Genomic DNA, 57,671 nt, shown 5'->3' with positions numbered 1-57,671 from the left:
CGTACTTTATCTGTTTATCCAAATTAGAAACCAAAATGTGAAAAAAAGCTAGGCTGACCGCCTAGCTTTTTCTATACACTCTGGAACTTTTTCCGCAGTTCTATCTCGACAATCGGTGGCACGAGCTCTGTTATTCTTCCGTTGTATTTAGCAGCTTCCTTTACAATACTGGAACTCAGAAAAGAATATTGATTATTCGTCATCATAAAAAACGTCTCGATATCATTGTTGAGAAATCGGTTCATGGAGGTAATCTGCATCTCATATTCGAAGTCTGATACAGCTCTTAAGCCTCGAAGTATCGCGGTTGCATTGACACTTTTGGCATAATCAACGAGCAAGCCGGAAAAGGTATCCACCGAAACGTTTGGAATATCCTTGGTTGCTTCTTGAATCAGATGAATTCGCTCTTCCACCGTAAATAATGGATTTTTTGCTGAATTGTTTAATAATACCACATAAACCTTTTCGAAAACTTTGGACCCTCTTCGGATAATATCGAGATGGCCATATGTAATCGGGTCAAAACTGCCTGGGCAAACGGCTATACTAGCCAAATTGATTCCCCCCTACTCCGTGTTTAAATGAGAAAATATAGTTACTGCCGTAATTCCATATTGTTCCTGTTTAATTTGTGTAAATGATTCTACTATTTCGGGTAATTTTACATCGGTACCATGTTCACAAACAATAATCCCATTAGGATTCACTAAGTTTTGTTCCGCCATTTTCTCCATCAGCTGAACCAGCTGTTGTCTTTTATAAGGCGGGTCTAAAAAGACAAAATCAAACCGGATATCACGCTTGATAATGGCTTTGATGGCACGATCCGCATCATTTCGAAAAACTTCAGCTTTTTCTTCAAATCGGCAGTTTTTTATATTCTCGTGGATGATAGAAATAGCTTTTGCATCACGGTCGATGAATATGACACGCTCTAAGCCTCTGCTCAGGGCTTCTATTCCCAATCCTCCACTGCCGGCAAAAAGGTCTAATCCCATCCCGCCTTCAAAATAGGGACCAATCATATTAAAGATCGCTTCTTTTACTTTATCAGTCGTTGGCCTTGTTGTATTGCCGGGTACTGCTTTCAGGGGTCTTCCTTTACAAATGCCTGCTACCACACGCACGAAACTATCACCACATTTTTATGTATTCATTTCATAATCCATCCTATCATAAGTTTTCAAAAAGTGACAAATTTCATGCTGTCATTTGAGGCATGGGTCATTTGGAGTATGGGTATTTATTTTTAAAGGCAATTTTTTTCAAACTACGTATAAGCTTCTGGCTTATGGAAATAATGTAAGTAACAACATCAATTCGAGGATGTTGTTGCCAACCGCGGAGAAGACTTACGTTTCCCCATAAGTTCTTCCTCCGGTTTCTCCTCTCCCTTTGCCTTCTATCCTTAATGAGGATTTGGAAGGAACCCTGCAGAAGTTTTTCTGCAGGGTTTTTTTCTTAAAAAGTATGGAATTTTCAACTTTGAGAATAGTCTAGCTCCAGCGCTTAGTGCTTCACTCTACGCCCTGCGTTAAATAAGTCAAGCAAGAATGCGCCTCCGGCTCTTCGTGTTTCCTTTATCTCAGTTGGAGAGGCTTCACATGGAAGGCTTCGAAAGCATAAGCATCGCACAAAAGAAAAGCGATAGCTATTCTGAGGAAACCATACGGCGCTGATCAGGCCGCTTGCGCTTTGCATAATAAAAGGTGAGGAAGTTTCCTCACCTTTTTATATACCCATCTTATAGTCATATTCTTTCGCTTTGTCGGGTGCAGAGTTCTCAAATTCCATTTTAAGGAATGGTTTATAGGAGGGTTCAACCTTTTTCACAAATGAAAAGTTATTTAATTTATCTATAATCCCTTCTATATCTTCTTGATTGCAATACAAAACAACATATTTAAGTTTTTTGGAAACATAATGGACATTTCCAAAACGCCTAAGCATTTTGGCTTGTTTCAATGAGTAAAGCCAAACGACCAATCCTTGTCTTTGTGTGAACATATCTTTTTTCCCCTTCGGCTATCACCATCATTTAAAGTTAAGGATAGCAAACAAAGAGGTCATTTTCAATTTAAACATAAAAAAATCAGCTAGATAAGCTGATTTTTTTATGCGCTGCACCCGCAGCTTCCGCCATTTCCACAGCCGCTTCCATGACCTGTGTCAAAAAACGGACTGCCTGTTGGCACTTTTATTTGTTCAGAAACGGCTCCGCCCACCAGAATGCTGATTTCGTCCAAAAGACGCTGGAGGTCATTTTCAGCCAATTTAAACTCTGCTACAAGCGGATCCAAATCCATTTCCCGTTTGTATTCACGGATTTTCATCATGACCCGTTTATAGTCCGGATGGTATTTGCCAAATCGCTGAACCTCCTCATAAAGATCTTTCATCTTTACGAATTGGTTAATTTTCCTTTGCGATTCAGGATTGTTTTGCATTCTATATATACAGGTGCGATATTGTTCCGCAAGATCTGATTCTAGAATCATCTTTGCGAGTTCTTCCGCATTTTCCAGTAATCGAATTCGTTCTAATGTAGCAAGCACAAACGCCCACCTCCAATGCCATTTTACCATGAAACCTTGGAGAAAGCGAAAGATTGCTTTTCGTTAGGGATATTTACCATCCTCCTTGAGTCCTGTTCATATATTTTCAATATATCATTATGGCTTTGCCTATCTATGCCCATAAAAAAAAGGCCGCTACTTATGTTTGAGGGCCGTTATTCATTGCTTGAAACATCGAATACATCATGGAAGCCATTACTACTCCGTTGGAGAACTTCTCCACTTGGTGAGGAATTGTCCTTTTAAAATAATGTAACGAAGCTATTTCAAAAGACTGTATATCATATGGATTCCTGGATAATTTCCGGTACCAGGAGGGTTGCTCCCGCAAGAATTTCTTTAAGTCTTTTTGTCTTTCAATGTATTCTAGTACATCTCTTCTCATTTTGCCTGACCACCTGCCTTAATCTTGTCTAAATGAAAACGGATGTTTTGGCCCCGCAGGAGGATTTCCTTGCCCTGACGAAGGGGGAGTACTTCCTTGAAATTGTGAAATCAGCCCTTGAATCGCCCCCAACGCTTGGCTTACATTGGCAAGGTGGGCCTGCAATTGATTCGGATCCATATTTTTTACCTTTCCAATAACATTTGACAAAAATTCGCCTTTAACCCCGTTTTCTTCCGTTTTCTCGTTTTCCAAGGGAGCTTGTGAACCTACTGATTCCCAGCGCTTATCCTCTTCCCCTAAAAGATACCAATCTTCATATAATTCCTGCCAAGTGGCTCTTCCTTTTCTAACCTCTTGTATAAGTTTTGGGTTGTTTTTCACAAATTCTTTAAATTTCAAGACGGAAGGGTGCAATTTTTTTTGTGTCATCTTTTTTTCACCTCTGCCCATAATGATCCCATTTTTAAAATATGTAAAAAATAAAAAAGTGTGAAACGCATGAAAACGGATGCCAATATTTTATTAAAAATGAGGAAAGTGGTAAGATGACTTGTAGATATGTTTATGAAAGAGGTAAGAAGAATGAAGGACGAATTACGACAGCTGCTAGAAACATGTATGGAAGATGGATCACCATCCGACTTGGAGGCGATTCAATATTTGTTGGAAGGAATACAAAAAAAAATTAATAAACAGAGAGAGGTTTATATTGCCGATCTCTTGCATATGGAAAGCCACTTCAGCAAAGAAAGCTGTGAAATCACAATACCAGTCAATCCCGTCCTTAACAATAACTTGAAAATTGTCCACGGGGGGATTACAGCCACGTTACTGGATACGGTAATGGGGTCGTTAGCCAATTATCAGCTTCCGGAGGGCTATGGTGCTGTAACAAACCAGCTGAATATTCATTATATTGCTCCAGGCGGGGGAGATTTCCTGAACGGTAAAGCGAAAATCATCCATAAAGGCACGAAAACCATGGTGGTTGAAGGGGATGTATTTCGAAGTGATGGAAAAAAAATTGCCCATGCGACAGGGACATTTTTTGTCGTGAATAAATGACATATAAAAGGCTGTTTCATTAGCACCCCTATGAAACAGCCACATTGTTTATTCCTCTTCTTTTTGAATAAAGTCTTGCGTGTAATATTTTTTAAACACCCCGACACCCAAGTGAGTAAAATCCTTACTTAGCAGCGTATCCCTATGGCTTTTGCTGTTTATCCATCCCTCAACTGAAGCGGGTCCATCGGCATAATTAGCTGCAATATTTTCTCCTGCTGATTGAAAGGGCACCTTTTCTTTATTTAAACGATCGGTAAGGCTCCCAAACTTTTTTGAAGTTTGTGAGAAATCATTGTTTTCTGCCATATCTTTGCTATGTCCATACGCAACGGATGCTGTCGCTGCATCCCATTTAACCGGCTTCAAATTATTACGGCTCCGCAGCACATTGGTGATATCAAAAATTTCCTGTTCTGCCCCACCCTCAATTGCCTGCCATAACTCTTCACTTGGTTCTTGGGGTTCAATTAATTCACCACTATAAACAAGTTCATATGGCCGCTGCTTGATTAAGGTTTCGGCATCCAGAAAACGAACACTTGAGAGGCTGCCAGTAAATTTATCGATGTAAAGCTGCACATATATATTGCCCAATTGGACAACCGGACGCAGATTAAGGTCGGTATCGTTCAGTTCAAAGCGATAATTATTACCATTTAACTCTATATTCAAGTTCGTATCAATATACTGCGTGTTAAAAATTTCCTCTACCGACTGCCCTATTTCAAACGGTGACACATCCAAGTTCTTCCCGATGGCATATACCGTGACTACTTTGTTATTCGCTACCCCCACCTGCAAATATCGTTTATAGTCCAGATTATAAATATACCACTGATAGCCATACAATGTTTCATCAATCCGCTGCGGCTCTCCTAGTTCCATCTCTACCTCGGGAAAATCTTTTCCTATTAACAAGGACAAGCCCTGATTAGGCCGTTCCGAAGCTGGTTTACTAGTAGTACTATTTTCAGGATGATTAAGTGATGACTGATCCATTTCCTCAAGGTGATCTTCTTTTATTAGTACTTTATCCTGGTTATTTTCCATGATTCCGGTATAAAACCAGATCGATAAAATAACAGCTGCAAGTATTAATATTCTAAATAATGCTTTCAGAGGCTGCCACCCTCTCTATTTCTCATACTATGATTATATTACATATTAAAATAATTATATCATTTTAAAGTTAAGAAGACATAACGATTGTGATAAATGTCTGTAAACTAATAGGAGTAAAATATACCAGCTAAGAATGGCAATCGTTTAAAAAAACTTATTTTCCTAATAATAATTCCTGCAGTATTTTAATATCATTACTTTTTCCACTCACTATTGAACAACGGGTGATTTATTCGATGTATCCTCATTGCAAGTTGAATCATTTTCATCTATTATTAAAATGAATGGAAACATGCTGTTAAACTAATAAAACACAGGGGTATGGCTTGTTTTAGGAGGGAACAATAATGAGATTTGAAAACACAGGAATTGAGAACCTAAAAGCGGAGCTTAACCGGTTAGACGATGTAATGGTCAAACATGGTTTAGTCCGTGCGGGACAATGGGATTATGAGCGGGTTACATACGATCGCAAGTTTGAATTAAGAGAAGGGGTATTTTATCTCCGCATTCAGGGGTATGCTGTTGAAGGGGATGTGGATACCTTCAAGGCGGTCATTAAATTGATGACCCCATTAGTAGGAAAGCATTATTATCCACATGGTGTGGAGTACGGTGAAGGGGAAAACTTCCCAAATTCACTTGTTAATCAATGTAAAAAACTCATTGAAGACGTAAAAAACGACATTAGCCAATTTGCATTATAATAGGAAGAAGACGCATGAATTTGTTTCATGCGTCTTCTTTTGACTTTCTGGTTAAAAACCTAAAATCGCCTTTATAAGGGATGTCGTTTGTCCCCCATGATAAAACACATATAACAAAAGATAAACAGCTACACCCGTAATGGCTGTGCAAAACCAAACAATACTAGTAATCGGCCCAAGCTTGCGATGGAATGAAAGGTTATTCTTGTAACCTGAGAATAAGGACATAATCCCTAACACCGCTCCAACAGTTGCCAGCGTAATATGAAAAACCAAAAAGACCGTGTAGTATATTTTTACCGTATCCGGACCGCCAAACGATGTATTACCAATAAAAACAGTTCTTGTAGCATAAATAATGAAAAAGATAAGAGCAAAAACAGCGGCCACAAGCATAGTTTTTTGATGGGCCTGTATTTTCTTCTGCTTAATTTGCCCCCAGCCAATCGCTACCGTTAAGGCACTTAGTACAATAAATGAGGTGCTAATCGTTGGTAAAACTGGTATGGAATCCATTTCATTTCCTCTCTTTACATATATTCTAAAATAATTTTAATGTAGTTTTCATTCTTTTTCAAATAAGAGCTGTCAAGAAAAAATAACAGTATCCATCCTTGCTTAGAAGAAACCAGTCTGGCAATAAAAGAGACTCCCAAAAAACATGGGAGTCTATTCAATAGGTCTAGGATCGACTGGCTGTTTTAAGCTGAGTTCAGACTCTTCCTGGTCTTTGCGGTACCATTCAAAAAATACTTTTGCCAAGATGACGGAATAAATGACTTCTTGGATGATTTTCATGACAGTCCCGCCCAGCCGTTGATCATAAATAAGCGGCATTGAACTGAATATCTCGGGTCCGCTTAAATTTAAATTGGAAAATGCTTCAGTCCCTACACATAAGCTCATCACTTTTCCCCAAACATGCGGGTCATAGTACGTTGCATATAGTGGATTATCCGCAAAGATAATCAAAGCGCACGAAGGCGTTAATAAGATACCATTAATAAAGATATAGGCAACCTTTTTAATTCCGCTTAGGTTTTGTTCCTCAGGAAGCGGTGCAATTAACAACCACCATAACCATATGGCAGCTATAAATAAGAGAATCTGATAGCCTCCATGATAAAACCGATTTTGCATTACATGATCAAAAATAATGGGAACATGATAAAAAGAAAATAGTCCATTAAACGTTAATACAGCAACAACCGGTTTTGTAAACAAATGAAAACATGAATGAACTGGCTTCAATTTCAGGAAGTTTCTCCAAAGCCAAGGGGGTATCGACAAAATAAAAATAGGCGGAACTAAAAATACTAATAAAACCATCGTAATCGCGTGGATATAAAACATTAGATGCCCCATTAAATCAAGTGGTGAACCTTTAATGGCATATAAAAAAACCATCGCCGTCAAAAACAAGCTTGCTTGTTGTGATGTTAAGGGCTCGCTATCCTTGAACATTGTCCTGAATTTTACTGTAACCAAAAAATAGGCAATCGTAATGGCGACAAGAGTCAGCAAAAAGTATGGGCTCCAAAGTGCTTTAAAACTAAAAATATCAAATATAAGCACCGAATTTCACCTCAATTATAGAAAGAATCCATTGGATTTATTATACCCTTGGCAAAATTGATAATCAAAGAAATGAACCTTTCCAAACTAAAGGCTGTCTTAAGGGGTTTGGAACCCCTTCAAGACAGCCTTTGTTTCTACCACCATATAATCGTCATAAAAGTCAGTACGGTTATTAATCCAACTAATAACCCTGAATACAAGAATAACGAAGGAGCCTCATGACCCTTGTGGCTCATATGCATAAAGTAATAAAGTTGAAAAACTACTTGAACGAAAGCCAATAGAGCAATAAACGGTACACTAAACCAAGCAGATCCCTTCATGGCTACAGCCGCAAACGCCACTAATGTCAGGAAGATCATTAAGGAGAACGATACTACCTGATACCGCATTTCTTCAGCACTTTTCCGGCGGCGATATTCCAGATCAACTCTTGGATTCCCTGAATTTGTTTGTTGATTTGCCATCAGATCATCCCACCATTCCCATTAAATAGACTACGGAAAAGATAAACACCCAAACAACGTCAATAAAGTGCCAATACAAACTGAAAACATAAAATTTTGGAGCGTTATAGAGGTTTAATCCTCGCTTTGCGTTGCGAATCATCAACGATAAGCACCACATTAAACCGAAAGCAACGTGTCCTCCATGAAATCCCACAAGCGTATAAAAGGCAGAACCGAATGCGCTGCTGGTAAATTTATGGCCTTCATGAACATAGTTTGAAAACTCAAATACCTCTAATCCGAGGAATCCTGCTCCCAATAAAGCCGTAATTCCAAACCATAGCATCATTTTCTTAGAGTTAAAGTTCTTCATTTGATAAATGGCATAAACGCTGGTTAATGAACTGGTTAACAATAGCATTGTCGCCACAAAGGTTAATGGCAATTCAAATAATTCTTTTGCCAAAGGCATGCTTGAATCAGGGACTTTATCCTTTAAGGCAAGGTATGTGGCGAAGAGAGAGGAGAAAAGAACCGTCTCTCCCCCTAAGAATAACCAAAACCCCAGGAATTTATTTTTTGCTTCAAGGGTGGATCTCTCCGGCTCTGCAGGCCATGTTTCATACGTTAATTTATCTTCAGCGTGCATTATGCCTTAACCCCCTTATCGTTGTCATCGACTAATTCCTCTTTATGGATATGGAATCCATGGTCATCTTTCACTGAACGTAGCAGCATGGATCCGAATGTTACCAATAAACCAATAATGATAACCGGTATTGCCCATGAAGTTTCGCCATTGTGTAAAGCACCAAATGCGGCAATAAATAGACCTAATGCCATAGTGAAAGGCAGGAATGAAGCGTTTGGCATATGGATATCCCCAAGTGGTTCAGCAGGTGTCATGCCTTTCTTGCCTTCCATTTTTTCAATCCATAAAGCATCCAATCCACGCACAAGCGGAAGCTGTTTAAAGTTATAGAATGGGGGCGGTGAAGGGATTGCCCATTCAAGTGTCCGTCCGTCACCCCATGGATCATCGCCGACTTTAACATTTTTAACAGACGTCACAATGACATTAATCAGTAATACGATAACTCCCAGTGACATAAACAGGGCGCCAATCGAGCTAATCATATTGGCTGTATCAAAACCTTGGCCTGGAAGATACGTAAACACCCGGCGAGGCATGCCCCATAGGCCAAGAAAGTGTTGAATAAAGAATGTCATGTGGAAGCCAATAAAGAATAGCCAGAAAGTAATTTTACCAAGTGTTTCATTTAACATCGTACCGAAGATTTTTGGCCACCAATACTGAACTCCTGCAAAAATGGAGAATACAACACCACCAACAATAACATAGTGGAAGTGAGCTACTACAAAGTACGTGTCATGGTACTGGTAGTCAGCTGCGGCAGATGCCAACATGACCCCGGTTACCCCACCCATGATGAAAGATGGAATAAAGGCAAATGCCCAGTGCATTGGAGCCGTAAATTTAACACTTCCACCCCACATAGTAAACAACCAGTTAAAGATTTTAATACCAGTAGGTACACCGATGGCCATCGTCGCAACAGCAAAAATCGCATTAGCAACCGGACCCAATCCGGTTGTAAACATATGGTGAGCCCAAACCATGAAGCCCAAGAAACCGATCAATACAGTTGCAAATACCATGGACGAATATCCGAATAAACGTTTTCTCGAGAATGTTGAGAAAATTTCCGAGAAAATACCGAATGCCGGAAGCACCAAAATATATACCTCAGGGTGACCGAAAATCCAGAATAAATGCTCCCAAATAACGGTGTTACCGCCATTTGCCACCACAAAGAAATTAGAGCCGAACATACGGTCAAACATCATTAAGACAAGACCTACAGTTAACGGCGGGAATGCGAACAGAATCAAGGCAGAAGCTACAAAAGTAGTCCAAGTGAATAGCGGCATCCTCATGTACGTCATTCCAGGAGCACGCATATTAATAATGGTTACCAGGAAGTTAATACCACCGATTAATGTCCCAAGACCTGAAATCTGTAACCCCAATACATAAAAATCAATACCATGTCCCTTTGAATGGATGGCTAGAGAGGCATATGAAGTCCATCCAGCGTCAGGCGCTCCACCCATAAACCAAGAAAGGTTTAGGAATACGCCTCCGAAAAAGAATAACCAAAATCCTAAAGCGTTCACAAACGGAAAGGCAACGTCACGCGCACCAATCTGCAGTGGCATAACCGCATTCATGAAGCCAAACAGGATTGGCATCGCTGCCAAGAAAATCATTGTTGTTCCATGCATTGTGATGATTTCATTAAAAGCTCCGGCACTGACAAAATCATTGTTTGGCACCGCAAGCTGGATACGGATAAAGACTGCTTCTAGTCCACCGACTACGAAGAAGAATCCGCCTGCCAATAGATAGAGGATGGCGATTTTTTTATGGTCGACAGTTGTCAAATAGTCCCATACAGTCGCACCAAACCCCTTTTTTTGAGCGTAGGTACTCACGATTTTACCTCCCTTTTAACCAATTCCCTTTATTGCTGAACTTTTAAGCCCATCAAATATTCGGCCAGTGCATCAAGCTGCTCTTCTGACATTTCTGGATATTTGTTGGTCATCATATTACCCGGCTTATATTTCTCTGGATCGCGGATCCAATTTTTCAACTCTTCTTTATTGTGATCTAAAATACCGGCGACACGTGACCGATCTCCAAAGTTCGTTAAATTTGGAGCCTGTCGTGCTGTAGCAGGCATTTGATTTGAAGGTGTGACCGCGTGGCAGCCAATACAGCTTTTATTGAAAATCTCTTGGCCCTGTGCGGCTAGATCAGTATCAGCTTTTTGCGGTTCTTTTACGTTCTGCATGGATTTTACCCATGAATTAAAATCATCCCGGCTAAGTGCCTTTACTTTAAAGTCCATTAGTGCATGGGACGGACCGCAAAGCTCTGCACATTTACCGTAGAAAAGATTGCCGGCCTCATTTGATCTTTTTGAGTCAAACTCCAGCCAAAACTTGTTTTCATTGTCTGTATTCGTATCCATTTTACCGCCCACTGCCGGAATCCAGAACGAGTGTTTTACGTCCAAGGATTTTAAATTAAAATAAACTTTCTCGTCAGTCGGGACCACCAATTCTTGTGCAGTTACAACCTTTTGGTTAGGATATTCAAAATCCCACCAGTATAAATGGGAACGCACATTAATGACCAATGCTTTGGAATTTTTCTTATCCATTTGGTCAACATCAGCCAATTTAAACGTAGCTGCCACTGTTGGAACAGCAAGGACTAACAGTAACAAAATCGGAATGACTGTCCAAATAATTTCCAGCTTGTGGCTTCCTTCTACTTGTTTTGGAATCGAATCATCTTTTCTTCTAAACCGTAAAAAGACAAGGACGAAAATAATGACAACCACAAGAATTACTCCAACCATAATGAAGGTACTTAACTTCATTAAATCGTATTGCGTGTCTGCAACTTCACCGGCAGGCTTCAACGCGGAAAGGAACGGTTCGCCACATCCGGAGAGTACTAGCGTTAAAATCGCAAGAATAGAGATCAAACGCCACTTTGCAAGCCTTTTCATGCTCAATCAAACCCCTCTTTCGCTTTTAAATTCAAACTATAGATAAATCAAAGATGTATGTAGTATAGTGCTTATCCATGACAACCGGAAATTGACAGCACCCCATTTACAGGCACCCCAACTGCCTCCCTCCCGGTTGTTATGAATTGGTGTGAATCATAGGTTAAGCAAACAAAACTAAATTAATGTAACAATGACCATCGCTGTAAAGATAATGGTTAAATATTGCAACGAATAAACAAACATTAGCTTTGCCCACTTAATATCATCTTTGATTTTATATCCATAAATCCCCAATACTAGCCAGCCGATATTTAAAACGCTCGCCAGAATCAGAAATGGGATTCCTAACTTTGTAAGAAAAAACGGTATTGGCAACAAGGCTGCCACCCATATCAATATGTGAATTTTTGTGGTTTTAAATCCCTTGACAACTGGAAGCATCGGGATTCCTGCCGCTTTATATTCTTTTACGCGACGCATAGCTAACGCATAAAAATGAGGTGGCTGCCAAACAAACATCAGCACAAACAATGACCATGCCATAACATCTAAATTGGCATCCACTGCCGCCCACCCAATAAGCGGAGGAACTGCTCCTGAAATACTGCCAATTATCGTATTAGAGACTAATTGACGTTTAGACCACATCGTATATAAAACAACATAACTAAAAACTCCAAGCAGTCCTATCACCGTTGCAGTTACAGTTGTAAACGATAAAAATAATGTACCTATTCCTATAAAGAGGATACCAAGCACCAAAACTTTACCAGGCATTATTTTACCTGTCACTGTAGGTCTGGTCTTCGTGCGCTCCATTAAATGGTCGATATCACGGTCAACATAATTATTAATTGCGCATGAACCAGCAATAATCAGAGACGATCCCGCTACAGCAAAAAACACAATGTCTAAATTATCAAGAAAGCTTTGACCTGAAAAATGAAGAGCAAGCCAAAGTCCTGTAAACGTGGTGATAAGGTTAGAATTCACGATACCAATCTTAATTAGTGCCATAAAATCTTTCCACACCGAAGTCTTAGTCCCTGATTCCAGGCTTGCTGCACCACTTTCAATTGCGGCATCTCCATAGGCCTTTGAGTTGGACATATTCTTTCCTCCTAATTCCTAATAGCGCTTTATGCTAAACCATAGGATATCATAGTTAGTTTCCTCATTCTCTTCTATTTCATGATTATACTCAGAAGAAATTTGACTTCTTCAAATAAACAAGGCAAAGCACTTTATTTGCGCAATAACTTTCTCTGTATATTAAATCACACTTTATGAAGTTTTTGTGAACTTTTTTTGAATAATTTTTGACTATTTTGTGACCTATACAACTTAAATGTTATTATACAGCATTTTTGCGAATTTGGTTAGTATAAGCATGGACAAATCATTTAAAATGTTATATTTTTTCAAGTAAAAAGAAATTTGCTCTTAGCTTCAAAAGAAACTATTTTATCTAAGTTATGCCCCTTGTCCGTTTCTGTAGTATACAATTTATTACGTTTTTCACTATAATAATAGTAATAAATAAAAATTATCCAGAATTCTCTGCTCTCCAAAAGATAACCGCCATGGGGCGAGCCCAAAGCGGCCGTAAACCATGAAGTTGTCTTGATGAAAAATGTAAAAATATTCAGTCAATCGATAAAAAATTATTGGTTAATATAAATCGAAATTCTGTTCTTTTTCTACAAAATTCGATATGATGAATAGGGTACTTTTAACTTTCCAGGGTTCCTATTCATTATACTGTCATAAAAAAACTTTGACAAATTATTGAACTTTAATGAGGTGAATATTTTTTGCGACGCTCTTTGAAGTGGCTTGCCGTTGCCACTACCATTGCCATGGTTTTCATTTTACTCGGTGGGGCATTGGTGACCAAAACCGGATCCGGCATGGGATGCGGCAGGTCCTGGCCCTTATGCAACGGCGAATTTGTCCCGACTCATATTACGGTTGAACTAGTAATCGAGCTGGCCCACCGCCTCGTATCGGGTGCAGGTGGTATTATGGTATTAATTTTATCGATATGGTCATGGCGGGCAATTGGACATATTCGCGAAACAAAATTCCTTGCATTTTTATCTTTGTTTTTCTTAATGCTGCAAGCCTTAATCGGAGCTGCGGCTGTAGTATGGGGGCAATCAGGTTTTGTGTTGGCATTACATTTCGGGATATCCCTGATTTCATTTGCCTCCGTGTTCCTGCTCACTCTATTGATTTTTGAGGTGGACAAAAAGTTCGAAGCAGAAAAATTGATTATTGACAGACGGATGGGACGGCATATAGTGGGTGTATCCATCTATAGTTACATTGTCATTTATACAGGCGCTTTAGTCCGGCATACAAAATCAAGCCTAATTTGCCGTGATTGGCCATTATGCCTTAATGACGCCCCTTCACTTCCCAGCAACTTGTATGAATGGGTTCAAATGGGCCACCGCGCTGCCGCAGGTTTGATTTTTATTTGGATAGCCTACATCACCTATTTAGCCATTCGCTATTACAAAAAGCAAAAGGTGTTATATTGGGGTTGGGTAATCTCATTAATTCTTGTGACCCTGCAGGTTACTGCAGGAGCTTTGATTATCTTTTCCAGGCTAAACCTTTACATCGCTTTATTGCATGCCTTTTTTATTACCTGTTTGTTCGGTATGTTTAGCTATTTTATTTTACTGTGGACAAGATCCAAGAAAAATTACCGCAAATTGCAGGACAAGCAAAACACCCTAGAACAATAATAGAAATTTAAAAAAGTTGCCGGTACTTTCCCGGCAACTTTTTATTATTCATTATTTTAGCAATTCAATCAGCAAGTCACCAGTCAGTATAGCGTCCCCACTTGCTACATGGATTTCTTTGACAGTTCCTGAAAAAGGCGCTTGTACAGTTGTCTCCATTTTCATGGCTTCCGTTATCATAAGATGGTCGCCCTTCTCCACCTTTTCACCCTTTTCTATTAACACTTTAACCACAGTTCCAGGCATTGAAGCAGAAAGATGGCTTTCATTATTCGGGTCAGACTTAATCCTTGCAGCAGCGGTAGCTTTGATGCTCTCATCTTTAATGATAACCTCACGAGGCTGGCCATTTAACTCGAAGTATACAACCCTAGTGCCGTCAGCCAGCGGCTGTCCAATGGAAACAAGCTTTACAATCAGCGTTTTGCCTGTTTCGATTTCCACCTCAATTTCTTCTCCTAAACGCAGGCCATAAAGGAATGTCGGAGTATCGAGAACCGCCAAATCCCCGTAAGTTTCCAGTGTTTTAATATAATCCAGGAAAACCTTCGGATACAACGCATAGGAAATAATGTCAAATGAGGTTACCTGGCGGCCAAGCTTGGCAAATAATTCTTCCTTTAACTGTTCAAAATCAACCGGGTTAAGCAATTCTCCGGGCCTGCATTCCAAAGGCTGTTTCCCCTTTAGGATGACTTTTTGCAATTCTTGCGGAAAACCGCCATACGGTTGTCCTAAATATCCTTGGAATAATTCAACAACCGAATCCGGAAAATCGAGTGATAGTCCCTTCGTCAAGACATCTTCTTCCGTCAGATTATTTTGCACCATGAACAGGGCCATATCACCGACCACTTTAGATGAAGGTGTTACTTTGACAAGATCACCGAACATTTGATTTACCCTTGAATACATATCTTTAACATTTTCCCACTTTTCTCCGAGACCCACACCTTTTGCCTGCTGCTGCAGATTACTGTATTGCCCCCCTGGCATTTCATGCTGGTATACCTCAGTATGGGGAGACATCATGCCGGACTCAAAATCATGATAATATTTTCGGACATCCTCCCAGTAGAAGGAAAGGGCTTCAAGGGACTCAATGTGAACATCTGGTCTTCTCTCCCTGCCTTCGAGGGCATAATATAACGAATTGGCACTTGGCTGCGATGTTAATCCTGCCATCGAACTTAAGGCTGTGTCGACAATATCCACACCTGCATCAATTGCTCTCGCGTACGTGAAAATTCCATTACCACTTGTATCATGGGTATGCAAATGAATAGGAAGATCCACAGCATCCTTTAATTCTGAAATCAGCCGGTATGCCGCTTCAGGCTTCAATAAACCTGCCATATCTTTGATTGCAAGAATATGTGCACCCTGAATCTCCAATTCTTTTGCCAGCTTTTTATAATATTCAAGATTATATTTGCTTCGTGACGGATCTAAAATATCACCTGTATAACAGATTGCGGCCTCGGCAATTTTGCCTGTCTGCCTGACAGCGTCTATGGCAGTTTCCATTCCCTTTACCCAGTTCAAACTATCAAATATCCGAAACACGTCAATTCCAGCTGAAGCGGACTGGTTGACAAATTCCCGGATCACATTATCGGGATAATTTTTGTATCCCACGGCATTTGCGCCACGTAACAACATTTGAAATAACACATTCGGCATCTTTTCCCTCAGTGTAAGCAGGCGTTCCCATGGGTTTTCCTTGAGAAAGCGGTACGCTGTGTCAAACGTTGCTCCTCCCCACATTTCGACTGAAAATAACTCCGGCAACAATTTTGCTGTCGGCTCAGCAATGTGCGCCAAATCAATGGTCCGCATTCGAGTCGCAAGCAAGGATTGATGGGCATCCCTGAATGTCGTGTCGGTCAACAGCACTTGGTGTTGATTTTTAACCCAGTCCACTAATCCACCTGCACCATATCGGTCCAAAATCTGTTTAGTCCCGTTTTTATATGGCACACTAGAAGATACTTCAGGAACTTTAGGGGAAGAAAATACGGGTCTTTTTTTCTTTTCAATCCCAGGAAACCCATTTACTGTGACAGTCCCGATATAGTTGAGCATTTTCGTTCCCCTGTCCTTACTTGCAGGGAAAATAAATAACTCAGGTGTCGTGTCGATAAACGATGTATCGTATTCACCATTTAAGAATTTCTCATGCTTTACCACATTTTCCAGGAAAGGTATATTCGTTTTAATTCCTCTTATTCTAAACTCTTGTAAGTTACGGACCATTTTGGCGGCAGCATGTTCAAACGTGAGTGCCCAAGTTGTCAGTTTCACCAGCAAAGAATCATAATAAGGGGTAATGACAGCTCCCATAAAACTGTTGCCCGCATCAAGCCGGACCCCAAATCCGCCACCGGAACGGTAAGCAGCAATTCTCCCCGTGTCTGGCATAAAATTATTTAATGGATCCTCTGTTGTCACCCTTGATTGAATGGCGAATCCGTTTAATTGAATTTTTTCCTGTTGGGGTATCCCAACAATTGGGCTGTGGAGCTCATGCCCTTCCGAAACCAAAATCTGTGTTTGGACGATATCAATTCCCGTTACCATTTCAGTAACCGTATGTTCAACCTGAACACGGGGATTTACTTCAATAAAATAAAAATTTTCTCCGGAGACAAGAAATTCAACTGTACCCGCATTGAGGTAATTGACATTTCTCATTAGTTTTACCGCTGCATCGCAAATTTGCTTGCGCAATCCTTCAGAAATGGCAGTACTCGGGGCAACCTCCACCACTTTTTGGTGACGCCTTTGAACCGAACAATCGCGGTCATACAAGTGGACAATGTTGCCTTGCTTGTCCCCGATGATTTGGACCTCAATATGTTTTGGCTTTTCAATCAATTTCTCAAGATAGACTTCATCGTTCCCAAAAGCTGCTTTTGCTTCTGATTTAGCCCGGTCAAAAGCCTCACTGACTTCTTCCCTGCTATTGACAATTCTCATTCCCCGGCCCCCGCCGCCGAGAGATGCCTTAATAATGATAGGGTATTCATGTTTCTCGGCAAACTCGATTACCTCTGTAAGGCTGTTTACCGGGCCATCGCTTCCGGGAATCACCTGAATGCCTGCAAGCTGTGCCTGTTTCCTTGCTTTCACCTTATCTCCAAACATATCTAAATGTTTGGATTCAGGACCGATAAAGATAATGCCTTCTTCTTCACATCGTCTGGCAAAATGGATATTTTCCGAAAGAAATCCATACCCTGGATGGATGGCATCGGCCCCGCTTCTTTTCGCGATGGCAATGATTCCTTCGATATCCAGATAGGCATCAATTGGTTTCTTTCCTTCCCCGACTAAATATGCCTCGTCGGCTTTATAACGATGATATGAGCCTGAATCCTCTTTGGAATATATGGCAACAGTCCGAATATTTAGTTCCGTACAGGCGCGAAAGATCCTTATCGCAATTTCTCCCCGGTTTGCAACCAATACTTTGTTAATGTGTTTCGTCCCGATAATACCCATTTTACAAAATGCCTCCTACTGATTATTCTATACCCCCTATAATATCACACAAATTAGAATAGTCAGTAAAAAAAACCATTGAAAAAAATATTCTACGATAAATTCTTTCAAACGATTTATTCAAAATTCGGAGTTCCATCTTCCTTCCAAGAAATTACACGTGCCATAGTATGTCGGTTAGGATCCCATAGCGGATTTCCAATAATTTCGCGGTAATTACGGGCGTGATAGATTAATATATCCATAGTTCCGTCTTCGGAAATAGTAAAACTATTATGTCCAGGGCCAAATATTTTCCTATGCTCATTTGTTTTTACCACAGGGTCCTTTGCTTTCAACCATGACTTTGGATTTAATAGATTGCTGTTTTCATCCGCCGTCAGCATTCCCATACAGTAGTTTGCATCCGTTGCGCTGGCGGAATAGGTTAGAAATATTCTGCCGTTCTTTTTTAAAACAGCCGGTCCCTCATTGACCCAAAAGCCAGCTTTTTCCCACCCGAATTCAGGTGTGGTGATCATTACTTGTGGTCCCTCGATTGTCCAGGGGTTTTCCATTTTAGCAATATAGAGGTTGGTACTCCCCTCTATATTCGGATCCTTTTGGGCCCAGACATAGTACCGGAATCCATTTTGTTCAAAGGTTGTAGCATCAAGCGAAAAAGACTCCCATTCCGTTAGTACTTGGCCTTTTTCTATCCAAGATCCCACTAGAGGGTTTTCGGATTGATTTTCTAGCACATACATCCGATGGGCAAAAATCTCGTCCTTCCTCGAAGCCGCATAGTAAATGTACCATTTACCATCAATATAATGGATTTCAGGAGCCCAAATATTGGCGCTCATGATGCCGCTATCATGCTGTCTCCAAACAACAACAGGATTAGCCTCGGCCAATCCCTCAATTGTATTGGACCTGCGTACTTCAATTCGGTCATATCCCGGAACGGATGCAGTAAAATAATAAAAGCCATCCGTATGCTTGTATACCCATGGGTCGGCACGCTGCTCGACAATAGGGTTTTTAAAAGAAACAGAGTGTTTCATATTTTTTCACTCCTCCTATTTTTAATTCTCCACATGGGCCACTTTATTCCATCTTGGTGTCTCTACACTAGGGCAGCCTTTATTTATAAATTTCGCCCGATAACGTACAAGGCACCCGCAGTGGGCACAGGTCGTTCCGTATTGCAAAGAGGGACAACTCCCGCATTGCCCCAATCTAAAAAAGTAAATTTCGTCAGAAACCAACTTGGAGGGATCATCTTCCTCTGCTTCTTGTATCATTTGTTTGATTGTATCATCCGCCACGAGTACAGATTCAAGGCAGCCCTTACAAAAACTTTTTTCTTCCACAAATACCACCGTCCGATCAGGATTCAATTGCCAAGGTTACAACAGACATGGCTGGCAAACAAACAGAGAGTGTAGACCCTGTCAAATCAACGGCATGAAATTCAACCGGTTTTACCACCTCCGGCTGTTCAAAGGTATTATGGGCGTTCATGCTCCCGGCTGTTAAAACAGTACCTGATACCGTTGCATCCTTTCCACTTAGCCCGCGAAGCTCAATGCTTAGCTCAGCTTTATTGGACGGGTCAATATTGCATAAACTGATGTGGATTCTTCCTTTTTCATTTTTGGAGGCAGTCACACTCACTTGCGGTAATGTTTCCCCTTTATGCCCATAATTGCCGATTGACGCTTGGACCGCAATACGCTCTGCATCCTGATGAACTTTGTACATGTTAAACACATGATAGGTTGGGGTGAGGATCATGTTTTCCCCTTCTGTTAAAATCATCGCCTGCAGGACATTGACCGTCTGAGCAATATTGGCCATCTGAACGCGTTCATTGTGGTTGTGGAAAATATGAAAATGCAGTCCGGCCACCAACGCATCTCTTAACGTGTTCTGTTGATATAAAAAGCCTGGATTTGTTCCCTTTTCCACATTAAACCAGGTACCCCATTCATCCACGATCAGTCCTACCCGTTTTTGGGGATCATATTGATCCATGATTTTCGAGTGTTTTGTGATAAGCTCATCCATCCGGTAGGCTTTCTTCAGTGTAATAAACCATTCATCTTCGGCAAAGTCGACAGCAGAGCCTTTATCCTGCCAATCGCCAGGGACGGTATAATAATGAATGCTGAGTCCATCCATCATCCGGTGGGCTTGTTTCATTAGGACTTCTGTCCAATTATAATCATCTGAATTGGCGCCGCCTGCTATCTTATAAATTTTATTTCCTGCGTAATTTCTAACATATGTTTGATAACGCCGATATAGGTCAGAGTAATACTCCGCGCGCATATTACCGCCGCAGCCCCAATTTTCATTTCCAACCCCAAGATATTTCAGTTTCCAAGGCTTTTCCCTGCCATTTTCCCTGCGCCAGTTGGCCATTGGCGATTCCCCGTCAAAGGTCATATACTCCACCCACTCAGACATCTCCTGAACAGTTCCGCTTCCAACGTTCCCGCAAATATAGGGTTCGCATTCCAGCAATTCGCATAAAAGCATAAATTCGTGGGTGCCAAAATGGTTGTTCTCCACAACACCGCCCCAATGGGTGTTGACCATACGTTTACGGTTTTCTTTTGGGCCGATCCCATCCTTCCAATGGTACTCATCTGCAAAGCAGCCTCCCGGCCAGCGGAGAACAGGAATGTTTATTTCCTTTAATGCCTCCAAAACATCGTTGCGAATTCCTTTTGTATTCGGAATCAAAGAATCCTCCCCAACCCAAATCCCCCCATAAATACACCTGCCCAGGTGTTCGGCAAAATGGCCATAAATATTCTTATTAATGTTTCCTAGATGAATATCGGTGTTAATAATAACATTATTCACAACATTTTCCCCCATAGCTTTCGACAAGTAATTGATTATTTTTTTCTATTATAGTTAAAAATACTGGGCGCTCATTTGGCGAACGATTAGGGGAATGGATCGCTAATTTTAACTCCCCGGCAAAGGTTCTAAACAGCATGGCATGTCCGCCATCTTCATCTATTAATGGATCAGATACATGTAGCCACGGTCCATGTATTTCGCCGGAGGCGGATCTAGCCACACCGACCGCATATCCATGTTTGCTTCTGCTGGACCAAAGCAAGAGCAGTTCCCCATTTAGCGCTCGGTAAAGGTAAGGTCCGTCGGTAACAAAGTCCTTTTCCCCTCGAGCCGGCACCGTCCATTCAGCTTGGGATGCTTTAAGCAAAAGAACAGGGTTACCGGTTGCTCTCTTTAAATCGCCAGTCAAACGTTGGGCCCAGATTTCACCATCATGAACCTGGAGCCATTCCCGGCAATAAATTATCCAAGGCAGCTGGTTATCATCCAAAAACAATGTCCCATCCAGACATTCCCAATCATGCGGAGTAACCGGGCCATCAGAATGCGGAGTGAAAGGACCTAATGGGTTACCAGAAACAAGAATTTGGGTTCCACGGGATTTCCCTTCCGCTTTGAAGCTAGCGAACATATAATATTTACTTTGGTAAAAATAAACCTCCGGTGCCCAAAAATGCTGATCTGCCCAAAAACCGGCAGTTGGGCGGAACACTTCAAAAGGTCCTTCCCAGTTTTCCAAATCACTGCTTTTGTAGGCATCAAAGCCTACTGCTTTCCCCTCCCATACATTTTGATCCGTCGTTCCATACATAAAGTAACCGCTGGTTTCCAGGTCCGTCAGTATAAACGGGTCGCGAATTCGAATGTCGTTATTGGTTAACATTTTTTATTCTCCTATGAAAAAATATATCTATAATTTTAATTCAAATGGGGCATTTCGATTACAGACCAAGACGTTGTCAACTAACTCCAATTTTGCCACCTGAATTGATGATCTTCTGGTTTTATAGGAAGGCTCGGCAGCATCCACCCTTTCAGGATGGGTAAAATAAAAGATATAAGCGTTGTCATCTTTCACATAAACATCCGCGTGCAGGCCAATGGTGCCATCATCTTCACGGGTTCCCGGCCCATCTAAGATGATGCCGTTCCTTGTCCAACCTTCACCATTACTGGATTGATAGACGCCTAGCCCTTTCCATTCATCAATAATCAACCAAAATGTATTCTTCCAATAGAACACATTCGGGCCTTCATGCGGAAAACCGGTTATCACAGGGCCGGCCACTTCCCAGTGGTATAAGTCCTCGCTGTCTGCGGCATAGGTATGGGAATGATTCGCTTCATCTTTATACCACATTCGCCAGCACCCACTCGGAAGTCTATGGATAGCCGCATCAATCACATATTCAGAGCTCAAATTCAGGCTCGATTCATATTGCCAATCCCATAGATTTGTAGAGGTATAGTGAAGAATTCTTCGCTTATGTCCCTTCCACTCATATGGCACACCTTGAATATAACTGACGTACATATGATACAAGCCTTCATGCCAAACAATTTCCGGTGCCCAGAACGTGTTTCTTCCCGGTTCAAAATCCAGCCCCTGTATAACCCCTCGATAATTCCAATTCATTCCCCCATCAGAAGAGGACGCAATCCCTAAATCTGTGCCATGAACCCAGGCAAACTGTTGGCATTCTACAGTTGCCCGTCTATTTGTGTAAATCATCCACCATTCTTGAGCATCTCGATTCCAGATAATTACCGGATCCGCTGCCCCATCATAAATCGGGTCTCTAAATAAGGGGGCTTTAGGTTGGTTTATTTCTATCACTTGACCAGTCCCTCCAATATTCCGTTATTTGACATTCTTAATGCTGAGACAAGGGTCTCTATGTTGTTTTCCCTGATACCTTCAACTACCAATTTTGCTATCTCTAATGCCCCCAGTTCTTGAAAATGGGTGTTATCCTCAATTCCATCAGGAAATTTTGTATACGCACCAGGAGCGGCCCATGTGAAAAGTTTTTTCGTTCCTTCTTCTCCCAAACTTTCGTAAAGGGTTTTACTCTTTCCTGCCAAGTCGATATAGGGTACATTCTCTTTCATACTTAACTCTTCCATTGCTGCTATATAGTCACCATGGGTGTTAATGATTTTTCCCTCATCATCAAAGGAACGCCGGTGCATCGGACTAATGAGAACGGGAATGGCTCCTCTTTTCCTTGCTCCTTCTATATAAATCTTTAAGTGATCTTGAAATGTCGAAAAGGGCTCTGTGCCGCGTTCATCGTCTTTTTCATCATTATGGCCAAATTGAATCAACAGAAAATCATTCTTACGGATGCTGTTCCATATCTTTTCTAAACGCCCTTCTTTAATAAAACTTTTTGAGCTTCTTCCGGATCCGGCATGATTAGAAACGGCTACAGCATCTGTAAAAAAGAAAGGAAGCATCTGGCCCCATCCATAATAAGGGTATCCGCTCGAACGCTGGTCGGTTACCGTTGAGTCCCCCGCCAAGAAAACAGTCGGCGCCTCAGGGGTGTCTGCAATTTCTAAGGTGCCTGCAAATGGATGTTCTCCAATAAAGGCAATTTTTAACTTTCTGTCATCAACATGTACCAAAAAACGTTCTTCCCTTTCGGCAGGGCCCATCATTCTGTGCAAATGGCCAAGTCCTGATTTAATCGTGACCTTTTTTGTCGAACTGTTTTTCATCCTAACTCTGTAATTTCCATCCGGAACATCCACGATATAGGAGGGAACCTGTGGGACACTATATTCCCCCGGCAATGAATCCCGTTTATCTTCATCCCTGTCTGCTCCCTCAGGAAGGACAAACCCATACCCCTTTTCAGCATGATATAAAAACTCTTTTGATTTAGCCTGGTCTTCACCCAGGACGATTTCTTTACAAAAAACCATATTAATTACTCCTTTCCACTTTTAATCTATTAAAAAACGGGTCCCAATATATGAGATCCCGACTTCCTTATAAGAGAGAAATGATAAATTTCCGACGTTGAAAATTGTCTAGCTCCAGCACTTTTCTTATTGTTCCTGAAGCCAAAGCTTTGCCTTTTGGTTAACTTTTTCAAATGCATTGATGGCCGGTTTCATCATGAATAACGCCAATAAATTGCCACTATAAAGGATACATATTGGCGGCACATAGGAGAGTACGAAAAGAATCCCAAAGCTTCCTATCAACATATAAAAGGTTGATAAAGGATTCATAATCATTACAAAGAAGGAATTTCTTATCACCTGGCTAATCTTCATTTCGTAGTGAACAAAAATCGGCAGGATATAACATAACATCGAAATAAAAATTAAAGTGATGATAAAAAACGGTACGTATAGAACCGAAACAAAACGACTAGATGAATGCATCACAAAATGAAAATCAATATATAATATCAAGCCAATAGCAAGAATAATAACTCCAAGAAGATTACTTTTTAAAAATTCCTTCTTATAAGTAGTCCAAAAAGTCTTAAAAATAGACATTTCATCATTACCTAACATCCATTTTCGGGTGACTGCAAACATAGCAACTGTTGCAGGGAAAAATCCAAAGATGCCTAAACCCAACAGCGTAAATGAAATCCATAATACATTTAACCATGCTAGCCTTGATATCCATTCAAACAGTTTATTAAAGCCGCCCATTATACCTGAAGTGTCCATTTGTAAGCCTCCTTAAACCATTGTTTAACAAAATGACCTTTGCCACTTCCATTAGGATACGAAGTGGCAAAGTTTTAAGAATAGTAGATTTGTAACCATGTCAGCCCTTTAACCCGCTTGTGCTGATCCCTTCCACAACATATCTTTGGAAGATGAAGAAGATTAGAAAAACAGGAATTAAGGTCACAATCGACATGGCAAACATAGCGCCCCAATTGGATACTGTTTCATTACTCAGGAACATATTTAATGCCATTGAAACAGTGTACTTTGAAGGACTGTTTAGATATAGAACCGGCCCTAATAAGGCGTCCCAGGTCCAGTAGAAAGAGAAAATTGCAACCGTTGCCAGCGACGGTGTGATTAATGGCAAAATGATTTTCGTAAAGATCTTGAAAGTGCCGCAGCCATCAATGATTGCCGCTTCATCTAGCTCTCTTGGTATCGTGCGGATAAATTGCACGAGCAAGAAGATAAAGAACGGTGTTCCAAAATAGGCTGGAACGGTTAATGGTCTAATCGAGTTTAGCCAATCTAGTTTAGAGAAAACAATATATTGGGGAACCATGACCACTTCACCTGGAAGCATTAACGTTACCATCATTAATCCAAACCAAAAGGCTCTCCCTTTAAAATTTAGACGCGCGAAACCGAAGGCAATCAAAGAAGATGATATCACTTGTCCAATTAATGTAATAACCACGATGACAGCGGTATTTTTAATGAAGACTCCAAAGGAATTTCCGCCAATCCCCTTCCATCCCTCTGCATAGTTAGTCCAAATCCAATGATCGGGTATCAGTGATTTGGCCGTAACAAAGATGGTATCGCTTGGCTTAAATGAGCTCATCAGGAGCCAAATAACCGGATAAAGCATCAAAATTGCAAACCCGCCCACTAATATATGATACAGCCACCATTTTGGCGATTTTAACTTCATCATGATTATTTGCCTCCTTCCGATTCATAGTGAACCCAGAATTTTGATGTTGCAAAGATGATTAGTGTTAAAATTCCCACAATAATCAGCATGATCCATGCCATTGCGGAAGCATACCCCATATTGAAGAACTCGAAACCTTGTAAGTATAGATATAAGGAGTAAAGAAGTGTTCCGTCTAACGGGCCGCCTGTACCTTTTGAGATAATAAACGCCGGTACGAATGTCATAAACGCACTTATGGTTTGCATGACTGTGTTGAATAAAATAACTGGGCTCAACATTGGAAGCGTAATTTTAAAGAATTGCTGTAATCCATTGGCCCCGTCTACACTGGCCGCTTCATAGTAACTTTTCGGTATCCCTTTTAAGCCGGCTAGGAATATTAACATGGATGAGCCGAATTGCCAAGCCGCCAAAAAGATGAGCATCCACAATGCAGCAGTAGGATTACCAAACCATCGAACGACTGGGATTCCAAGCATGTCTAGCACGATATTGACTATCCCCTGGTCACCGAATACATTCCGCCACATAATGGCTACCGCAACACTTCCACCGATCAGTGACGGTAAATAAAATAAGGTACGATAGAGTCCTACTGCCTTTGAGGCGGTATTTAACAATATGGCAATTAATAAAGCGACAATAAGTCTAAATGGAACGCCGGCAAACACATAAATAATGGTAACCTTTAACGAATGCCAATACCTAGGATCGGCAGTAAACATTTTTATATAGTTATCAAGGCCAATCCATTTAGGTGCTGCAAACAGATTATAGTTTGTAAATGATAAATATAAGGACATTACGATTGGAATTAAGGTAAATGCAAGGAAACCAATAACAAATGGGCTAATAAATGCATACCCTGTCAAGTTCTCTTTAATGGCACGGGACCTTTTACTGACAGGACGGATTGTGATATTCGCTTCCACATTTTCCTTTACCACACGGGTGCTCATGTAATCATCTCCTTATTCTATGGAATTTTCAAAGATGGAAATGACGATAGCTGATCGAAAGGTGGATCAGCTATCACCATGGAAATTATTTTTTGTTTTGAGACAAGATGCTTTCAGCTTGCTGTCTAAACTGTTTCGCAGCATCTTCGACTTTTAGATTTCCATAAGCCATCTGTTCACTTAAACTATCCATCAATTCGATTACCTCTCCAGCACCTACAGGATCTGGGCCATCAAATGCTGAGCTGTTTTTCTCTGCCCACTCCACATAATCAAATACTTGAACTTGTGCTGGGGAAAGCAGTGGTTTTAATGCATCTTTTACAACAGAGGAACCAGGTACACCACGGTCACCAAGGTTTAATTTATTTGCTTCAATATCATTAATCATGAAATCAATAAACTTTGCAGCTTCTGCTTTATTTTTGGAATTGTTGCCAACTGACCAGAACATGGCAGGTTTTAAGTACAAACCTTTTTTAGTGTCAGGACCTGGCATTGGTGCGATTTCAAGTTGTCTATTAGCAACCTGCTGAAGCCCTACGAACTGGTTGGACCATTGCCATACACCAATTCCTTTACTAGTAACAAGGTCAGAATCCTCTAAACCTTTAAGCTGTGCTAAATAATCAGGAGTTGGAACTGCTTTGTCTTTTACTAATCCAGAGGTCATTTTAAAGAAATCTACGAATAACTTGTCATCCTTATAACCGAGCGTCGTGCCATCTTTGCTATAAAGCGACTTGCCTAGAGTTCTTAAATAATAGTTAAAGAACACGTCTGCTTTCATGCCAGAGTCAACGAACACACCAGCAGCTTTTGCTTTTGCGGCGATTTCCTTATAGTCATCCCAAGTCCAGTTTTCAGGAATGGAATCCACACCAGCTTTTTTCAACAAGGCTGGATCATAATGGAAACCAACAACGTTTACACCCGAGTTAATACCATAAAGCTTGTCACCAATTTTACCACCGTCAATGACGTTTTTAGCGATGTCTTTTGTGTTGATTTCTTTACCTGCAAATTTACTTAGATCAGCCAATTGGCCATTTTGAGAGTATTGAGAGAAATAGGATAAATCCATTTGGATAATGTCCGGAAGCTCGTTTGCGGCTGCTTGAGGAGCTAACTTTTTCCAGTAGTCATCCCATGCTGCATATTCGGCTTCAATTTTCACATTCGGATGTTGCTTTTCATACATTTCGATGATTTTCAACGTGTAGTCATGACGCGGCTGGGAACCCCACCAGGCAATCCTTAGCGTAACCGGTTCATCACTTTTTTTCTCTTCTTTTGGTTTGGATTCTTCTCCGCTTGTGGATTTACTGCTGCTGTTACATGCTGATAAAGAGAAGACTAGTACTAAACTAAACAACGAAACTAGAAATTTTTTCACACATTTTCCCCCTTCTTTTATTTACATCATGTAAGTGTTTACATTTCTATTATGCGGTTTAATTGAAATTGTCTGAATCCAATTTTCCGTTCAGTTTGTTTAAAAATCCGACTTCTTCCTATCAAAAAAACCCCATTGAACAATGCTCAATGGAGTTTTATCTATATTGCGAAAGGATTTTAGACGCATTGGATCTAAATATTTGTGCTCCTTCACTCGGGGTTAACTTTCTAAACAAAATTTGATCAGATACATTTTGCAGTAATTTGACGACCTCAATGCCACCCAACGGGTCAGCTTTTTCAACCATGACATTTTTGTTTTTAACTTTAATCACGTAATCAAAGACTTTTTTCTCCTGCTCAGACAAATCTTTAGTGATATCTTTGACTACTTTGGAAGAAATAGGAACTCCCCTTTCCCCCTTAATAATTCGGTTCACTTCACTGCTATTTACAAAGAAATTGATAAACAGTGCTGCAGCCTCTTTATTCTTAGAGCTCTTTGCAACAGAAAACAACATGCTTGGTTTCACAGTAGACGCCATATCCCGGGTAAACCCAGGAGGCTGGATTAGTTCAAGAGTCCGATTTGCACTTTTCGTAAAGCCGATGTACTGATTGGAATGAGCCCATGTGACAGGAGACACCTGATTAACCAATAATTCATCCTGTATTCCCTTGATCTGTTCCGTCACATCCGGCCTTGGAAATGCCCCTTGTTCAAGCAATCTAAGTTGCATCTCGAAGTAATCAATAAATATTTGATCATCTTCATAGCCTAATCCGGTCCCACTTTCATTATATAAACTTTTCCCTTTGGTTCGCAGATAATATGAAAAGAAAACTTCTGGCGGTTTCATACCGTTGGTTCCATAGATTTGCTTACGGTTGTGTACCTGTAAGGCCATGTGTTCGAAATCATCCCAGCTCCAGTTATTATTTGGGATTTGTACGCCTGCTGATGATAACAATGAACGATCCAAGATGATTGCCGGGGCATTCAACCCAAGTGGGATTCCATAAACGTTATCGCCAATTTTTCCTCCATCAAGAATTTTTCCACTGATGGTATCGGTCTTAATAATCTTTTCATTAATATAGGGCGTTAAATCTTCTAGTAAGTTATTTTCACTATAGGGCCTTAAGTATAACAAATCCATCTGGATAATATCAGGAAGCTTATTTCCTGCTGCCATTGGGGCAAGTTTTTTCCAATAATCATCCCAATTCGTGTATTCCGGTTCAACCTTAATATAGGGATACTTTTTTTCAAACAATTCAATAGCTTTGAGTGTATCATCATGCCTTGGCTGTTCTCCCCACCAGGCAATCCTTAATGTAACCTGCTCTTTCCCATTACTCGCCGTTGTTTCGTTCAAGCCAAAGATGCCGCAGCCACCAGCGAAAAATACCATTACTAGCGACAATGTTGAGGATATTAGCTTTTTCATGGTAATTTCCCCTTTGAATTTTATGACAATCCTTGTACCGACTCTTTTTTATATTCTGAAGGAGTATAACCGGTATGCTTTTTAAAAACCTGGCTAAAATATTGAGGATTTTCACCGAAGCCAATTTTCTCTGCTATTTCAAAAACCTTTACATCTGTTTCACCCTCAATTAACTTTATAGCAGTTTCGATTCTTAACCTGGTAAGATAATTTGAAAACTTTTCCCCCGTTTCTTTTTTAAACAACTTTCCAAGATAATCCGCATTCATATATAACATTTCATTGGCAACCCAATGAAGCGATAAGTTTTGGTTACCAATCTGTTTTTCAATAATCTCGATTACTTTATTAATAATGGCAGAATGTTTGCTTTTGGTTTGCTGGTAATAACTGTTCGTTATCTTTTGGGCAACGCTTTCAAAAAGGCCTTTCATATTTTGAATGGTGTCCATTTCCAATAACACTGGCAACTCTTTTAAATATCTGTTCATTTCAGCAGGTTCATATAAACGAACCATGCTATTAAATAATTGGATGACATATGATTTCGTCGTATCTATATCCAATCTTAATTCTGCTAACTGGAGGAAGAAAGATTCAATTTCATCATTTACAGCATACCAACTTCCGGATTTTACAAGTCTTGTGAATTGCTGATCATCGTAGAAAAATTCCTCTTCATTTGGTTCGCTCAGAATGCCGATGTCGTTTTTCGTGATGACACAGCCTTCTCCAAGATAAAAGCGATAGGCAAGGCAGTCCAAAGCCTGCCTGTACAATTTGTTTGCGGTTACGATATTTCCTTCCTCACTGATTGCCACAGTCGTGTCAATTCGATAATACTGGTAAAACGTCTTTTTAATTCTTTCAATTTGAGAATGCAGGTTTGTTGAATCCAAGTCACTTTCTATCAGAAATAACACCGTTTCCCATACAGTACAACTCAATATATAAGAATCAAAGATATGTTCCCCAATATTTTTAATGGCGAAAATATGCTCGAATTGAAAGTTCCCTTCTAATTGGAATAACACGACTCGAACATTCTCCGATAATACTTCTTTCTCAAAAAGGTTTTGATAGTGTTTTAATTCGATATTTTCATAATGGTTCGTAATCATTTCTTTTAGAAGCTGTTCCTTTGCAAATGGCAAAACGGTTTCCAATGTGCCTTTTATCTTTTGGACAAATTGTTCCCGCTCTTGTTTTTGTTTAAGTTCAAGGCAAAGTTCACTTACAGCATCCATTATGGTATTCTCATTGCATGGTTTTAATAGGTAATGTTTTACACCGAATTCCATTGCTTGCTTAGCAAAATCAAACTCACTGAAACCCGACAATAGAATAAATTTTATATCCGGAAACCTGCCGCTTACCTTTTCTACCAACTCAAGACCGTTCATTCCAGGCATTTTGATATCACTAATCACAATATCAGGATGTTGCTGTTCGATTATTTTAAAGGCTTCTATTCCATTCCACGCGGTGCCAATCAGATTTGTCCCAATAGAATTCCAGTCAATGACCTTTGACATCCCCTCGGTAATGATTTTTTCATCATCCACTAACAGTACGTTGTACATTAACATCCTCCTCTCTGACCGGTAAGTTGATCATCACTTTCGTTCCTTGATTAGGTACGCTCTCAATTTTTATACCATAATCTTCACCATAGGCCAGTTTGATTCGCTCATTAATATTGGATATCCCTACACCTTGCCCCCGCGTTTTGATTTGTCCATGCCGTAACTTTTCGAGATAGGCGGGTTCCATCCCCGGTCCGTTATCTTCAACAATCAATTGAATAGTCTGTTCATTAACAGACGAGTAAATTCTGACTTTGCAAGGTTCAACCATTGGCTCCAATGCGTAATTAATCGCATTTTCCACAAGTGGCTGCAAGGTTAGCTTGGGGATGTACAAGCGACTCAGTTCGGAATCCACTTCCATTTGGAAGTTCAGTCGGTCCTCAAATCGATATTTTTGTATGATGATGTAGTTTTTTACAATATTAAGCTCTTCCTCAATCGTGATCATTGGTTTTTTTAAGCTGATCGAATTGCGGAGCAGAAAGCCAAGCGCTTCTACCATTTTTGATATTTGAAACTGCCCATTGCCCTTTGCTAACCAATTGATTGACTCAAGGGTGTTATATAAAAAATGTGGATTAATTTGAGCCTGAAGTGCTTTAAACTCTGTTTCCTTGATGGTTAACTGTTTTGCGTAATTTTCATTAATTAACTCATCTATCCTGTGGGTCATTGTCTGGAAGTTTTGCTGCAGCAAGCCCACCTCATCATCTTGGGTTATCGGCGATTTAAGCGCTTCCTTTTTGGCTTCTTTGAAATCTCCGACCTTAAGATACTCCACACTGGCAACAAGATTTTCAAGAGGGGTTGTAATATTCTTGGCAAAACGGATCCCAACAATCATAACAACCATAAACATGAGGCAGAAAATAAAAACAAAAACTGATTTAATGAAATTAATATCTTTGAAGATTTCGTTAAATGGAATGAGATTTATATAGTTCCAATCGAAATAATTGGATTGAATTTGGACAAGGAAGTAATTCTTTTGCCCAATTTCTTTAATTTGATAGCCATTCTTTACATGTAAGGGTAATTCGTTAAACGGGATGGCAATATTCTTTGGAAAAATCAGGCCGCCTTTATTAGCGATAAAGAACTCGCCATCCATTTTACTGGAGCCTTCTAAAATATCTCCTACAAGTTTTTCCATATCAATATAAATAATGACGGTTCCGATTTTATCAAAGCTTAAATCGGAGTATTGTTTAATAGTCCTGGCAGTGGCAATTGTAAAATTATTATTTGGAGGATTGATCCAAACATTACTTCCATCAGCCTGGCTAGCCTGCTTAACGATGTCAGATTTTTGATCTTGCGTTAATTTTACATTTCTATCGTCAAGAGCATATTCCCCTCCATTCACATCAAGCAATTTCACTGAATCGATATATTTCTCCCTGCTTACATAGCTCCATAGCTTATCCATCATTTTGTTACGTAAAAGATACTTTTCATATTCTGAACCGTCCTGACTAACTGATGCCAAATATTGCTGAATCTGCGGGTCGGTCAAAATACTATACGTCACTTCCTCCATATGCTTTAATTCACCTTCAATACTGTTCGAGGAAGTGCTTAACACTTGTGACGACTTGCTGTATAACTGTTCATCGTAAATATGGAAGGCATATTGCAGCCCCATGAAAGCAAAGGAAAATGAAAGAATCAAAATGGAGAAAATAAGGATAAACAGTTTATTCTTTATCTTTAAATTTTGGTAATTTCTCTTTATTCGATGCCATATCTTATTCATGGTTACTCTCCAATGGCCAAATTTTTAACCCGGATCTTTAACAGCAGTTTTTCCTCAAATACATGCATCTTTTGTCGAATAAAATTAATTTGATTTTACCATTTAATTCCCTATATTCATAGGGAATATTTTGTGAAAGATTCAAAGATCACAATAAAATTGAAACCCTGAAGGAATCCTTCAGGGTTTGTTAGTTATATCACTTTAAGTGAAGAATAGTGCGATGTATACAATTTCCAATAAAGGCCCCGGCGACGAATTAATTCATCATGTGTTCCTTCTTCCATAATCATGCCCTTATCAATATACAGTATTTTAGAGGCGTTCTGGATGGTGGAAAGGCGATGGGCAATAATAAACGATGTCCTGCCTGAAAGCAATGTCTCCAGCCCTTGTTGTAACGCCATCTCGGTCTCTGTATCAATGGAAGAAGTGGCCTCATCCAAAATAAGGATTTTGGGGTCTGCCAGTAATGCCCTTGCAAATGAAATGAGCTGCCTTTGGCCATTTGAGAGGATGGAACCTCTCTCATTCACTTCCGTATAATAGCCTTGTTGCAATTGGCAGATGAAGGAATGCGCCTGTACTGCTTTTGCTGCCATGATTACCTCTTCGTCGGACGCATCTAAACGACCATAACGAATATTGTCGATAATCGTTCCGGAGAAAATAAACGGATCCTGCAGCATGACCCCCATTTGTTTTCTTAATGATGAAATGGTCACGGTTTCAATATTCAAATCGTCTATTCTAATTTCACCGCTCCCGATATCATAAAAACGGCTGAGCAAACTAACGATGGTTGTTTTTCCAGCGCCAGTTGGACCCACAATAGCGATTGACTCACCAGGATTTGCCATAAAACTAAGCTGATTCAAATTCCGCGCTGATCCTTCATACCCAAAGACCACATTGTCAAATTCCACTTTCCCTTTAATAACGGGGAGTTCTTTTGCGTTGGGACGATCCGAAATCCCGGGTCTCTCATCCATCATCTCAAATATCCGTTCCAGGTAGGCCGATGCATTGATAATCGCATTATAAAAATTACCGATGTTTGCAAGCGGTGTCCAAAACATCCATATGTACCCCACGAATGCTACCAGGGCACCAACCGTAATCCCATTGCCAATCATACTGACTCCAAAAACGTATATTAACGTAACCGTAAGGACAGAGATATTTTCAATTGCGGGCCACAGTAAGAAATGGACCCTCACGGCCTTAAGCCACGAGGTTTTATAACCATTGGAAACTCCATGAAAGATTTTTTTATTCTCTTCTTCCCGAACGAATGCCTGGGTAACTTTTATTCCATTGATGCTTTCATGGATATAGGCATTTAAATTCGACTGTTTATTGCTTAAATTTTGCCAAGCTTTACGCTGGGCATTTTTTATTAAAAAAATAATCAACGCCAGGATTGGGAATCCTGCCATTGCCAATAATGTGAGTTTTGCATTGATGGACAACATAAAGCCAATAATCACCAATAAACTGAATAAATCAGTGATTAAATTGATTAATCCATTGGATAGTAAGTCGCTTAAAGAATTAACGTAATTAACCACCCGGACTAAAATCTTCCCATGCGGACGGCTGTCAAAAAATGAAAATGAAAGCTTTTGCAGGTGGGTAAATAAATCCCTTCGGATATTTTTAATCACACTGTGGCCAATCTGGGACATCATTCTGATTCTGAATTTCATACAGATTCCCGTCACGGTTAAGGCGACTAAATAAATCCCTGCAAGGGAGGCCAAACCCGCAATATTTTTGCCAGGGATTTCTTTGTCGATTGCCTGTTTGATTAAGTATGGACCAATTAAATTGGCGCCACTTGCCACCAGCATGATGATGACAGTTATCATGATTTGTGTTTTGAATGGTTTAACATACACCAGTAATCTTTTCAGATGTGCGATACTAAAGGGCGTTTCAAGCTCTTCATCCACATTAAATTTGTTGCGTGCCAATAGGTTTCACATCCCTGCCATTAAGTGAATATCAAAGTTCCCATACTGGTTCTGGTACACATGGTAATAATATCCTCTTTTCAAGAGTAATTCATCGTGTGTTCCCCGTTCAATGATTTTGCCGTTATTTAGAACCAAGATTGTATCAGCCTCTTTAACAGAGGATATTCGGTGCGCAATAATAAAGCACGTTTTTCCTTCTTGGATCGAGTTTAGTGTCTTTTGAATCCGTTCTTCCGTCTCCATATCTACACTTGATGTTGTATCATCCAGTATCAGTACCTTAGGGTCTTTCAAAAGAGCCCTCGCAAGAGCAATCCGCTGCTTCTGGCCGCCGGATAATCCGACTCCCCTTTCACCGACGATGGTATCGTAACCGTCAGGAAGAGAGTCAATAAATTCATGAGCTTCCGCTTGCCTGGCGGCAATTTGTACCGCCTCAATGGAGGCATTAGGATTTCCATAGGCTATGTTTCCTTCAATCGTATCAGAAAAAAGAAAAATATCCTGCATTACCATCCCCAATGAAGACCTTAATTGATGAAGGTCCCACTCTTTTACATTCCTTCCGCCTACTTTAATGGCACCATTCGTCACATCATAAAACCGGCTAAGCAAATGAACTAATGTGGATTTCCCTGAACCGGTAGGACCAATAATTGCGACCGTTTGGCCAGGTTTCGCTGTAAAACTAATGTCTTCTAACGCCAGCCCATTGCCGTAGCTGAAATAAACATGATCAAATTCAATATCCGTATCTAATTCTTGAACGGTTTGATGTTTTCCATTGATAATTTGTGATTTTTTTAGGAGCAGCTCCTCCACTTTTTCGGCAGAGGCTATGAATCTTTGAACATCATTAATCAACCAGCCGGCACTGCGAATAGGGTTGTTTAGAGCCCATATCAATGAATTGAACATAACCAGTTCTCCTATGGTAAGAGAACCGTTAATCACCATGATTCCACCCGTTAGTATCATCACAACCGTTAGTACTCCAGCAAGAGAGTCCAAAACAGGCAGGTATTTTTCCCAAATTTTAGCCGCTTGAAGATTTCTCGCCCTAAAAGCTTCGTTTTCATACGTAAACTTTTCAATTTCATAGTTTTCTTTTGCAAATGCCTTCACTACCCGATTCCCGCTGATGTTTTCCTGTACCACAGAATTAAGTTTGGCAAATTGGTTCCTAATCTCTGTAAAAGTTGGCTTCACATCATTGGATAAACGGAAGGCAAAGAATCCGATAATAGGGGTGACCGCTAAAATAGCCAATGTCAACGGTACATGAATGCTAAACATAAAGGTCACTGCAAACAGGAAGATGGTTACATTTTCAAAAATCATATAAATCGTCCATGCCGTAAAATGGCGGATGGCTTCCATGTCACCGGTCATCCTGGCCATAATATCTCCCGTTTTAGTGCGGTCATAGAAAGAAAAGTCCAAACCCATAAGCCGCTCAAAGAGGTGTTCTCTCATTTTAAAAATAACGTTTTGTGAGATATTCTCAAACAAAAGTTGGTACCCGTAACGGACGATGGTCCTAACTACCGTAAAACCTATCATCAACCCCAACATTGGCCATAACAAATTCGTTTTATGGCCGTACATGACATCATCCACAATTCTGCCTGCCAAATAGGGATTGGCCATATTTAGAGCCGAAACTACCAGAACCAAAGCCAGGCCGCTAAACATTCTAATTTTATATTTTCTTATATATCCCCAAGCCCAACGCAAGCTCTGCATAAATCCTCGCCTCCCCTTAAACATAAAACCATCATATTTTTTTCCCTCTTAAGTTATGTGTATTGACAAGCATTTTTCTTAAAAAGACCACCATAAGCAATTGGTGGTCTTAATTCCGTTTTTCCTATTCAATTATTAATCGAGATAAAACACCTGTTTTAGTTCATAAGATACAGGGCTGTTATCCGGGTTTGTTTCCATGATATCTTTCATATAGGCCCACCATTTTTGGCAAATTTCAGTTTCGGCCATACTATTCCACTTTTCTTCACTCTCAATCTCTACATAGGCAAACAGGTTATAGGTCCGCTCATCTAAAAAAATCGAATAATGATGGGCTCCATGATTCTTTAATTCCACTTCCATTTCAGGCCAGAGTTGGTCATGGCGTTTTTTATATTCGTCATGATGGCCGGGGAACACTTTCATCACTGATGCTTTACGAATCATTTGTTATTCCTCCTCAAGCTTCATTTTTATTAAAGCGAATCCATTTGCATTCAAATCTGCCTACTTCAAGTTTGCCAGGCTCTACTGGATTATTTGTCTCTAAGTCTATTGCTGATTGGGGAATGGTTACACTTCCTCCGTTTCCATCCATGTTGATAACAAACCAAACGGTGTATCCGTCCCCTTGTCTGGGGGCAACAATTGTGCCCCTTGAAACATCTGTTCTTAATGTTAGATTCGCTTCATTTGAGTAGTGGTGGATTAGATTCTGCAACATTAAATCCCCTGCTTCCCCTAATGGCATAGACCCGAGCATGATGATTTTTCCAGATCCGAGACTTTTCTCCGAAAGAAAAGCTTTTCCTTGGGACAATCCTTCTTCAATGATTCCCAGGCTATGGCCGGAACCACTCTCGAATACAGAACTCCACCAGCCTAATGGAGCAGACTTGCCAAACGCCCGGCCGATGGAACCTGTATTATCCATCGGGTAAGTATATAGCACCTCGATACCAGAGATTTCCTCCAGCTGCCCTAATGCCCTGTCCGTGTGAACCGTATGATGCTCTGTCCTTCCTCCTGTAAGGGGCCCGACAATCCAGATACCGCCGTTTTCCACAAAGCTTTTCGCTTGGGCAATATAGTCAGCAGATAAATAGGGAATAAACGGGGTTAACAATAATTTATAACCTTCTAAACTGGCTCCTTCTGGTATAAGATCACGATGAATCCCCATCGATAGGATCAGATTATAAAAGTCGGTAATTAATCCCCGGTGATTTAACTTCCGATGCGGCTCAGTTTCCAGGAACGCCTTGGCCCGATCGGAATAAGCAATCGCCAATTCCGCCTGAGCCGGTTTAGTGTCCAAAATGATAGGTTCGATTTTCTTGCGCAGCTCTTCCACTTCCAACACATTTGCATAGCCTAAAGTCGGTTTTCCCCACGCACTTAGCACCGAGCCATGCGGCTGTTCGCAGCCGGCACGCTGCTGTCTCCAAAGCCAATAACAAAAGCCGCCTGCTCCCAATGCATAAGCAGCAGCTGCTTCAGCCTTTAGATAGCCATTTGGATGGGGACTGGCATAGCTTGTTAATGAAGCCGCATAGGATGGGCTCGTTTCCATCACCCAAAATGGAGTTCCCGATTTTAAGTTTCTCCATAAGTCACTGTTAATCAGGTACGCTTCATAGTTTTCAATACTTGCATAGGTGTCAAATGAGGCAAAATCGAGATTTTTGAACAGCCTTTCATTGTCTACGCCAAAGGCGATGGAACTGTTATGCGTAATCGGAGCCTCCGAATACTCTCGGATGATCGCGGCTTGTTCATCAGCAAACTCGGCAATTTTCTCCATGGAAAAGATTTGATACATTGTACTTAATGAAGAGTTGTGTAAAAAAGGCGCAGGCCCTGGCTGTGGGACCTGATCAAAGCTTAGGTAATATTCACTCCAAATCTTCGTGCCCCAAGCATCATTGAGGTTTTCAATTGTGCCGTATCGTTTGCTTAGCCAATCATGCCATAACCCTTTACACGTTTCACACATGCATTGATTGACATGACATTTAAATTCATTGTCCAATTGCCAGCCGATGACCCCCGGCATGTTTCCTACTGCTTTTGCAAGCTGTTCGGTGATCAATGCGGCCCTTTCCCTGAAATAGGGATGGTTTGTACAGGCATGCTGCCTGGAACCGTGGCCCATTACTTTTCCGTCATTATCTACATACATCCGCTCCGGATGCCCATGGGTAAACCAGATAGGCGGAGTAGGCGTAGGCGTACACATGACCGTTTCAATCCCATTTTCATAAAGTCTCTCAATGATATGTACAAAAAAGCTCAAATCAAATTTGCCTTCCTCCGGCTCCATTGTGGCCCACGCAAATTCTCCGATTCTAACGACAGTGATGCCTGTCTGTTTCATAAGCCTTATATCTTCTTCAATAACCTTTTCATCCCACAGTTCCGGGTAATAGGCTGCACCATGATATAACTTGTTAGCCACGTCCATCGCCTCACATTTTTATTCTATTCGCTCAGTTAAATTGGGCTGTTGATTTCCTCTCCAGGTCATTCAGGAAACTCGTGGGCATGCCGGTAAGCCTCCTCGGCGCTAGAAGCGCCTGCGGGGTCTCCCCTGCCCCGTACTCCCGCAGGAGTCGAGCGTATCCGCTCCAATCAACAGCGTTTAAAAAATCAACAATATGTTTTACAGAGACATTCTATTAAACTATTCCTTAATAAAAGACGCTATCGGCAGTTGTAATTCCTTTACACCTTCCAATGCGAGTTTTGCAATCTGAAATGCTCCTTGTTCGCAGAAATGAGTGTTTTCCTGAATCCCATTTGGATAATTAGGATGTTCGTTTTCTTCAAACCAAACAAATAATTGCTTTGAGCCCTCCGGTCCCAGTGACTGATACAGGTTTTCTGTTTTTGACCATAAATTGATTACCGGCACTTCCAGCTTTTCTGCCAACTGAATCACCGCACTTGGATAGTCCCCCAGCGTATTGGTTACCTTTCCTGTTTCATCGAAATTTCTCCTGTGAACAGATGGAAGCAACACGGGAGTGGCCCCTTTTTCACGGGCCGCATTAACAAATTCCGTTAAATTAGATTGATAGGTTGTAAAAGGCTGGGTTCCAAAAGCCTTTTGATCATTATGGCCGAATTGAACAAACAGATAATCATTAGGCTTAATGAAATCATGTATGATGTCTAAATACCCGATTTCAATAAATGTGTTAGTACTAGCACCACATTTTGCAAAGTTATAGACTTTTACTTCCTCTGTAAATAAATTTTGAAGCATTTGCCCCCAGCCGGCCATGGGAGCCTCATTCTTCGGGTAATTTGCCATGGTTGAATCTCCAGCCAAGAATATATTGATCTTTTCCATTTCTCTTCCTCCGCATCTATCTCTAACAATGAACCAGGCACTGCAAATAACCTGTGGAAACCGTTCACACTCTCCACAGGTCACCTTGTGACTATTATCTATTTTCTATTTTCTCTTTTTAACAGAAGTGCCAAAAAGGCTAATACTAAACCTTGTCCCCATCCTTGCACGCGTTTATAAGGAACTTCTTTGTATCCGCTTGCATCATACATGACAGCTGTTCCAGCCGATACGCCCATAACCGAACCGTCTTCACGAATCTGGCTGAGGATTCCTTCGACGGATCTTTGGATATACTTGTTATACAATTTACCCCTTTTTACTAATGCGGCGGCAATACCAGCCGATCCTGATGTCTCAAGATAGGAGGAAGGGTCATCCACAATCGTATGCCAAAGCCCTGTTTCAGACTGGAGCCGAACCAAAGCGCTTAGCTGGTCACGCAATGAACCGGCTATAATCATATGGGACGGATGCTGTACCTCAATCAGTTCAAGTGCACGTGCCATTGTGTAGGCCGCCCAGCTATTGCCTCTAGCCCAAAAAATTCCTGACATGTGATTTTGTCCGATATTGTCCCAGCCATGATAATACAGATTGGTTATGTCATCCTGCAAAAACCTTTCATGTCCGTGGTATTGCTTTAATCCAAAATTGAAGTAGTCCTCCCGATCAAGCATATGGCCAATCCTAAGCAGAAAATAACCGGCCATAAACATGGTATCCACCCAAGCCTGTTCCGGGAAAATATATTTAGTTCCACCTACTGTATGCTGCAGAACACCATCTGCAAAGCGCTCAGCATCAGTTAGTAAAAAATCGGCTATTTGTAATGCACTATTTAGATACTTCTCTTCGTTTGTCTCTTTATATAATGTCAGCAGGATGTGTCCAACGGAGGAAGCATTAACTGTAATTGGCGGCATGCCGTCCTCCAGTTCCGCGTCGACCCAATCCTTAAGATACTGTAAATATTTCTTTTCACCTGTAGCTTCATATGCTTCGGCGACACCAAATAAGGCGACTCCCCCTGGCCAATCCCAATCGAAATCCATTTTAAAGGTACGCTCCACTACAAGGTCAATCGCTTGGCTAATCTTGTTTGTCTCCAATACTAATTGTGGCATTTTTCCCCCTCCTGAGATGTTTTGATTATAGTCCACCCAATGCCCTCAAATTCGAAAATGTAAGAATGATTTAGAAACCGGTAAATTTGGATGCATTCGTTTTAATTATATGGAATGGATTATTAGAACAAAATTTAAAATTCAGTTTTTTTATGTTAAAAAACAGTGTTCTGGCTATTTGGTCAAGTAGAATAACAGGGGGCAAGGCGGCTAATTGGCAACGGTTTCAAAATCCAGCAAGGCAAAAGGGAGACGACTGCCGTCTCCCCGCATCCTATTTGATATAGAAAACTTTTCCATCTTGAGAATATGTCCTTCTTTCTGTTTGCTCCTCTTGATGTTTATATTTTCTTTCATATTTCGTGAACATAGAAATATTAACAAGGATTCCCGTCGCGGCTGCTAACGAAAGAAGGGACGATCCGCCATAGCTGATGAACGGAAGCGGAACACCGGTAAGCGGGATTGCGCCCGATACCCCTGCCAAGTTGATAAGCGATTGAATTCCAATCATGCTGGAAATTCCAATTGCCAGTAAACTACCAAACGGATCTTTACATTGCAACCCAATATAAATTCCTCTTAACACTACATACGTAAGTAAAAGAATGACAAAGCCGACTCCCCAAATTCCTAATTCTTCGGCCACAACAGCCATAATGAAGTCCGTATGGGATTCTGGCAAATATCCAAGCTTTTGAACACTTTGGCCTAACCCCAACCCATTGACTCCGCCCGAACCAATGGCTATATACGAGTTAACAAGATGATACCCTTCGTTCTGGGCATCTGCAAATGGGTTATCTATAATGGTAATCCGGCTCAACCGTTTTTCCGAAAAGATTTCCCCTTTCATTGCGATGATAACGGGTATCAGAATAACCAAAGCAATCGTGACCAGTTTTAAAATCGTTTTATAGTTCATGCCCGAGCAAAAAATAATGGTCGCCGAAATAAAGGCAATAATACTGGCTGTCCCATAATCGGGCTGGAGAATAATCAAAAAGCAAACAACAAATAAATAGGCCAACGGCGGAAGTACACCCTTATTAAATTGATTGATATAGGCTTGCTTTTTGGAGTATACCGCTGCCAGATAGATGATGACGGCAAGTTTGACAAACTCTGATGGCTGAAATTTATTCGAACCGAACTTATACCAGCTCTGCGCCCCGCCGGCGACGTCCCCAAACACGAACAGACCGCCAAGTAAGCAAAGTGAACCAAGGACGATTAACACAAGGACTCTATTGAATCTCATGATTTTATAAGGGAGAATTGCCGTGGCCAGAAAGATGACTACAAACAACATGAGCCATATTTTTTGCTTCTGATAAAAATAGTCACTGGGCACATGGTACCTTTGGACTGCCCATGCAATGCTGGAGCTATATATCATAATTAATCCAAACGCACACAAAAGCATGATGGATATTATCAAAGAATAATCATATGATCTCAATATTTTTTTAAACATTTACCGGTCCTCATTTTCAAAATGGATTTATAAACTCTATTATAATAGAAAATTATTATTCTGACTTGAGGAAAAGGTGATTTGTTACAACATTTTAATAAAGAATATTCTGAATGGGAAGGGTAAGAGAAAATCGGAATGTTTGAAATTAGAATGTACAAAATAATGAACGAAATAAAAACCCAAACAATTTGTTTGAGTTTATCATCGATTTATTTTTTCAAAAATGCATCATGAAGTACGGATAATTCTCTTTCTAATTTATCCAAAATTGCCTTTCCATCCTTACTATCAATCAGGCCCAACCGTACAGCAAAGTCAATTTCCCTAGACAGGCCAAACATTTGTGTATCCAATACCTCTTCATAAAGAGGGCATTGAGGCATCGTAAGATTGTCCATTTGCACTTTGATCAGCTTTAATATTTTTTCAGCATCAGCCTGCAATAAGGCATAGGCTTTTTCCTGGTGGTTTACGATCATTTCAGACGCCAACATTGATCCCCCATTTCAGAGCGATTATTCAACTTATCTATAAATTTTACCGCCTGGAGCGGAAAATTGCAAGAACAATGCGGTTTTTATAGATAAGAGTTACAATTAGGCATTCCTTCAAAAAAAAGTTATACTAATTGATGTCAACATTGAGGGGGAAAAGATATGGAAAATATTTTGCATATTTCGGGAAATGTAAAATTCAACATCACATTAGACCCAGGGACATGGATTTTTGATGATCGAAAAATTGATTTGACCACTTATTTTTCTAGGAAAAATGAAAAGTTGGATACAAATGAGGAGTATACAAAATCAGTATCAAAACATTGGGACCGCGAAATAATGGAGGGGGCTATTTTTCCTCCAACCTTAAAGACAGAAAAGCAATTTGAGAAAGTAAAGGTAATGACCGGCACCTTCGGCATCAAGTTCCAGCCATTTTTGCAAAATTCAGAACCAGCAAGCGATGCTGCAACTGTTATCATCCATACAAAGGATAAGGATTATGAAATCCCTTTAAAGGATGCCTATGAACTGATTTTTAAGTTTGCCGATTCCGGCAAACCGATTAAAGAAAGTGGCCCCGTGCACATTTTCTTTGGAGATGGGTCCAATCTGGATTCACCTATCACAAATGTGCGTGGATTTACAGTAAAATAAACGGGGGCCACTTGGCTCCCGTATTTTTTAACCGGAAAGTATTAAACTTTCCTATTAGGCATAAGTTCAACTACGCCACTGTCTTCGCCCTCCAGGGCTCGCCAGCGTCGAGTTTTCTTTAGCTAGAGAAGATCCGCCGCCAGTCTCGCCAACCCTGACCTTTCACCTTTTTGCAACTTTACATGTCCGGAAATGACTTGATCTTTAAACTTTTCCACAACATAGGTCAATCCATTGTTATAAGCATCAAGATAGGGATGATCAATTTGTTCGGGGTCTCCCATCAGGACAATCTTGCTATCCTCCCCTACCCTTGTGAGGATTGTTTTTACTTCATGTTTTGTTAAATTTTGCGCCTCATCAATAATGATGAACTGTTTAGGCAGACTTCTGCCTCGGATGTAAGTAAGTGCCTCCACCTCAATTGAACCCATCCCCGCTAAGATGGCATCCAATTCTCCTGGCTTTTTCGTATTAAATAGATATTCCAAATTATCAAAAATGGGCTGCATCCATGGTCTTAGCTTTTCTTGTTTTTCTCCAGGCAAAAATCCCAAGTCCTTGCCAACCGGTACAATCGGCCTGGCTACGAGAAGCTTTTTATAGGTTTGGAAATCTTCCGTTTGCATTAACCCTGCTGCCAAGGCAAGCAGAGTCTTTCCTGTTCCAGCCTTACCAGTCAAGGTAACGAGCGGGATATCCTTTCGCAGCAATAATTCAATCGCCATTGTTTGCTGAACGTTGCGGGAGTGAATTCCCCACACATGTTCTTGGTTCAGAGCCAGTTTTTTCAGTTTTTTTGCTTTCCTATCGACAATACCTAAGGCTGAAGCAGAGCTCCCAAGTGCATCTTTCAAAATGACAAATTGATTAGGATAAAAGTGGTGGCTGCCAATATCAATAAGAGACAGTTCACCCTTTTCATAGTAGTGATTCAACAAGTCAACAGGAACAAATGCCTCGATAAATCCAGTATAAATTGAGTCCATTTCCACTACCCGGTCATTCAGGAAGTCTTCGGCATGCAGTCCGATTGCATCTGCCTTTACCCTGACTAAAGCATCCTTGCTCACTAAAGTGACCTGTTTGCCATTTTCCTTCGTCAGTTCCTCTAAATATAAGTTTTTTGCCACCGCAAGTATACGATTATCATTCGTTTTCTCAATAAAAATGTCCTGAAGTTCATGAAAGGATCGATGATTTAACTCGATGCGGACGGTCCCCCCATTTTCTAGAGGGATTTTTTCATGCAGTTTGCCAGAGGCCCTAAGGCCATCAATTAATCTAGACACATGCCGGGCATTTCTCCCAATTTCATCCATGTATCTTTTCTTTGAGTCCACTTCTTCAAGAACTACTGCTGGAATAACAACCTCATTGTCTTCAAAGGAGAAAATGGAATACGGGTCTTGTAATAAGACATTTGTATCCAACACGTATATTTTACTCAAAGCGACGCCTCCGTCTCACGTTGTATAAATTTGTTCTCGTAGTGTCGATCCAAATACTAGATGGACTTTGGTAAAATATATGATTATTGGAATAAAGATAGAAGAAAATCCGCACAATAATTGTTAGCCGTTCACGGAAATATGACAAAAGTATTATTACCATATCTTTCATAATTGAAATACATCTTGGAGGGTTTATATGAAGAAAATAATGATATTAGCCATGGTTTCCCTCATCCTTTGCGGGTGTAACAACAATAACGAGGATAATAATGCACAGAACAATTCTATGGTAAAGGTTAAAAATACTAATATAGAAAATGTGGACCGGAAAACAGGGCGGCAAATCTCCAAACGGCTAGTAAGTCTTGCGACTAGCGTGCCTGATGTCAATGATGCTACAGCTGTCGTTTTAGGAAACTATGCAATAGTTGGGATTGATGTAAACTCTAAAATGGACCGATCCGAAGTGGGAACCATTAAATACTCAGTAGCTGAAAGTTTGAGTAAAGATCCATATGGTGCCAAAGCCGTGGTAGTAGCCGATGCAGATACCTACCAGCGTTTAAAAGAAATTCAAGCCGATATCAACAATGGGCGGCCAATTAGAGGAATAATGAATGAACTTGGTGATGTAGCTGGACGATTAATACCGGAAGTACCAGGTGATATGATTACACCGACACCGAAAAATGTGACTGACCAGCAGGATAATAAGCTTCCTGCAAAACAGGAAAAACAGCTTAATAAGGAGCAAGAGAAACAATCCAATTATCATAAATAACAAAAGCTTAGGCTAACCTAAGCTTTTTTCAATGCGCCCATTACCTGTTGGTCTAACTTCTCGGCAGCATTCTTATCATAAGTTTTATCATATTGGACCTCAGATATGATTTTTGAACCATAAAACATAACATCTCTCACTTCATGGATTTTCATTTCCAGTAGCGCAAGTTTTAATGGAAATTCCTTTAGTGTTTGTTCTTTTATGGTTACATCACCCGAAATGGAATAGGTGGACTCATTGGCAATTAAAATAATGACTACCTGATTATTTGCTTTTATGTTTTCCAAAATTCTTGACCGGTTATCTACCGCAAAGCAAATGGTATGCTCATTCTTTGCTAATATCCATGAAATGGCACTAACATTCGGACCGCCTGTTTCATGGTCAATTGTGGCTATAGTCACGAATCTCTCTTTCTGCAGTTCATCGTATAAAGGCTTAATTAAAAAAGGTTCCACTTCGTTTGCCATTTTCTAAAGCCCCTTTCATCTCTCATCTTTCGAAAACGGATATTTTCATATTACTACTATCCCTTTTTTTCATCAACTTAAACACTTTACTGCTTTAAGGTCTTTTGGCATGGTATAGTATAATAAGGAATATGGTTTTTAGAACAGAAATGAGGTGCTTTTATGAGGGTCAAGTGTGTACTTTGCGATAAAATTGAATCCATAAATGATGAGTCATTCACAGCCAAACGCTTGCGAAATCGGCCCATCCATACATATATGTGTAAACAATGCACTGAAAGGATAACGGAAAGAACCACTGAAAGAATCAATACCGGTAATTTTCGGTTTTACCGGCCCAAATCCGAAGTGGATGAATGGTAAAAGATCAGCGCAAGCGCCTTAGGCAGCGCTCGACAGGCTTCCTCCTAAAAGCAACGCTTTTTGTTCGTGCGCTGTCTAATGCAGTTGGAGCTTTCCTTGTGCGAGCTGAACAGCCGCACCACGAATATGCTTTGGCGCAGGGGCTGCGTGCGATACGATGCTGCCGAAGCTTTCCTTGTGGAGCTGGACCATCCTCAAGGACGAAATAAAGTTCCGAAATAATAAGAAAATCGTAAAAAACGCAAAAAACCTCAAGCTCCTTATGAGCTTGAGGTTTTTTTAGTCTTCATCAGGGTAATTGACATATTTTTCAGGTTCACGATTAATTTGGTTGAGCATGACTTCTATCAGCTCCCTGGGAAAACGTGCTTTTTTGGTTTGATCCTCCTGCTGATAAGAAATGTAGTACATTTCCTCATCTGTTGCAACTTCAATATTGGAAACATGATGTTCCGAAACCAGGAGTTCATCAAAGTGCACTTTTGTTTCCGCCGCTGCCGTATCCTCGGGACGGGCATCATAAACTACCTTGATGGTAAGCCAATTATATAAAACATCCTGTAAGGAATTCAAAACCAACCCCCCCTTACTTTGCCTCGGTCTGCTCCTTTTTGGAATGATGCAGCCGGACTTTATAAATAATTAAGATTAATGCCGCTACCACAAGGCCTTCTGCTATCGGCAAAAAGATTGCAAAAAACGTGAGGATTGTGCATCCCACACATAAAAAGAAATAAATAATCAGTGATTTAAGGAGCGGCAGTTTTTTGGCAAAACCCAATTTATAAACAATAATGCATAATGCAACGATGGTTAAGTAAAGCAGCCACATACCTAATTTAGGCTGCTCACTTACCTTAAAAAGGGCTGCGAAAAATGACAAATGCTCTGCAACATCCATTTTAGAACCTCCTTGAATTTAGGGGGAACAAAGTTTTAGCGTTAACTCATTTCAGCGTATTTTTTCTTTTTGGCATGTTTTTCCCGTTCACTTTTATCTAATATTTTCTTTCTAAGACGAATGGATTGTGGTGTTACCTCACAATATTCGTCATCGTTTAGGTACTCCAACGACTCTTCGAGTGTCATGATGCGCGGTTTCTTAATCACTGAGGTTTGGTCTTTTGTGGCTGAGCGCACGTTTGTCTGTTGCTTAACCTTTGTGATATTAACAGAGAGATCATTTTCCCTGGTATGCTCCCCGACAATCATTCCCTCATAAATTTCCGTTCCTGGTTCAACAAAGATTGTTCCACGGTCTTCTACCTGCATTATACCATAGGTGGAAGCCTTCCCTGTTTCCATTGACACCAGGACCCCTTGGCGCCGTCCGCCAACCTGACCAGTAATCATTGGCTGGTAGCTGTCAAAAGTATGGTTAAGGATACCATATCCGCGCGTTTGGGTCATAAATTCGGTTGTATATCCAATTAAACCTCGGGCTGGTACATTAAATATCAAGCGAACTTGGCCATTACCGTTATTAATCATATCGAGCATTTCCCCTTTACGGGCCCCAATTGATTCCATAATAGCGCCGGTGTGTTCCTCCGGTACATCAATTTGCACTCTCTCTACAGGCTCACAGCGTACTCCATCAACTTCTTTTACGATAACCTCCGGTTTTGATACCTGAAGTTCAAATCCTTCGCGGCGCATATTCTCAATTAATATAGAAAGGTGAAGTTCACCACGTCCGGAAACAATCCACGCATCTGGTGAGTCTGTATTTTCTACACGCAAGCTTACATCTGTGTGCAATTGTTCCCTAAGTCTTTCTTCTATCTTACGTGCCGTAACAAATTTTCCTTCCCGGCCGGCAAATGGGCTATTGTTTACAACAAAGGTCATTTGCAATGTAGGCTCATCAATTCGTAAAACCGGCAGAGCCTCTTGTTGGTCGATTGGGCAGACGGTTTCACCAACGTTGATATCCTCCATCCCGGATACAGCCACTAAATCTCCGGCTTTCGCTTCTTCAATTTCTTCCCGCTTCAGTCCGAAGAAACCAAACAATTTGGTGACACGGAATTGCTTAACTGACCCATCCAGCTTCATCAAGGCAACTTGTTGCCCCACCTTCATCGTTCCACGGAATACCCTGCCAACTCCAATACGGCCGACATATTCGTTATAATCAAGCAGCGCCACTTGGAATTGAAGCGGTTCTTCACTGTTATCCACTGGTGCCGGAATGTGGTCAATAATCGACTCGTATAACGATTGCATGTTTTCATCCTGCTTTTCAGGATCTAGGCTTGCAGTACCGTTAATGGCTGATGCATAAACAACCGGGAACTCCAATTGGTCCTCATTGGCATCCAGTTCAATAAATAAATCGATGACTTCATCGACAACCGCTTGGGGACGGGCAAAATCACGGTCAATCTTGTTTACGACAACGATTGGCGTTAAATTTTGTTCCAATGCTTTTTTTAACACAAACCTGGTTTGCGGCATACATCCTTCATACGCATCAACAACCAAGAGAACGCCATCGACCATTCGCATGATCCGTTCCACCTCGCCGCCAAAGTCCGCATGTCCTGGTGTGTCTAAGATATTAATTCTTGTGTCCTTATACTGGATAGCAGTATTCTTCGCAAGGATGGTAATCCCGCGTTCTCTTTCTAAATCATTTGAGTCCATTGCACGTTCTTCGACATGCTCGTTGGAACGGAATGTTCCTGCCTGTCTTAATAATTGGTCCACCAGCGTTGTTTTACCATGGTCAACGTGGGCAATGATTGCTATATTTCGAATATCGTTTCTTATGTTCAAAGAAGTTCCACTCCTGATCATTAAATTATTTATAGTTTCTCATCCGCAACTAAAACATTATACCATAATAAAAGTGGAAACCTAAAAGCTTTTTATGTAGAATAAAATTAAAACTTTACATAAGGGGCAAATATAATGAATCAAGTTAATTGGCAGATGCTCATTTTTGCGATTTTAGCGGCAGCCAGTATCATGGGAATGGGGATTGCCATCGCAGAAAAAAGCATGCTGGGCTTGTTTGGCTGTATAGTGGCTTTGGTGGTGATCATGGGACTGGGATTTAAAACCAAAAAGAAACTCCGTGAAAAGGGCCTATTATAATCCAGTAAATAAAAAGAAGCCGTGCAGGCTTCTTTTACCATTTTCCATTCTTTAAATAGTCCTCCAGAATAGTCTGATGCAAACCAGGTTTTGCCGCGAAAACCGAATCCCTTGATAGGGAGTCCAGCTTTTCTCCTCTCAAATTGGTTATCACTCCGCCCAATTCCTCCACAATCACGGCTCCTCCGGCAAAATCCCATGGAGCTAACCTTAGTGATATGTATGCATCCACCCGCCCAGTGGCAACAAAAATCAATTCAAGAGCAGCGCTTCCATACGATCTTGTTCCCCTTGCCTCTCTCGCCAATGGGATCAATAAATTATGGTCTATACGACGATTTTCCATAACCCACGTCGCATTTAATGCGATAATTGATTCTTTTACGGTTGTTTCTTTAAGCGCAGGGAGTGGTTGTTCATTTAAGAAAGCCCCTTTGCCTCTTTGCGCATGGTACAGTTCATCGTGAACAACATCATATACCAAACCAATTTTTCCTACCCCTGCTTCATATACACCCAGGGAGATGGCAAAATTTCTTTGCTGATGTATAAAATTCATGGTACCATCAATCGGGTCAATCAGCCACACGATTCCTTCCAAGCTATCCAGCTGGTCACCAAAACCTTCTTCTCCCATTATTTTGTGGCCGGGATACTCTAGGTTAATTTTACCGATAAAAAATTGCTCTATCTCTTTATCCATGTTCGTGACCAAATCATTGGGATTCGACTTTGTTTGAATGTCCAAGGTCTCATCAAAGGATGAACGAATTCTCTCCCCCGCTTCCTTTACCCATTGCTGTGCATGGGAATAAATGATATCCCAGTCCATAATTCCCCTCCAATATTGTATTCCGAGTTATAGTCAAGATGTTATGTAGTATGGGCTAAATATTCAAATTAATGTAATTATAGCTTAAACCACGAAAAGTCTCCTATCAACTTTTAATGTCAGCCTTTTTAAAATTCTTGCCTGATGCCAATAATAAACGAACTCCCCCTGTATTTTTGGAGTTCGTTCAAGACGATATGATTTTGTTCTGTATCATTACAATCTCAAATCCCCTTAGACATTACATACTATTCTATAAAATTAAAATCCCTTTAATCGTAATAATTCCTGGCGGATTCTTTCCAACTTTTGTTTGCAATCCTTTATTTTCTTCTCATTATTTTCTTCGATTGCTTCAAATAAAACAGCCAATTCGTAATCCATTTCGAGCCTCAAAACCGCTGTCCGTTGCTTGTCGCCTACTTTTTTTAATGATGTGTTCATTAATTGTTTCACACTTTCTCCTCCCTTTGTTTTTTTTTTCTGAATTTTGTTTAATGTATAATATGTGCCTGATTCCAATGTTGGAACAAATATGTGCATTCACCTATTGAGGCAACAAATTACTAGTCTTTTCGCCAATGTGCTACAATAATCTCGTTCATGATGATCCTGACGATATATATGGCATAAATAGATTAGGGATGGGGGTAATGCTGTGGAATTTAACGGGTTTACCAAACAGGATTTTGATGTTTTTTTAATCGATGGCCTAGAGCCTAGAATGGAAGCACTAAAAAGTACCATTCGACCCAAACTGGAAGCATTGGGCCATTACTTTTCCCCGCGCTTAGCTGCCTTAACAGGGGAAGAAATGTTTGCCCATGTTGCCAAACATGCACGGAGAACCATTAATCCTCCGAAGGATACATGGGTTGCTTTTGCCAATAATCCGCGGGGGTATAAAATGCTACCCCATTTTCAAGTCGGCTTATGGAAAACACATTTATTTATTTGGTTTGCCATTATTTATGAAGCGCCGCAGAAAAGTGAAATCGGGGCACGTTTTGCTAAAAAAGCAAATAAAATCTATAAGGAAACTCCCAAAGACTATGTATGGTCGTTAGACCATACAAAACCGGAAACACTTTCCAATCAGGGTCTTAAAAAAAGCGATTTACTGACAATGTTCGACAGACTCCAAACCATAAAGAAGGCAGAACTGTTATGCGGCTATACCATGGACAAAGAAGAAGCAATCCACTTAGGTGCGGATGGTATATTAGCCAAAATCGATGAAGTGTTCAAAACCGTCACCCCTTTATACTTAATCGCGCAAAAAATAAAATAATGCTTCTCTCTAAAAAGAATCAGGCTTGAAGTATACTCCAAGCCTGATTCTTTTTAGTTTCTAGGACTTCATGAGAATGCGTTCCCCAGGAGAAGCTTCCTTTGCCCTCTGAATCGTTCGATAGGACGAGTAACGGCTCATTTCTTCAAATTCATTACAAATCGTCTTCTCTTGGGCCTTACTGGGTACGATTTCTTTAAAACGGCGATAAGCGTTCATGATTTTATCACGGTCAATTCCGTTTTCATAAGCTTTTTCAACTGCTTCAAAAAATTTAATCACATCGATAATCTCTTCAGTAGACCAGTTATAATCAATCGGGTACTGATATTCCATCTTTTCACCTGCTTGAAATATTTACATAGAGCGTAATTTTTTTTATTGTCTCCACTTTTCGCGAATTTCTTCCGCTTCCTTTATGATACGCTGAATCAGCTCACCCGCGGCAGGCACATCCCTAATTAGTCCCATCACCTGCCCGGCCCAAGCAAATCCGTTATCGACAGCCCCGTCGTATATGTAACGCTTATTGGCTGCTCCACTTATAAAGTCCTGGAGCTCTTCATAACCGCCATTATTTTTTTCAATTTCAAGAATTTGATTAGTCCAGCTGTTGGCAATGGCACGTGCCGGAGCCCCAATGGAGCGTTTAATAACCACCGTATCGGTTTCAGAACTTTCCACTAAAGCGTCTTTATAAATTTGATTCGCATGGATACACTCTTGAACTGCAATGAATCTTGTCCCCATTTCAATTCCTTCGGCTCCTAAACTTAAAGCTGCCATAAGTCCCCTGCCATCGCCAATACCGCCCGATGCCATGACGGGGATAGAGACGGAATCCACCACTTGCGGAATTAACACCATGGTTCCTATGTCATCGCGGCCAAGATGGCCTCCCCCCTCTTGCCCAACAACCATCACAGCGTCAGCACCCAGCTGTTCAGCTTTTACGGCTTGTCTTCTGGCTGCAACCAGAACCAGTTTTTTTATGGAAGTCCCCGCCAACCGTTCTAGTATTGGCGCTGGGTTTCCACCTGTCATAGAAATGACGGGTACTTCTTCATCAATCGCTACTTGTAAAAAATCAGAATAAGGCCTGTTTTGTTGTCCAATCGCAAAATTAACCCCGAACGGTTTATCGGTCAATTTCCTTACCTTTTGAATTTCTTGCCGCAACAAATCAGGACTGGCCAGCGACATAGCCGTGATTTGACCAAGGCCTCCGGCATTTGACACGGCGGCAGCCAAATCGGAATACGCTAAATAAGCCAACCCCCCTTGAATGATGGGATAGCGGATGTCGAGAAGTTCAGTCACGCGAGTCTGCCAATTCAAAAAAACCCCTCCTAGTATAAACTCATTTTACATGTTATTCGATTCAAAAGGTTAAATTTCCTTTTGATATGGGAAACTAATTTAAGCTCAAATGAAATGGTGCAAAAAACCATTGAAAATTCTATATGCAAGGCGAATGAATAATGCTATAATTCATTTGTTTTATGTATTTAAAAACATGGAAACAAGAAGTATTTTTGAAATAAGAGGTGTGGTTATAATTGTCTCAAAATCAAACACCGTTATTTAGCGGTTTAGTCGAACATGCTAAGAAAAATCCTGTCCAATTTCATATTCCCGGCCATAAAAAGGGAGCGGGGATTGATCCTGAGTTTCGACAGTTTATTGGTGATAACGCATTATCAATTGATTTGATAAATATCGGTCCTCTGGATGATCTTCACCATCCAAAAGGCATGATTAAACAAGCACAGGAATTGGCTGCAGAAGCCTTTGGGGCTGATTACACATTTTTCTCTGTTCAAGGTACCAGTGGAGCCATCATGACAATGGTGATGGCCGTTTGCGGACCTGGCGAGAAAATAATTGTGCCTAGAAATGTTCATAAATCCGTCATGTCTGCGATTGTTTTTTCAGGTGCTATCCCAGTTTTTATCCATCCGGAAATTGATAAGAATCTAGGGATATCGCACGGGATTACCACTGATGCTGTGGAACATGCACTCCAGCAGCATCCCGATGCCAAAGGGGTACTTGTCATTAACCCAACCTATTTCGGTATTTCAGCGGATTTGAAGAAGATCGTAGAAATTGCCCATTCCTACAATGTGCCGGTACTCGTGGATGAAGCACATGGAGTTCATATTCATTTTCATGATCGCCTGCCACTTTCAGCCATGCAAGCGGGAGCTGATATCGCCGCTACCAGCGTTCATAAACTTGGGGGTTCATTAACGCAAAGTTCCATTTTAAACGTAAAAGAAGGTATGGTGTCTGTCAAGCACGTTCAATCCATCTTGAGCATGCTGACAACTACCTCCACTTCCTATTTATTACTTGCCTCCCTTGACACAGCAAGAAAACAACTTGCTGTCAAAGGGACGGAATTGATTGATCGGACGATTATATTAGCCCAATCGATTCGGAAAAGGGTAAATGAAATTGACCACCTTTATTGTGTCGGTGAAGAAATCCTCGGTACCAAAGCAGCATTTGATTATGATCCGACAAAACTGATTATATCCGTAAAAGACTTGGGTTTAACTGGATTTGAAGTAGAGAAATGGTTACGGGAAAGATTCAATATTGAGGTAGAATTGTCCGACTTATATAATATCCTTTGTATCATTACGTTCGGCGATTCGGAACACGAGGCTGAAATATTGGTAAATGCGCTAACCGAATTATCAAAGGAATTCGAGCATCGCGCTGAAAAAACAGAGCCTGTTCAAGTTTTGCTTCCAGAAATACCGGTATTAGCCTTAACACCAAGAGATGCATTTTATTCAGAAACAGAAATTATTCCTTTTGAGGAATCTGAAGGCAGAATCATTGCTGAATTTGTCATGGTTTACCCTCCTGGAATACCTATATTTATACCAGGTGAAATCATTACAAAGGAAAACCTCCATTATATTAAGAAAAACTTGGAAGCCGGTTTACCTGTGCAAGGACCTGAAGACGATGAATTGAAAACCATCCATGTAATAAAAGAATACAAGGCGATTACTTAAACAAAGGTCTGTTAAATTTGCCTGTTGATTTCCGCTGCAGGCGCTCAGCGAACCAGCGGGCGTGCCGTGGAGCCTCCTCGGCGCTGAAGCGCCTGCGGGGGTCTTCCCAGCCCCGTACTCACACAGGACACTGAAATTCATCCTCGAATCCGCCCACGCACGAAGAAATGCGATAGCACAAGAAAGCATCCTGAACTTTCATCGCACGAAATTATGCGATAGCATAATTGAGGAATTTTCGAGGAGTAAAGCTTATCCGCTCCAATCAACAGAATGAAAAAAATCAACATTATTGTTTAACAGAGCCTAAACAAAAAAACGACAGGATTCCAGCTTGGAATCCTGTTTTTATTTTAATAATTAGTTAACCAGATATTTATAGCTCTTCATGTTTATGGTCGTCGCAGCAGCAATGGCATTTTGAATAAAGAACGGTTACCTTCTCATCTTCAAAATGATCAATCGTGGTCTCACATGTTTGACATACAATTGTCCCCATCATATCCAGCCCCTTTTCATATGAATGAATCCCCAAAATGAAAGCGATTAAACATCCTTAAGTACATAATAATATAACACAATCTATTTTTCAAGCCTAAATTGTATATCATAATAAAAAATAAAAAATAAAAAAAGGTCTTAATTGACCTTTTTTTCACCATTTATTCATATTGTGTAACAAACGGAGTTTCCGGCAAAGCATGGCTAAAGAACTCAGCCAAATCAATGGCCTGCTGTTTATCAGGAATACGGAAAGCGTTTTGTAGGTAATCAATATCTTCAATGTCTTTAGGGTCGAGGAGGGTGGAACGGCCGGTTTGCATGCAGATGACCAGGGGTTTTCCAAAAAACATATTTGTATAGACAATTCCAAAATCATAACGGGTGTGTTCTGTAGTGAAGCCTACAAATCTTACTTTTACTCTTTCATGTTCATCATAAAGTTTGTCGAATAAATCCATGGGGTTCCTCCTTTTTTAAATATTTAGAATTTTAGTATAAATCTTTTTTTGTAAAAACACAAGAATTGATGTCATAATATCTATAAAAGTTGTCAGAACTTTTTGTTCAATGCTAGAATATAAGAGCATAAAACGGAAAAAGGGGGAATGGGTGATGGCTTTGAATGCACTAATAAAGCTTGTACCTGAATCTGTAAAACAGAGCATTACCATTGATGAAGTCAAAGAATTATTTGCCTATTATAAAACGATTACGGCCAAAACTGGTGACCAATTGGAGTGGGAATACCAAAACGCCGCTTTTCCTTATGAAATTAAAGAAACAACAGAAGGTCAAGGCAAGTGGTTCTATTTGGAGTCGGACCATGAAAGGTATCAATACATTTTAGTGGGAGTAGACCAAGAAACCTCAAAGAACAATGATGGTGAAGACATATCCTATTATTATATCCAGGTCACATTACCTGACCAGTCTACATATGGAGATAAAGGAAAGGCAAATGAGTTTTCCAAGTTTTTAGCTAAAAAACTGCAAGGGGAGCTCCACCTGTTTAACGGTCGGGTCATGTACTTTTATCCTAGAAAATAAGCCGCATCCTTTGCTTTGTGTCTTTGTTAATGACTAAAAACAGCCATGGTATAATGGAGCGAAGTATAGATTACAAGACTCAAGGTCGTGATAAATAACGTTTTTTTGACCGATTGGGTCACTTTATTTCCTATTAGAAATGCAATGTAAAAAAACACAAAAAACATGATGACCTTGTAGATTAATTGATCATGCTTTGATAACCATTCAATAAATGTATAGCCACTCCAAATGATAAATTGAAGCAGGATGACAACATAGACCCGCATACGAATCACCACTTTAATCATTAATTAAACTGATTAATTCCTGTTTAATGTTCTACTTGCATTATATGTATAAAAACAAACAAAAAGTCTCTTCCATAGGAAGAGACTTTTTATTGTTAGATTATTTTAAAACATGTATTGGTGTGCCAAGTGCCACTTCAGCAGCTTCCATCGTGATTTCGCCCAATGTTGGGTGAGCATGGATGGTCAAGGCAATATCTTCTGCTGTCATTCCAGCTTCAATCGCTAAGCCTAACTCAGAAATCATGTCAGATGCGCTTGCACCGGCAATTTGAGCACCGATTACAACACCATCATCTTTACGGGTGATTAATTTCATGAAACCGTCACTGCTATCCAATGATAAGGCACGGCCATTTGCCGCAAATGGGAACTTGGCAGCTTTTACTTCGATACCTTCAGCTTTTGCCTGAGGCTCTGTATATCCAACAGAAGCTAATTCAGGATCAGAGAATACAACAGCAGGAATGCCTAAATAGTCAATCTCTGATGGGTGGCCGGAAATTGCTTCAGCAGCAATTTTTGCTTCATAGGAAGCTTTGTGTGCTAATTGAGGGCCTGCCACAACATCACCAATTGCATAAATGTTGCTGACATTCGTACGGCATTGCTTGTCGATTTCTATTAAGCCGCGTTCCGTTAATTTGACACCTGCTTGTTCTAAGCCCATTTCGTCTGTGTTTGGACGACGTCCTACCATAACGAATACATAGTCAGCTTCAATTTTCTTTGCTTCACCTTTTACTTCAAAGTTTACAACTACACCATTTTCAGTTTCTTCTACACCCTTTGCAAATGCATTTGTGTAGAACTCAGCGCCTCTTTTTTGCATAGTGCGCTTAACTAGCGAAGCCATTTGCTTATCAAATACGCCAAGGCCTAGTATTTCGTCAGCACCTTCCAAGATCGTCACTTGTGTGCCAAAGTTTGCATAAGCACCTCCAAGTTCAATCCCGATTACACCGCCGCCAATAACAACAATTTTTTCAGGAATTTCTTGTAAATTAAGAGCGCCTGTTGAATTGAGAACACGCTTGGAATATTTAAATGCTGGCAATTCAATTGGCCGAGAGCCCGTTGCAATAATGGCATTTTTAAAAGTATAGGTTTGGGCAGAATTTTCATCCATCACACGTAAGGTATTGGCATCAACAAAATATGCTTCCCCACGGACGATATTGACTTTATTTCCTTTTAGTAGTCCTTCAACACCGCCAGTTAATTTTTTCACGATTCCTGCTTTAA

Annotated in this window: 60 protein-coding genes (2 of these 60 running past the window's edge); 11 read left to right on the top strand and 49 right to left on the bottom strand. The window is 40.6% G+C overall.

Annotated features, from left to right (window positions below; translation table 11 throughout):
• Positions 1-52: the final stretch of a sporulation integral membrane protein YlbJ gene (gene ylbJ / locus ACY8D0_RS03860; protein WP_462409166.1), read on the top strand. It extends 1,169 nt beyond the left edge of the window; 52 of the gene's 1,221 nt are visible here — the last part of the coding sequence; its start codon lies beyond the left edge, outside the window; it ends in the stop codon at positions 50-52.
• A 19-nt stretch (positions 53-71) separates the two neighbouring features.
• On the opposite strand, the gene coaD is transcribed toward ylbJ, so the two are convergent.
• The 6 genes from coaD to ACY8D0_RS03830 form a co-directional block, all read right to left on the bottom strand.
• Positions 72-557, bottom strand: coding sequence for a pantetheine-phosphate adenylyltransferase (coaD, locus tag ACY8D0_RS03855; protein ID WP_462409165.1), 486 nt, complete (start codon positions 555-557; stop codon positions 72-74).
• A gap of 12 nt (positions 558-569) precedes the next feature.
• The gene (rsmD, locus tag ACY8D0_RS03850; RefSeq protein ID WP_462409164.1) at positions 570-1,130 is read right to left on the bottom strand and encodes a 16S rRNA (guanine(966)-N(2))-methyltransferase RsmD; all 561 of its coding nucleotides are present in this window, start codon (positions 1,128-1,130) and stop codon (positions 570-572) included.
• Positions 1,131-1,734: 604 nt separating this feature from the next.
• On the bottom strand, positions 1,735-2,010 hold the full coding sequence (locus tag ACY8D0_RS03845) for a YlbG family protein (RefSeq protein ID WP_462409163.1): 276 nt from the start codon (positions 2,008-2,010) through the stop codon (positions 1,735-1,737).
• A 107-nt stretch (positions 2,011-2,117) separates the two neighbouring features.
• Complete coding sequence (locus ACY8D0_RS03840) at positions 2,118-2,558, bottom strand: YlbF/YmcA family competence regulator (RefSeq protein WP_462409162.1); 441 nt, start codon at positions 2,556-2,558, stop codon at positions 2,118-2,120.
• Positions 2,559-2,718: 160 nt separating this feature from the next.
• Positions 2,719-2,964: a YlbE-like family protein gene (locus ACY8D0_RS03835; RefSeq protein WP_462409161.1), complete on the bottom strand. Its 246-nt coding sequence runs from the start codon at positions 2,962-2,964 to the stop codon at positions 2,719-2,721.
• Positions 2,965-2,982: 18 nt separating this feature from the next.
• Complete coding sequence (locus ACY8D0_RS03830) at positions 2,983-3,396, bottom strand: YlbD family protein (RefSeq protein ID WP_462409160.1); 414 nt, start codon at positions 3,394-3,396, stop codon at positions 2,983-2,985.
• A 153-nt stretch (positions 3,397-3,549) separates the two neighbouring features.
• Between ACY8D0_RS03830 and ACY8D0_RS03825 the strand changes: the two genes are divergently transcribed.
• Complete coding sequence (locus ACY8D0_RS03825) at positions 3,550-4,032, top strand: PaaI family thioesterase (RefSeq protein WP_462409159.1); 483 nt, start codon at positions 3,550-3,552, stop codon at positions 4,030-4,032.
• Between the two features lie 48 nt (positions 4,033-4,080).
• Here ACY8D0_RS03825 and ACY8D0_RS03820 read toward each other — a convergent pair whose 3' ends face one another.
• On the bottom strand, positions 4,081-5,085 hold the full coding sequence (locus tag ACY8D0_RS03820; RefSeq protein WP_462409158.1) for a CAP domain-containing protein: 1,005 nt from the start codon (positions 5,083-5,085) through the stop codon (positions 4,081-4,083).
• A gap of 419 nt (positions 5,086-5,504) precedes the next feature.
• Between ACY8D0_RS03820 and ACY8D0_RS03815 the strand changes: the two genes are divergently transcribed.
• Positions 5,505-5,864: a YugN family protein gene (locus ACY8D0_RS03815; protein WP_462409157.1), complete on the top strand. Its 360-nt coding sequence runs from the start codon at positions 5,505-5,507 to the stop codon at positions 5,862-5,864.
• A gap of 51 nt (positions 5,865-5,915) precedes the next feature.
• Here the strand turns inward: ACY8D0_RS03815 and ACY8D0_RS03810 are convergent, their stop codons facing one another.
• From ACY8D0_RS03810 to cyoE, 7 genes are all read right to left on the bottom strand, one after another.
• Complete coding sequence (locus ACY8D0_RS03810) at positions 5,916-6,380, bottom strand: DUF420 domain-containing protein (protein WP_462409156.1); 465 nt, start codon at positions 6,378-6,380, stop codon at positions 5,916-5,918.
• Positions 6,381-6,533: 153 nt separating this feature from the next.
• On the bottom strand, positions 6,534-7,439 hold the full coding sequence (ctaG, locus tag ACY8D0_RS03805) for a cytochrome c oxidase assembly factor CtaG (RefSeq protein WP_462409155.1): 906 nt from the start codon (positions 7,437-7,439) through the stop codon (positions 6,534-6,536).
• A gap of 137 nt (positions 7,440-7,576) precedes the next feature.
• Positions 7,577-7,909: a cytochrome c oxidase subunit IVB gene (gene ctaF, locus ACY8D0_RS03800; RefSeq protein WP_462409154.1), complete on the bottom strand. Its 333-nt coding sequence runs from the start codon at positions 7,907-7,909 to the stop codon at positions 7,577-7,579.
• Positions 7,910-7,913: 4 nt separating this feature from the next.
• Positions 7,914-8,540 (bottom strand): cytochrome (ubi)quinol oxidase subunit III, encoded by a 627-nt coding sequence (locus ACY8D0_RS03795; RefSeq protein WP_462409153.1) that lies wholly within the window; start codon positions 8,538-8,540, stop codon positions 7,914-7,916.
• Entirely contained in the window at positions 8,540-10,408 is a 1,869-nt protein-coding gene (gene ctaD / locus ACY8D0_RS03790; protein WP_462409152.1) for a cytochrome c oxidase subunit I, read from the bottom strand. The genes ACY8D0_RS03795 and ctaD overlap by 1 nt, the downstream gene beginning before the upstream one ends.
• Before the next feature lie 29 nt (positions 10,409-10,437).
• Complete coding sequence (coxB, locus tag ACY8D0_RS03785) at positions 10,438-11,496, bottom strand: cytochrome c oxidase subunit II (RefSeq protein WP_462409151.1); 1,059 nt, start codon at positions 11,494-11,496, stop codon at positions 10,438-10,440.
• A 177-nt stretch (positions 11,497-11,673) separates the two neighbouring features.
• Positions 11,674-12,609, bottom strand: a complete 936-nt coding sequence (cyoE, locus tag ACY8D0_RS03780) for a heme o synthase (RefSeq protein ID WP_462409150.1) — start codon at positions 12,607-12,609, stop codon at positions 11,674-11,676.
• A 704-nt stretch (positions 12,610-13,313) separates the two neighbouring features.
• On the opposite strand from cyoE, the gene ACY8D0_RS03775 reads away from it, so the two are divergent.
• Positions 13,314-14,255: a COX15/CtaA family protein gene (locus tag ACY8D0_RS03775; protein ID WP_462409149.1), complete on the top strand. Its 942-nt coding sequence runs from the start codon at positions 13,314-13,316 to the stop codon at positions 14,253-14,255.
• Positions 14,256-14,306: 51 nt separating this feature from the next.
• On the opposite strand, the gene pyc is transcribed toward ACY8D0_RS03775, so the two are convergent.
• The 22 genes from pyc to ACY8D0_RS03665 all read right to left on the bottom strand — a co-directional run bounded on the left by pyc (position 14,307) and on the right by ACY8D0_RS03665 (position 42,594).
• Positions 14,307-17,759: a pyruvate carboxylase gene (gene pyc / locus ACY8D0_RS03770; RefSeq protein WP_462409148.1), complete on the bottom strand. Its 3,453-nt coding sequence runs from the start codon at positions 17,757-17,759 to the stop codon at positions 14,307-14,309.
• 116 nt (positions 17,760-17,875) lie between these two features.
• Positions 17,876-18,805, bottom strand: coding sequence for a glycoside hydrolase family 43 protein (locus ACY8D0_RS03765; protein ID WP_462409147.1), 930 nt, complete (start codon positions 18,803-18,805; stop codon positions 17,876-17,878).
• A 21-nt stretch (positions 18,806-18,826) separates the two neighbouring features.
• Entirely contained in the window at positions 18,827-19,114 is a 288-nt protein-coding gene (locus tag ACY8D0_RS03760; RefSeq protein WP_462409146.1) for a hypothetical protein, read from the bottom strand.
• A 16-nt stretch (positions 19,115-19,130) separates the two neighbouring features.
• Positions 19,131-20,630 carry an alpha-N-arabinofuranosidase gene (locus ACY8D0_RS03755; RefSeq protein WP_462409941.1) on the bottom strand — a complete coding sequence of 500 codons (1,500 nt, stop codon included), beginning with the start codon at positions 20,628-20,630 and terminating at the stop codon, positions 19,131-19,133.
• Positions 20,608-21,501: a glycoside hydrolase family 43 protein gene (locus ACY8D0_RS03750; RefSeq protein ID WP_462409145.1), complete on the bottom strand. Its 894-nt coding sequence runs from the start codon at positions 21,499-21,501 to the stop codon at positions 20,608-20,610. Before ACY8D0_RS03750 ends, ACY8D0_RS03755 begins: the two co-directional genes overlap by 23 nt.
• A 27-nt stretch (positions 21,502-21,528) precedes the next feature.
• On the bottom strand, positions 21,529-22,455 hold the full coding sequence (locus ACY8D0_RS03745; RefSeq protein WP_462409144.1) for a glycoside hydrolase family protein: 927 nt from the start codon (positions 22,453-22,455) through the stop codon (positions 21,529-21,531).
• Positions 22,452-23,549, bottom strand: coding sequence for a rhamnogalacturonan acetylesterase (locus ACY8D0_RS03740; protein ID WP_462409143.1), 1,098 nt, complete (start codon positions 23,547-23,549; stop codon positions 22,452-22,454). The genes ACY8D0_RS03745 and ACY8D0_RS03740 overlap by 4 nt, the downstream gene beginning before the upstream one ends.
• 126 nt (positions 23,550-23,675) lie before the next feature.
• Positions 23,676-24,314, bottom strand: a complete 639-nt coding sequence (locus ACY8D0_RS03735; RefSeq protein WP_462409142.1) for a YesL family protein — start codon at positions 24,312-24,314, stop codon at positions 23,676-23,678.
• A 100-nt stretch (positions 24,315-24,414) separates the two neighbouring features.
• Complete coding sequence (locus ACY8D0_RS03730; RefSeq protein WP_462409940.1) at positions 24,415-25,254, bottom strand: carbohydrate ABC transporter permease; 840 nt, start codon at positions 25,252-25,254, stop codon at positions 24,415-24,417.
• A 5-nt stretch (positions 25,255-25,259) separates the two neighbouring features.
• Positions 25,260-26,219, bottom strand: a complete 960-nt coding sequence (locus tag ACY8D0_RS03725; protein WP_462409141.1) for a carbohydrate ABC transporter permease — start codon at positions 26,217-26,219, stop codon at positions 25,260-25,262.
• 85 nt (positions 26,220-26,304) lie between these two features.
• On the bottom strand, positions 26,305-27,615 hold the full coding sequence (locus ACY8D0_RS03720; RefSeq protein ID WP_462409140.1) for an ABC transporter substrate-binding protein: 1,311 nt from the start codon (positions 27,613-27,615) through the stop codon (positions 26,305-26,307).
• Positions 27,616-27,772: 157 nt separating this feature from the next.
• Positions 27,773-29,068, bottom strand: coding sequence for an ABC transporter substrate-binding protein (locus ACY8D0_RS03715; protein WP_462409139.1), 1,296 nt, complete (start codon positions 29,066-29,068; stop codon positions 27,773-27,775).
• Positions 29,069-29,088: 20 nt separating this feature from the next.
• Complete coding sequence (locus ACY8D0_RS03710; RefSeq protein WP_462409138.1) at positions 29,089-30,651, bottom strand: response regulator; 1,563 nt, start codon at positions 30,649-30,651, stop codon at positions 29,089-29,091.
• The gene (locus ACY8D0_RS03705) at positions 30,626-32,413 is read right to left on the bottom strand and encodes a cache domain-containing sensor histidine kinase (RefSeq protein WP_462409137.1); all 1,788 of its coding nucleotides are present in this window, start codon (positions 32,411-32,413) and stop codon (positions 30,626-30,628) included. The genes ACY8D0_RS03710 and ACY8D0_RS03705 overlap by 26 nt, the downstream gene beginning before the upstream one ends.
• 194 nt (positions 32,414-32,607) lie before the next feature.
• Complete coding sequence (locus tag ACY8D0_RS03700) at positions 32,608-34,389, bottom strand: ABC transporter ATP-binding protein (RefSeq protein ID WP_462409136.1); 1,782 nt, start codon at positions 34,387-34,389, stop codon at positions 32,608-32,610.
• A 6-nt stretch (positions 34,390-34,395) separates the two neighbouring features.
• A complete protein-coding gene (locus tag ACY8D0_RS03695; protein ID WP_462409135.1) occupies positions 34,396-36,138 on the bottom strand; it encodes an ABC transporter ATP-binding protein in 1,743 nt (580 codons plus the stop codon).
• Positions 36,139-36,273: 135 nt separating this feature from the next.
• Positions 36,274-36,588, bottom strand: a complete 315-nt coding sequence (rhaM, locus tag ACY8D0_RS03690) for an L-rhamnose mutarotase (RefSeq protein ID WP_462409134.1) — start codon at positions 36,586-36,588, stop codon at positions 36,274-36,276.
• A 13-nt stretch (positions 36,589-36,601) separates the two neighbouring features.
• Positions 36,602-38,599 (bottom strand): beta-galactosidase, encoded by a 1,998-nt coding sequence (locus ACY8D0_RS03685; protein WP_462409133.1) that lies wholly within the window; start codon positions 38,597-38,599, stop codon positions 36,602-36,604.
• Positions 38,600-38,824: 225 nt separating this feature from the next.
• A complete protein-coding gene (locus ACY8D0_RS03680) occupies positions 38,825-39,496 on the bottom strand; it encodes a rhamnogalacturonan acetylesterase (RefSeq protein ID WP_462409132.1) in 672 nt (223 codons plus the stop codon).
• Between the two features lie 98 nt (positions 39,497-39,594).
• On the bottom strand, positions 39,595-40,623 hold the full coding sequence (locus ACY8D0_RS03675) for a glycoside hydrolase family 88/105 protein (protein WP_462409131.1): 1,029 nt from the start codon (positions 40,621-40,623) through the stop codon (positions 39,595-39,597).
• Between the two features lie 274 nt (positions 40,624-40,897).
• On the bottom strand, positions 40,898-42,100 hold the full coding sequence (locus ACY8D0_RS03670; protein ID WP_462409130.1) for an FtsW/RodA/SpoVE family cell cycle protein: 1,203 nt from the start codon (positions 42,098-42,100) through the stop codon (positions 40,898-40,900).
• 212 nt (positions 42,101-42,312) lie between these two features.
• Positions 42,313-42,594: an Fpa/YlaN family protein gene (locus tag ACY8D0_RS03665; protein WP_462409939.1), complete on the bottom strand. Its 282-nt coding sequence runs from the start codon at positions 42,592-42,594 to the stop codon at positions 42,313-42,315.
• A 165-nt stretch (positions 42,595-42,759) separates the two neighbouring features.
• Here ACY8D0_RS03665 and ACY8D0_RS03660 point away from each other — a divergent pair, with 165 nt between their 5' ends.
• Positions 42,760-43,257, top strand: coding sequence for a peptidyl-prolyl cis-trans isomerase (locus ACY8D0_RS03660; protein WP_462409129.1), 498 nt, complete (start codon positions 42,760-42,762; stop codon positions 43,255-43,257).
• Between the two features lie 122 nt (positions 43,258-43,379).
• Here ACY8D0_RS03660 and ACY8D0_RS03655 read toward each other — a convergent pair whose 3' ends face one another.
• A complete protein-coding gene (locus ACY8D0_RS03655; RefSeq protein WP_462409128.1) occupies positions 43,380-44,708 on the bottom strand; it encodes a PhoH family protein in 1,329 nt (442 codons plus the stop codon).
• 199 nt (positions 44,709-44,907) lie between these two features.
• Between ACY8D0_RS03655 and ACY8D0_RS03650 the strand changes: the two genes are divergently transcribed.
• A complete protein-coding gene (locus ACY8D0_RS03650; RefSeq protein ID WP_462409127.1) occupies positions 44,908-45,492 on the top strand; it encodes a YhcN/YlaJ family sporulation lipoprotein in 585 nt (194 codons plus the stop codon).
• Between the two features lie 17 nt (positions 45,493-45,509).
• Here ACY8D0_RS03650 and ACY8D0_RS03645 read toward each other — a convergent pair whose 3' ends face one another.
• Positions 45,510-45,965, bottom strand: coding sequence for a pyridoxamine 5'-phosphate oxidase family protein (locus ACY8D0_RS03645; protein ID WP_462409126.1), 456 nt, complete (start codon positions 45,963-45,965; stop codon positions 45,510-45,512).
• A 162-nt stretch (positions 45,966-46,127) separates the two neighbouring features.
• Here ACY8D0_RS03645 and ACY8D0_RS03640 point away from each other — a divergent pair, with 162 nt between their 5' ends.
• A complete protein-coding gene (locus ACY8D0_RS03640; RefSeq protein ID WP_462409125.1) occupies positions 46,128-46,328 on the top strand; it encodes a YlaI family protein in 201 nt (66 codons plus the stop codon).
• A gap of 279 nt (positions 46,329-46,607) precedes the next feature.
• Here ACY8D0_RS03640 and ACY8D0_RS03635 read toward each other — a convergent pair whose 3' ends face one another.
• The 3 genes from ACY8D0_RS03635 to typA are packed head-to-tail and all read right to left on the bottom strand — an operon-like array spanning position 46,608 to position 49,109.
• Complete coding sequence (locus ACY8D0_RS03635) at positions 46,608-46,901, bottom strand: hypothetical protein (protein WP_462409124.1); 294 nt, start codon at positions 46,899-46,901, stop codon at positions 46,608-46,610.
• Between the two features lie 13 nt (positions 46,902-46,914).
• The gene (locus tag ACY8D0_RS03630) at positions 46,915-47,229 is read right to left on the bottom strand and encodes a YlaH-like family protein (protein ID WP_462409123.1); all 315 of its coding nucleotides are present in this window, start codon (positions 47,227-47,229) and stop codon (positions 46,915-46,917) included.
• A 41-nt stretch (positions 47,230-47,270) separates the two neighbouring features.
• Positions 47,271-49,109 (bottom strand): translational GTPase TypA, encoded by a 1,839-nt coding sequence (gene typA / locus ACY8D0_RS03625; protein ID WP_462409122.1) that lies wholly within the window; start codon positions 49,107-49,109, stop codon positions 47,271-47,273.
• A gap of 135 nt (positions 49,110-49,244) precedes the next feature.
• On the opposite strand from typA, the gene ACY8D0_RS03620 reads away from it, so the two are divergent.
• The gene (locus tag ACY8D0_RS03620; RefSeq protein WP_462409121.1) at positions 49,245-49,430 is read left to right on the top strand and encodes a YlaF family protein; all 186 of its coding nucleotides are present in this window, start codon (positions 49,245-49,247) and stop codon (positions 49,428-49,430) included.
• Between the two features lie 34 nt (positions 49,431-49,464).
• On the opposite strand, the gene ACY8D0_RS03615 is transcribed toward ACY8D0_RS03620, so the two are convergent.
• Both ACY8D0_RS03615 and ACY8D0_RS03610 read right to left on the bottom strand, forming a co-directional pair.
• Positions 49,465-50,262 carry an inositol monophosphatase family protein gene (locus ACY8D0_RS03615; RefSeq protein WP_462409120.1) on the bottom strand — a complete coding sequence of 266 codons (798 nt, stop codon included), beginning with the start codon at positions 50,260-50,262 and terminating at the stop codon, positions 49,465-49,467.
• 261 nt (positions 50,263-50,523) lie between these two features.
• Positions 50,524-50,718, bottom strand: coding sequence for a hypothetical protein (locus ACY8D0_RS03610; protein WP_462409119.1), 195 nt, complete (start codon positions 50,716-50,718; stop codon positions 50,524-50,526).
• A gap of 202 nt (positions 50,719-50,920) precedes the next feature.
• Between ACY8D0_RS03610 and ACY8D0_RS03605 the strand changes: the two genes are divergently transcribed.
• The gene (locus tag ACY8D0_RS03605) at positions 50,921-51,553 is read left to right on the top strand and encodes a YktB family protein (RefSeq protein WP_462409118.1); all 633 of its coding nucleotides are present in this window, start codon (positions 50,921-50,923) and stop codon (positions 51,551-51,553) included.
• A 60-nt stretch (positions 51,554-51,613) separates the two neighbouring features.
• On the opposite strand, the gene ACY8D0_RS03600 is transcribed toward ACY8D0_RS03605, so the two are convergent.
• Positions 51,614-51,889 (bottom strand): UPF0223 family protein, encoded by a 276-nt coding sequence (locus ACY8D0_RS03600; RefSeq protein ID WP_462409117.1) that lies wholly within the window; start codon positions 51,887-51,889, stop codon positions 51,614-51,616.
• A gap of 42 nt (positions 51,890-51,931) precedes the next feature.
• Positions 51,932-52,891: an NAD(P)H-dependent flavin oxidoreductase gene (locus ACY8D0_RS03595; RefSeq protein WP_462409116.1), complete on the bottom strand. Its 960-nt coding sequence runs from the start codon at positions 52,889-52,891 to the stop codon at positions 51,932-51,934.
• A gap of 221 nt (positions 52,892-53,112) precedes the next feature.
• Here ACY8D0_RS03595 and ACY8D0_RS03590 point away from each other — a divergent pair, with 221 nt between their 5' ends.
• Entirely contained in the window at positions 53,113-54,585 is a 1,473-nt protein-coding gene (locus tag ACY8D0_RS03590) for an aminotransferase class I/II-fold pyridoxal phosphate-dependent enzyme (protein WP_462409115.1), read from the top strand.
• Between the two features lie 376 nt (positions 54,586-54,961).
• Here the strand turns inward: ACY8D0_RS03590 and ACY8D0_RS03585 are convergent, their stop codons facing one another.
• A complete protein-coding gene (locus ACY8D0_RS03585; protein WP_462409938.1) occupies positions 54,962-55,084 on the bottom strand; it encodes a GapA-binding peptide SR1P in 123 nt (40 codons plus the stop codon).
• A 163-nt stretch (positions 55,085-55,247) separates the two neighbouring features.
• Positions 55,248-55,547 carry a DUF3055 domain-containing protein gene (locus ACY8D0_RS03580; protein WP_462409114.1) on the bottom strand — a complete coding sequence of 100 codons (300 nt, stop codon included), beginning with the start codon at positions 55,545-55,547 and terminating at the stop codon, positions 55,248-55,250.
• Between the two features lie 154 nt (positions 55,548-55,701).
• On the opposite strand from ACY8D0_RS03580, the gene ACY8D0_RS03575 reads away from it, so the two are divergent.
• Positions 55,702-56,136 (top strand): DUF1885 family protein, encoded by a 435-nt coding sequence (locus ACY8D0_RS03575; protein WP_462409113.1) that lies wholly within the window; start codon positions 55,702-55,704, stop codon positions 56,134-56,136.
• Positions 56,137-56,162: 26 nt separating this feature from the next.
• Here the strand turns inward: ACY8D0_RS03575 and ACY8D0_RS03570 are convergent, their stop codons facing one another.
• Both ACY8D0_RS03570 and lpdA read right to left on the bottom strand, forming a co-directional pair.
• A complete protein-coding gene (locus tag ACY8D0_RS03570) occupies positions 56,163-56,405 on the bottom strand; it encodes a hypothetical protein (RefSeq protein WP_462409112.1) in 243 nt (80 codons plus the stop codon).
• Positions 56,406-56,526: 121 nt separating this feature from the next.
• Positions 56,527-57,671, bottom strand: the 3' portion of a protein-coding gene (gene lpdA / locus ACY8D0_RS03565) for a dihydrolipoyl dehydrogenase (RefSeq protein WP_462409111.1). Its footprint extends 271 nt past the window's final position; only the last 1,145 of its 1,416 coding nucleotides appear in the window; the start codon falls outside the window, past its right edge; it ends in the stop codon at positions 56,527-56,529.

The sequence above is a fragment of the Neobacillus camarae genome, assembly GCF_054950115.1.
Note: the sequence above shows the minus strand (reverse complement) of the source record. Positions and strands in the feature narration are given on the sequence as shown.

Excerpts from the sequence above, each read along its gene's own strand:
- ACY8D0_RS03735 (WP_462409142.1), bottom strand. The coding sequence starts at position 24,314 with ATGGACACTTCAGGTATAATGGGCGGCTTTAATAAACTGTTTGAATGG.
- ACY8D0_RS03845 (WP_462409163.1), bottom strand. The coding sequence starts at position 2,010 with ATGTTCACACAAAGACAAGGATTGGTCGTTTGGCTTTACTCATTGAAA.
- ACY8D0_RS03755 (WP_462409941.1), bottom strand. The coding sequence starts at position 20,630 with ATGGGGGAAAATGTTGTGAATAATGTTATTATTAACACCGATATTCAT.
- ACY8D0_RS03695 (WP_462409135.1), bottom strand. The coding sequence starts at position 36,138 with ATGCAGAGCTTGCGTTGGGCTTGGGGATATATAAGAAAATATAAAATT.
- ACY8D0_RS03725 (WP_462409141.1), bottom strand. The coding sequence starts at position 26,219 with ATGAGCACCCGTGTGGTAAAGGAAAATGTGGAAGCGAATATCACAATC.
- coxB (WP_462409151.1), bottom strand. The coding sequence starts at position 11,496 with ATGAAAAGGCTTGCAAAGTGGCGTTTGATCTCTATTCTTGCGATTTTA.
- ACY8D0_RS03710 (WP_462409138.1), bottom strand. The coding sequence starts at position 30,651 with ATGTACAACGTACTGTTAGTGGATGATGAAAAAATCATTACCGAGGGG.
- ACY8D0_RS03620 (WP_462409121.1), top strand. The coding sequence starts at position 49,245 with ATGAATCAAGTTAATTGGCAGATGCTCATTTTTGCGATTTTAGCGGCA.
- ACY8D0_RS03750 (WP_462409145.1), bottom strand. The coding sequence starts at position 21,501 with ATGTTAACCAATAACGACATTCGAATTCGCGACCCGTTTATACTGACG.
- ACY8D0_RS03830 (WP_462409160.1), bottom strand. The coding sequence starts at position 3,396 with ATGACACAAAAAAAATTGCACCCTTCCGTCTTGAAATTTAAAGAATTT.
- ACY8D0_RS03640 (WP_462409125.1), top strand. The coding sequence starts at position 46,128 with ATGAGGGTCAAGTGTGTACTTTGCGATAAAATTGAATCCATAAATGAT.
- ACY8D0_RS03650 (WP_462409127.1), top strand. The coding sequence starts at position 44,908 with ATGAAGAAAATAATGATATTAGCCATGGTTTCCCTCATCCTTTGCGGG.
- ACY8D0_RS03660 (WP_462409129.1), top strand. The coding sequence starts at position 42,760 with ATGGAAAATATTTTGCATATTTCGGGAAATGTAAAATTCAACATCACA.
- ACY8D0_RS03645 (WP_462409126.1), bottom strand. The coding sequence starts at position 45,965 with ATGGCAAACGAAGTGGAACCTTTTTTAATTAAGCCTTTATACGATGAA.
- ctaF (WP_462409154.1), bottom strand. The coding sequence starts at position 7,909 with ATGGCAAATCAACAAACAAATTCAGGGAATCCAAGAGTTGATCTGGAA.
- ACY8D0_RS03740 (WP_462409143.1), bottom strand. The coding sequence starts at position 23,549 with ATGGTTTTTTGTAAAGAAATCGTCCTGGGTGAAGACCAGGCTAAATCA.
- ACY8D0_RS03715 (WP_462409139.1), bottom strand. The coding sequence starts at position 29,068 with ATGAAAAAGCTAATATCCTCAACATTGTCGCTAGTAATGGTATTTTTC.
- ACY8D0_RS03765 (WP_462409147.1), bottom strand. The coding sequence starts at position 18,805 with ATGAAACACTCTGTTTCTTTTAAAAACCCTATTGTCGAGCAGCGTGCC.
- ACY8D0_RS03705 (WP_462409137.1), bottom strand. The coding sequence starts at position 32,413 with ATGAATAAGATATGGCATCGAATAAAGAGAAATTACCAAAATTTAAAG.
- ACY8D0_RS03670 (WP_462409130.1), bottom strand. The coding sequence starts at position 42,100 with ATGTTTAAAAAAATATTGAGATCATATGATTATTCTTTGATAATATCC.
- ACY8D0_RS03810 (WP_462409156.1), bottom strand. The coding sequence starts at position 6,380 with ATGGATTCCATACCAGTTTTACCAACGATTAGCACCTCATTTATTGTA.
- ACY8D0_RS03675 (WP_462409131.1), bottom strand. The coding sequence starts at position 40,623 with ATGCCACAATTAGTATTGGAGACAAACAAGATTAGCCAAGCGATTGAC.
- ACY8D0_RS03795 (WP_462409153.1), bottom strand. The coding sequence starts at position 8,540 with ATGCACGCTGAAGATAAATTAACGTATGAAACATGGCCTGCAGAGCCG.
- rhaM (WP_462409134.1), bottom strand. The coding sequence starts at position 36,588 with ATGATTCGTAAAGCATCAGTGATGAAAGTGTTCCCCGGCCATCATGAC.
- ACY8D0_RS03820 (WP_462409158.1), bottom strand. The coding sequence starts at position 5,085 with ATGGAAAATAACCAGGATAAAGTACTAATAAAAGAAGATCACCTTGAG.
- ACY8D0_RS03585 (WP_462409938.1), bottom strand. The coding sequence starts at position 55,084 with ATGGGGACAATTGTATGTCAAACATGTGAGACCACGATTGATCATTTT.
- ACY8D0_RS03630 (WP_462409123.1), bottom strand. The coding sequence starts at position 47,229 with ATGGATGTTGCAGAGCATTTGTCATTTTTCGCAGCCCTTTTTAAGGTA.
- ACY8D0_RS03580 (WP_462409114.1), bottom strand. The coding sequence starts at position 55,547 with ATGGATTTATTCGACAAACTTTATGATGAACATGAAAGAGTAAAAGTA.
- cyoE (WP_462409150.1), bottom strand. The coding sequence starts at position 12,609 with ATGTCCAACTCAAAGGCCTATGGAGATGCCGCAATTGAAAGTGGTGCA.
- ACY8D0_RS03815 (WP_462409157.1), top strand. The coding sequence starts at position 5,505 with ATGAGATTTGAAAACACAGGAATTGAGAACCTAAAAGCGGAGCTTAAC.
- ACY8D0_RS03600 (WP_462409117.1), bottom strand. The coding sequence starts at position 51,889 with ATGGAATATCAGTACCCGATTGATTATAACTGGTCTACTGAAGAGATT.
- ACY8D0_RS03570 (WP_462409112.1), bottom strand. The coding sequence starts at position 56,405 with ATGCGGGTCTATGTTGTCATCCTGCTTCAATTTATCATTTGGAGTGGC.
- ACY8D0_RS03615 (WP_462409120.1), bottom strand. The coding sequence starts at position 50,262 with ATGGACTGGGATATCATTTATTCCCATGCACAGCAATGGGTAAAGGAA.
- ACY8D0_RS03825 (WP_462409159.1), top strand. The coding sequence starts at position 3,550 with ATGAAGGACGAATTACGACAGCTGCTAGAAACATGTATGGAAGATGGA.
- ACY8D0_RS03680 (WP_462409132.1), bottom strand. The coding sequence starts at position 39,496 with ATGGAAAAGATCAATATATTCTTGGCTGGAGATTCAACCATGGCAAAT.
- ACY8D0_RS03835 (WP_462409161.1), bottom strand. The coding sequence starts at position 2,964 with ATGAGAAGAGATGTACTAGAATACATTGAAAGACAAAAAGACTTAAAG.
- ACY8D0_RS03730 (WP_462409940.1), bottom strand. The coding sequence starts at position 25,254 with ATGAAGTTAAAATCGCCAAAATGGTGGCTGTATCATATATTAGTGGGC.
- pyc (WP_462409148.1), bottom strand. The coding sequence starts at position 17,759 with ATGGGTATTATCGGGACGAAACACATTAACAAAGTATTGGTTGCAAAC.
- ACY8D0_RS03575 (WP_462409113.1), top strand. The coding sequence starts at position 55,702 with ATGGCTTTGAATGCACTAATAAAGCTTGTACCTGAATCTGTAAAACAG.